The 57,671-nt window shown below is 55.9% G+C and carries 48 protein-coding genes (1 of these 48 running past the window's edge); 14 read left to right on the forward strand and 34 right to left on the reverse strand.

The window, feature by feature from the left end:
• Window positions 1–161: 161 nt before the first annotated feature.
• The 14 genes from ACTQ52_RS02715 to ACTQ52_RS02780 all read right to left on the reverse strand — a co-directional run bounded on the left by ACTQ52_RS02715 (window position 162) and on the right by ACTQ52_RS02780 (window position 22,055).
• Window positions 162–1,094: a glycosyltransferase family 2 protein gene (locus tag ACTQ52_RS02715; RefSeq protein WP_410042725.1), complete on the reverse strand. Its 933-nt coding sequence runs from the start codon at window positions 1,092–1,094 to the stop codon at window positions 162–164.
• Between the two features lie 47 nt (window positions 1,095–1,141).
• On the reverse strand, window positions 1,142–2,098 hold the full coding sequence (locus ACTQ52_RS02720) for a LicD family protein (protein ID WP_410042726.1): 957 nt from the start codon (window positions 2,096–2,098) through the stop codon (window positions 1,142–1,144).
• A 99-nt stretch (window positions 2,099–2,197) separates the two neighbouring features.
• Window positions 2,198–3,547, reverse strand: a complete 1,350-nt coding sequence (rfbH, locus tag ACTQ52_RS02725; protein WP_441981738.1) for a lipopolysaccharide biosynthesis protein RfbH — start codon at window positions 3,545–3,547, stop codon at window positions 2,198–2,200.
• Window positions 3,544–4,755, reverse strand: coding sequence for a CDP-glucose 4,6-dehydratase (gene rfbG, locus ACTQ52_RS02730; protein ID WP_441981739.1), 1,212 nt, complete (start codon window positions 4,753–4,755; stop codon window positions 3,544–3,546). The genes rfbH and rfbG overlap by 4 nt, the downstream gene beginning before the upstream one ends.
• 17 nt (window positions 4,756–4,772) lie before the next feature.
• A complete protein-coding gene (gene rfbF / locus ACTQ52_RS02735; RefSeq protein WP_441981740.1) occupies window positions 4,773–5,543 on the reverse strand; it encodes a glucose-1-phosphate cytidylyltransferase in 771 nt (256 codons plus the stop codon).
• Window positions 5,544–5,667: 124 nt separating this feature from the next.
• Window positions 5,668–7,092: a hypothetical protein gene (locus ACTQ52_RS02740; RefSeq protein ID WP_410042730.1), complete on the reverse strand. Its 1,425-nt coding sequence runs from the start codon at window positions 7,090–7,092 to the stop codon at window positions 5,668–5,670.
• A gap of 76 nt (window positions 7,093–7,168) precedes the next feature.
• Window positions 7,169–8,875: a hypothetical protein gene (locus tag ACTQ52_RS02745; RefSeq protein WP_441981741.1), complete on the reverse strand. Its 1,707-nt coding sequence runs from the start codon at window positions 8,873–8,875 to the stop codon at window positions 7,169–7,171.
• 10 nt (window positions 8,876–8,885) lie between these two features.
• Window positions 8,886–9,704, reverse strand: a complete 819-nt coding sequence (locus tag ACTQ52_RS02750; protein WP_410042732.1) for a glycosyltransferase family 2 protein — start codon at window positions 9,702–9,704, stop codon at window positions 8,886–8,888.
• A 98-nt stretch (window positions 9,705–9,802) separates the two neighbouring features.
• Entirely contained in the window at window positions 9,803–13,501 is a 3,699-nt protein-coding gene (locus ACTQ52_RS02755; RefSeq protein ID WP_441981742.1) for a glycosyltransferase, read from the reverse strand.
• Complete coding sequence (locus ACTQ52_RS02760) at window positions 13,501–14,970, reverse strand: ABC transporter ATP-binding protein (protein WP_441981852.1); 1,470 nt, start codon at window positions 14,968–14,970, stop codon at window positions 13,501–13,503. The genes ACTQ52_RS02755 and ACTQ52_RS02760 overlap by 1 nt, the downstream gene beginning before the upstream one ends.
• 157 nt (window positions 14,971–15,127) lie before the next feature.
• Entirely contained in the window at window positions 15,128–15,949 is an 822-nt protein-coding gene (locus tag ACTQ52_RS02765; protein ID WP_410042735.1) for a hypothetical protein, read from the reverse strand.
• Window positions 15,950–16,090: 141 nt separating this feature from the next.
• Window positions 16,091–18,679, reverse strand: coding sequence for an ATP-dependent chaperone ClpB (gene clpB, locus ACTQ52_RS02770; RefSeq protein WP_441981743.1), 2,589 nt, complete (start codon window positions 18,677–18,679; stop codon window positions 16,091–16,093).
• A 197-nt stretch (window positions 18,680–18,876) separates the two neighbouring features.
• A complete protein-coding gene (locus tag ACTQ52_RS02775) occupies window positions 18,877–20,721 on the reverse strand; it encodes a phospho-sugar mutase (protein ID WP_441981744.1) in 1,845 nt (614 codons plus the stop codon).
• A gap of 2 nt (window positions 20,722–20,723) precedes the next feature.
• Complete coding sequence (locus ACTQ52_RS02780; protein ID WP_410042738.1) at window positions 20,724–22,055, reverse strand: sugar phosphate nucleotidyltransferase; 1,332 nt, start codon at window positions 22,053–22,055, stop codon at window positions 20,724–20,726.
• Between the two features lie 333 nt (window positions 22,056–22,388).
• Here ACTQ52_RS02780 and ACTQ52_RS02785 point away from each other — a divergent pair, with 333 nt between their 5' ends.
• The 13 genes from ACTQ52_RS02785 (at window position 22,389) to ACTQ52_RS02845 (ending at window position 34,245) form a co-directional block, all read left to right on the forward strand.
• Window positions 22,389–22,886, forward strand: coding sequence for a prepilin peptidase (locus tag ACTQ52_RS02785; RefSeq protein ID WP_441981745.1), 498 nt, complete (start codon window positions 22,389–22,391; stop codon window positions 22,884–22,886).
• A 171-nt stretch (window positions 22,887–23,057) separates the two neighbouring features.
• Complete coding sequence (locus tag ACTQ52_RS02790; RefSeq protein ID WP_441981746.1) at window positions 23,058–24,092, forward strand: hypothetical protein; 1,035 nt, start codon at window positions 23,058–23,060, stop codon at window positions 24,090–24,092.
• A 119-nt stretch (window positions 24,093–24,211) separates the two neighbouring features.
• The gene (locus tag ACTQ52_RS02795; RefSeq protein WP_441226442.1) at window positions 24,212–25,393 is read left to right on the forward strand and encodes a CpaF family protein; all 1,182 of its coding nucleotides are present in this window, start codon (window positions 24,212–24,214) and stop codon (window positions 25,391–25,393) included.
• Window positions 25,350–26,120 carry a type II secretion system F family protein gene (locus ACTQ52_RS02800; RefSeq protein ID WP_441981747.1) on the forward strand — a complete coding sequence of 257 codons (771 nt, stop codon included), beginning with the start codon at window positions 25,350–25,352 and terminating at the stop codon, window positions 26,118–26,120. The genes ACTQ52_RS02795 and ACTQ52_RS02800 overlap by 44 nt, the downstream gene beginning before the upstream one ends.
• Before the next feature lie 2 nt (window positions 26,121–26,122).
• Window positions 26,123–27,553 carry a hypothetical protein gene (locus tag ACTQ52_RS02805; RefSeq protein WP_441981748.1) on the forward strand — a complete coding sequence of 477 codons (1,431 nt, stop codon included), beginning with the start codon at window positions 26,123–26,125 and terminating at the stop codon, window positions 27,551–27,553.
• A gap of 125 nt (window positions 27,554–27,678) precedes the next feature.
• Window positions 27,679–28,020, forward strand: coding sequence for a Flp1 family type IVb pilin (locus tag ACTQ52_RS02810; protein ID WP_441981749.1), 342 nt, complete (start codon window positions 27,679–27,681; stop codon window positions 28,018–28,020).
• An 11-nt stretch (window positions 28,021–28,031) separates the two neighbouring features.
• On the forward strand, window positions 28,032–30,113 hold the full coding sequence (locus tag ACTQ52_RS02815) for a DUF5702 domain-containing protein (protein ID WP_441981750.1): 2,082 nt from the start codon (window positions 28,032–28,034) through the stop codon (window positions 30,111–30,113).
• A 138-nt stretch (window positions 30,114–30,251) separates the two neighbouring features.
• Window positions 30,252–31,136, forward strand: coding sequence for a hypothetical protein (locus ACTQ52_RS02820; protein ID WP_441981751.1), 885 nt, complete (start codon window positions 30,252–30,254; stop codon window positions 31,134–31,136).
• 114 nt (window positions 31,137–31,250) lie between these two features.
• A complete protein-coding gene (locus ACTQ52_RS02825) occupies window positions 31,251–31,787 on the forward strand; it encodes a hypothetical protein (RefSeq protein ID WP_441981752.1) in 537 nt (178 codons plus the stop codon).
• A 136-nt stretch (window positions 31,788–31,923) separates the two neighbouring features.
• Window positions 31,924–32,163, forward strand: coding sequence for a hypothetical protein (locus ACTQ52_RS02830; RefSeq protein WP_410042748.1), 240 nt, complete (start codon window positions 31,924–31,926; stop codon window positions 32,161–32,163).
• Window positions 32,156–33,493, forward strand: coding sequence for a DUF6382 domain-containing protein (locus ACTQ52_RS02835; protein ID WP_441981753.1), 1,338 nt, complete (start codon window positions 32,156–32,158; stop codon window positions 33,491–33,493). Before ACTQ52_RS02830 ends, ACTQ52_RS02835 begins: the two co-directional genes overlap by 8 nt.
• Before the next feature lie 145 nt (window positions 33,494–33,638).
• On the forward strand, window positions 33,639–33,821 hold the full coding sequence (locus tag ACTQ52_RS02840) for a type II toxin-antitoxin system HicA family toxin (RefSeq protein WP_441981754.1): 183 nt from the start codon (window positions 33,639–33,641) through the stop codon (window positions 33,819–33,821).
• A 25-nt stretch (window positions 33,822–33,846) separates the two neighbouring features.
• Entirely contained in the window at window positions 33,847–34,245 is a 399-nt protein-coding gene (locus ACTQ52_RS02845; protein WP_441981755.1) for a type II toxin-antitoxin system HicB family antitoxin, read from the forward strand.
• On the opposite strand, the gene pepT is transcribed toward ACTQ52_RS02845, so the two are convergent.
• The 20 genes from pepT to ACTQ52_RS02945 all read right to left on the reverse strand — a co-directional run bounded on the left by pepT (window position 34,190) and on the right by ACTQ52_RS02945 (window position 57,171).
• Window positions 34,190–35,458, reverse strand: a complete 1,269-nt coding sequence (pepT, locus tag ACTQ52_RS02850; protein ID WP_441981756.1) for a peptidase T — start codon at window positions 35,456–35,458, stop codon at window positions 34,190–34,192. The two genes, ACTQ52_RS02845 and pepT, sit on opposite strands and share 56 nt — an antisense overlap.
• Before the next feature lie 201 nt (window positions 35,459–35,659).
• Window positions 35,660–36,832: a M20 metallopeptidase family protein gene (locus ACTQ52_RS02855; protein WP_441981757.1), complete on the reverse strand. Its 1,173-nt coding sequence runs from the start codon at window positions 36,830–36,832 to the stop codon at window positions 35,660–35,662.
• Window positions 36,833–36,937: 105 nt separating this feature from the next.
• Window positions 36,938–38,347: a YfcC family protein gene (locus ACTQ52_RS02860; RefSeq protein WP_441981758.1), complete on the reverse strand. Its 1,410-nt coding sequence runs from the start codon at window positions 38,345–38,347 to the stop codon at window positions 36,938–36,940.
• Window positions 38,348–38,364: 17 nt separating this feature from the next.
• Window positions 38,365–39,669, reverse strand: coding sequence for an L-cysteine desulfidase family protein (locus tag ACTQ52_RS02865; protein ID WP_441981853.1), 1,305 nt, complete (start codon window positions 39,667–39,669; stop codon window positions 38,365–38,367).
• Between the two features lie 427 nt (window positions 39,670–40,096).
• Complete coding sequence (locus ACTQ52_RS02870) at window positions 40,097–40,747, reverse strand: GntR family transcriptional regulator (protein WP_441981759.1); 651 nt, start codon at window positions 40,745–40,747, stop codon at window positions 40,097–40,099.
• A 123-nt stretch (window positions 40,748–40,870) separates the two neighbouring features.
• Entirely contained in the window at window positions 40,871–41,638 is a 768-nt protein-coding gene (locus ACTQ52_RS02875; RefSeq protein ID WP_441981760.1) for a tRNA threonylcarbamoyladenosine dehydratase, read from the reverse strand.
• Window positions 41,639–41,827: 189 nt separating this feature from the next.
• On the reverse strand, window positions 41,828–42,577 hold the full coding sequence (locus tag ACTQ52_RS02880) for a phosphotransferase family protein (protein ID WP_410042757.1): 750 nt from the start codon (window positions 42,575–42,577) through the stop codon (window positions 41,828–41,830).
• Between the two features lie 115 nt (window positions 42,578–42,692).
• Complete coding sequence (glgB, locus tag ACTQ52_RS02885; RefSeq protein ID WP_410042758.1) at window positions 42,693–44,774, reverse strand: 1,4-alpha-glucan branching protein GlgB; 2,082 nt, start codon at window positions 44,772–44,774, stop codon at window positions 42,693–42,695.
• Between the two features lie 199 nt (window positions 44,775–44,973).
• A complete protein-coding gene (locus tag ACTQ52_RS02890) occupies window positions 44,974–46,296 on the reverse strand; it encodes an alpha-amylase family glycosyl hydrolase (RefSeq protein ID WP_410042759.1) in 1,323 nt (440 codons plus the stop codon).
• Window positions 46,297–46,298: 2 nt separating this feature from the next.
• Window positions 46,299–47,462, reverse strand: coding sequence for an aminotransferase class I/II-fold pyridoxal phosphate-dependent enzyme (locus ACTQ52_RS02895; protein WP_441981761.1), 1,164 nt, complete (start codon window positions 47,460–47,462; stop codon window positions 46,299–46,301).
• Window positions 47,459–47,941, reverse strand: a complete 483-nt coding sequence (locus ACTQ52_RS02900) for an Lrp/AsnC family transcriptional regulator (protein WP_441226458.1) — start codon at window positions 47,939–47,941, stop codon at window positions 47,459–47,461. The genes ACTQ52_RS02895 and ACTQ52_RS02900 overlap by 4 nt, the downstream gene beginning before the upstream one ends.
• Before the next feature lie 81 nt (window positions 47,942–48,022).
• The gene (locus ACTQ52_RS02905; RefSeq protein WP_410042761.1) at window positions 48,023–48,754 is read right to left on the reverse strand and encodes a hypothetical protein; all 732 of its coding nucleotides are present in this window, start codon (window positions 48,752–48,754) and stop codon (window positions 48,023–48,025) included.
• A 344-nt stretch (window positions 48,755–49,098) separates the two neighbouring features.
• Window positions 49,099–49,935: a pyrroline-5-carboxylate reductase gene (proC, locus tag ACTQ52_RS02910; RefSeq protein ID WP_410042762.1), complete on the reverse strand. Its 837-nt coding sequence runs from the start codon at window positions 49,933–49,935 to the stop codon at window positions 49,099–49,101.
• A 472-nt stretch (window positions 49,936–50,407) separates the two neighbouring features.
• Window positions 50,408–50,836: an ATP synthase F1 subunit epsilon gene (atpC, locus tag ACTQ52_RS02915; RefSeq protein WP_410042763.1), complete on the reverse strand. Its 429-nt coding sequence runs from the start codon at window positions 50,834–50,836 to the stop codon at window positions 50,408–50,410.
• 132 nt (window positions 50,837–50,968) lie between these two features.
• Entirely contained in the window at window positions 50,969–52,378 is a 1,410-nt protein-coding gene (atpD, locus tag ACTQ52_RS02920; protein WP_410042764.1) for a F0F1 ATP synthase subunit beta, read from the reverse strand.
• Between the two features lie 12 nt (window positions 52,379–52,390).
• The gene (atpG, locus tag ACTQ52_RS02925; protein ID WP_410042765.1) at window positions 52,391–53,299 is read right to left on the reverse strand and encodes an ATP synthase F1 subunit gamma; all 909 of its coding nucleotides are present in this window, start codon (window positions 53,297–53,299) and stop codon (window positions 52,391–52,393) included.
• Between the two features lie 177 nt (window positions 53,300–53,476).
• Window positions 53,477–55,525: a F0F1 ATP synthase subunit alpha gene (atpA, locus tag ACTQ52_RS02930; protein WP_441226460.1), complete on the reverse strand. Its 2,049-nt coding sequence runs from the start codon at window positions 55,523–55,525 to the stop codon at window positions 53,477–53,479.
• Window positions 55,526–55,528: 3 nt separating this feature from the next.
• A complete protein-coding gene (atpF, locus tag ACTQ52_RS02935; protein ID WP_410042767.1) occupies window positions 55,529–56,035 on the reverse strand; it encodes a F0F1 ATP synthase subunit B in 507 nt (168 codons plus the stop codon).
• Window positions 56,036–56,078: 43 nt separating this feature from the next.
• On the reverse strand, window positions 56,079–56,300 hold the full coding sequence (gene atpE, locus ACTQ52_RS02940) for an ATP synthase F0 subunit C (RefSeq protein WP_410042768.1): 222 nt from the start codon (window positions 56,298–56,300) through the stop codon (window positions 56,079–56,081).
• A gap of 184 nt (window positions 56,301–56,484) precedes the next feature.
• Window positions 56,485–57,171 (reverse strand): F0F1 ATP synthase subunit A, encoded by a 687-nt coding sequence (locus ACTQ52_RS02945; protein WP_441981762.1) that lies wholly within the window; start codon window positions 57,169–57,171, stop codon window positions 56,485–56,487.
• Window positions 57,172–57,534: 363 nt separating this feature from the next.
• Here ACTQ52_RS02945 and ACTQ52_RS02950 point away from each other — a divergent pair, with 363 nt between their 5' ends.
• On the forward strand, window positions 57,535–57,671 hold the start of the coding sequence (locus tag ACTQ52_RS02950; protein WP_410042770.1) for a LysR family transcriptional regulator. Its footprint extends 754 nt past the window's final position; only the first 137 of its 891 coding nucleotides appear in the window; it begins with the start codon at window positions 57,535–57,537; its stop codon lies beyond the right edge, outside the window.

Consider the following 57,671-nt stretch of genomic DNA (forward strand, 5'->3'; position numbering starts at 1 on the left):
TGATCAGTATCAGACAGCAGCATAGAGAAATACCCTGGCTGACTTTTCGTCAGCCAGGGTAAACCTAGAACTTATTGTTATTCATTGTCCACTTGACGGGTAGCACACCACTGCCACTCGGAGTATTGCGCTTCCAGTGGCAACCCTCCGGGGTTCTGTTATCAAAGATTCCGGCTGTCCTCTACGATGTAGATCGGGCGGTCCTTCAGCTCTTCGAACAGCACCGCGATGTACTCACCGATGATGCCGACGACGATGAAGAGGACGGCAAACATGAAGCAGAGCAGGACGACGATCGTCGCATAGCCGGACGGTGCGCCATCACGGGTCACCAGGGTATAGATCAGCACGATCATCCCCAGAAATCCGCTGAAGAGACCGGCGAAGATCCCGAGCTTCAGAGGCATGTTCGAGAAGCACATGATGGTGTTCATCGCGAAGACGAAGAGCTTACGGATAGAATAGTGGCTGCTGCCCGCCACACGCGGGGCTGCCTCATAGGAAATCGTAGTCTTCCGGAAGCCGACGTTCTGCACGTAGCCGCGGAGGAAACGGACCTTCTCCCGGTAGTTTTTCATGAGCACCTTCTGTACCGGGCGGGTGATGGCGAAGAAGTCCGAGGCATTGGCCTCGAGATGGACCTCCGACATGCGGTTGATGAGCCAGTAGAAGCCGCCGGAGGTAATGTTTTTCAGAAGTCCGGCCGTTTTGTTTTCGGTGCGTACCATGGAAATCACCTGGTAGCCGGCGTCGAACTGGTCGACGATGTCCGCGAGGTACTTCGGCGGATGCTGCAGATCCGCATCCATGAAGACGAGGCCCTCGCCCGTGGCGTAGTCGAGTCCAGCGGTCATCGCCGCCTCATGTCCGAAATTCCGGGAGAAGTGCAGCACGCGCACGTGAGTCGCATCACGGGCGGCCAGATCATCCAGGATCTCGCCGGTCCGGTCACGGGAGCCGTCATTCACGAAGACGAACTCGTAATCCCAGCCCTTCGCCGCAAGCGCCTCCCCGTATTCTCTGGTCGTCTGGTAGAAGGTCTCCAGTCCGGCCTCCTCGTTATAAGCCGAAACCACCAAGCTCAATAATTTCATATGTCTTCCTTCCAGCGTTTCTATAAATTAGTAACTGTACCAGTCAATCAGTCGAGGATCTCGAGCTCCATGCCACTGTGCGATGGGTGACGGTCCTCCGGGCGCGGCAGCTTCATGTAGTCGCCATACAGCATCGTGAGCACCTTATCCCAGGCCTTCGGTCCGGTGAAGTGTTCGCCCTCAAACTGGAACTCGATCGGCTCCTCCCAGTCATCCTCCACGGTGCAGTACTGGAAGTCCGGCTGGTAGTTCGAGAAGAAGGACTTCCCGCTGACGGAACGCTTCCCACAGATCGGACAGCCCTGCTTTCCGGCATTCTTCGCACGCTCCACATCGCCCGCAGCGGTAGCCGCCGGAGCTGCACAGCCTGCCCCTTCACGGTTCTGATCCGTGTACTTCCGGGCCCAGCGCTCCTGCAGGCGGAAGATCCTCGGAAGCGGGATGAAACGGCCGACGGCGGCGAGGACCTGCACCTCCAGCTTCTGAAGGCCATGATACTTACGCCAGTCGAGCTTCCGGCGGTGGCCCATGCCGAGGCCGAAAGCGATCTGCTGCTCCAGCTTCATGAGCCGCGCGCGGATCGGGCAGGATGGCAGGCGGTCGAGGATGAAGAGGTCGACCCAGAGGTGGTTGAGCTTTCCCTCATAAAAGGCCATGTCCGCGTCGTCCTCTGCGTGACGGCGGGAGTTGAGATAGAGCACACGTGGTACGAAATCATAGAAGGCCTCGCCACCGCGATACTCATCCGGCAGCACGAGCTGCATGTTCTCCGGGAGCTCCGCCCTCGCTACATCGACGAAGCGCTCGAACTCTTCTCTACGGAAGCAGAGATCGACATCGTCGTCCCAGGGGATGAAGCCCTTATGGCGTACTGCGCCGAGGAGCGTACCGGAATCGATGAGGTACGTGATACCATGGCGATCACAGATCGTCTTCACGGCCTTCAGAATCTCCAGATTCGCCTGATGTACCCGCTCAAGATCAAATGTAAATTCTTCACTCATAGTTCTACCTTTATAATGAAAGGGCGTTTCTGCAACGCCCTCTTTCACACACTGCCGTCCGCTGCACAGGGCACTTCGTCGGTTCTCCCGGCGCAGCGCTTACTGCTGAATCGCCTCCAGGATGATGCGCGCCATGTAGCGGAGCTTCTCATCCGTCATACCTGGATACAGGCCGACCCAGAAGGTATCGCGCATGATGCGGTCGGTCGTGTCGAGGCTGCCGACCACGCGGTAGCCCTCACCCGTCGCACGCATCTCATCGAAGCACGGGTGCTTGATGAGGTTGCCGGCGAAGAGCATACGGGTCTGCACACCGTGGTCCTCGATATGGCGAACCACCGTCTCACGGTCCACACCCTCCTGACAGGTCATGAGGAAGCCGAACCAGCTCGGGTCCGAATGTGGCTCCGGCTCCGGCAGGATCAGCTTCGCATCCGCTCCGCCCTCGACGAGGAGGGACTTCAGAAGCTCGAAGTTGTGCTTACGGCGTGCGACGAAGCCTGGGAACTTCTCGAGCTGTGCGACACCGATCGCCGCCTGCATATCGGTGGCCTTCAGATTATAGCCGAAGTGGCTGTAGACATACTTGTGGTCATAGCCCTTCGGAAGCTCGCCATACTGCCCGTCGAAGCGGTGGTGACAGGTATTATCGTGCCCTGGTGCGCACCAGCAGTCACGGCCCCAGTCACGGATCGAGCGCATGATGCGGTGAAGCTGCGGGTTGTTCGTATAGCAGGCACCACCCTCGCCCATCGTCATGTGATGTGGCGGGTAGAAGCTGGAGGTACCGATGTCGCCGATCGAGCCGGTCTGACGGGTCTCGCCGTCGATCGTATAGGTCGAGCCGAGCGCATCACAGTTGTCCTCCACGAGCCAGAGCTGATGCCGGTCGCAGAAATCCTTCACCGCCTTCAGATTAAACGGATTACCGAGGGTATGCGCGATCATCACTGCCTTCGTCTTCTCGGAGTACGCCGCCTCGAGCTTCGTCACATCGATATCACAGGTCGGCAGGGTCACATCCACGAAGACCGGAATCGCACCATACTGGATGATCGGGTTCACGGTCGTCGGGAAGCCGGCAGCCACAGTGATCACCTCATCGCCACGCTTCACGCGGCGCTCGCCGAGCAGCGGACTCGTCAGTGTACTGAAGGCCAGCAGATTGGCGCTGGAGCCGGAGTTCACGAGGCTCACATAGCGTACGCCGAGGTACTCACCGAACTTCTGCTCGAAGGCCTCGGTGTAGCGTCCGGCGGTCAGCCAGAACTCGAGCGCACTGTCCACGAGATTCACCATCTCCTTGTCATCATAGACACGGCTGGCATACGGGATGCGCTCGCCCTCATGATACGGCTGCTGCATCGGTGCGACCTTATATTTTCTTGCATATTCTGCGACGAGATCGAGGATTTCCTGTCTCGCCTGCTGCTCTGTTTTCTCTGTCATGTTCTGCTCTTTTCTCTTTCATCTGCTAAAAATGCACGGATCTGCTGCTCGGTCAGGGCCCGCATATCGGCCCCCTCCGACCATGCATGGTACCATGCGACGGTTTCCTGAACGGCCTCCGTGACATGCCAGCGCGGCTGCCAGTGGAAGCGCTCCTTCAGCTTCTGCGTATCCAGCTTCAGGTACGCGGCCTCATGCGGTGCGTTCGCCTCGGCATCCGTGTGCCAGGCCGCGCCCGCGCCCCAGCTCTGTACGAAGAGATCCGCGAGTGCGCCCGTCTTGATGGCGTCCACCTCATCCGGACCGACGTTATAGCATCCGGCCACGTCTCGGTCCAATGTCTCCGTCGTGCGCTCGTCATGCCCCGCTTCGTTCATCTCAGCGGAAGCGGCGGACGCCTGCGTGCCCGTAGTCTGCTGTCCCTGCGCCTGGGTCATCGCAATCAGGAGGTAAACATACAGCGGCTCCAGCACATGCTGATACGGACGCGTGCTGTACGGGTTCCGCACATGGATGGTTCGGCCGGCGATCGTATCCCGTACGCAGTCCGGGATGATACGGTCCACCGCGAAATCACCACCACCGATGACATTGCCCGCACGTGCAGTGGAGATCGCCGTCACCGTAGCGGATGGGTCCGCGCCCGGTGAGAAGAAGGACTTCTGGTAGCTGTGGGTCACGAGCTCGGAGCAGGACTTCGAGTTGCTGTACGGATCGTAGCCGTCGAGCTTCTCATCCTCCCGGAAGGCGTGATCCGCGAGATCCGGGTTCTCATAGACCTTATCGGTCGTCACGTTCAGGAAGGACTGCACCTTCTCCGCATGCTGCGCATTATAGCGACGGATTGCCTCGAGGAGGTTCACGGTGCCCATGACGTTCGTCTCGAAGGTCTCCCGCGGATAGAGGTAGGAGGTGCGGACGATCGGCTGTGCCGCAAGATGCAGCACGACCTCGGGACGCGCGGTCTCCATGAAGGCGCTGAGATGCGGAAAATCACGGATGTCGCCGATCTCCGAGTGCATCTCCTCTGAAAGCTTCAGGATGTCGAAGAGCGCCGGCTCGGTCGGTGCCGCGAGGGCGTAACCGTAGACCTCTGCGCCAAGCATTCGGAGCATGAGGCAGAGCCAGCTGCCCTTGAAGCCGGTGTGGCCGGTCACGAGCACCCGCTTTCCTTTATAAAACTGCTGTAAGGATTCAAATTTGGTCATAAAAGTTTTCTTTCTATTTACCATTTTTTCCATGGTGCCTTTCCACTCGCCCAGAGGTCTTCGAGGAGCTTTTTCTCGCGCTGGGTGTCCATGCACTGCCAGAAGCCGGCGTGGTAGAAGCTCATGAGCTCGCCGTCCGCGGCGAGGCGGTGCATCGGCTCCTGCTCGAGGACGCAGCGATCATCCGTGAGGTAGTTGAAAATCTCCGGCTGGAAGACCATAAATCCGCCGTTGATGATGGCACCGTCCTCCCGCTCCTTCTCGCGGAAGGCCCGGATCTGGTTGTTTTCGTCGATGTCGAGGACGCCCTTCTGCTGTGCGAGGGAAACGGTCGTGATGGTCGCGATCTTCCCATGTGCATGATGGAAGTTTACGAGCGCCTCGAGGTCCACGTCAGAAACGCCATCGCCATAGGTGAGCATAAACGGCTCATCCCCGACATAATCCTGCACGCGCTTGATGCGTCCGCCGGTCATGGTGTTGAGGCCGGTGTCGACGATGGTCACGCGCCACGGCTCGTTCATGTTGTGATGGACCTCCATCTGGTTGTTGCTGAGGTCGAAGGTGACGTCAGAATTATGCAGGAAGTAGTTCGCGAAATACTCCTTGATGACGTACTGCTTGTAGCCGGCCAGAATGATGAAATCGTTGTAGCCGTAGCTCGAGTAGTACTTCATGATGTGCCATAGAATCGGCATCTCGCCGATTTCGATCATCGGCTTCGGACGGAGATGCGACTCCTCGGAAATACGGGTTCCGAAACCACCTGCTAAAATCAATACTTTCATAGCTTACATCCTTTTATGCATCGTAAACGGAAGCGCATGTCTCAGAAATCATGACGCATGTACCGCCTGTATGACTTCCATTAGGCCGTACATGCATGCACCCCAGGACATGGCACATGTACCGTCACTTCCGGAAAACATTCCACTGGTTTTCCTTTAAAATATCCATGGCATGGCGAACGCGGTTCGGGCCATGGTGGTATTCGAAGATGAGATTCAGCTCATCATCGCTCAGGTTTTCATAATCACGCGCGGCGTCCGCTATGGAGGCGAAGTACATCTGCCGGAACGGCATCGCGTCGATTTCACGCTTATCAGTATAACAGGTCCCCGCAGTGAAGGAAAGAAGCACCACGAGGGAGAGCATCACAGGTGTGACCTTATGCTGCTGCCGGAAGCGCGTGAAAGCCGCGCCATAGATGAGCAGGAGGCCGAGGGTGCCCGGCAGGTACTGAAGGCCGTAGCGGCTCTGCCATGCGTAGGTTTCCGTCAGGAAGATGTAGCGGGACAGGAAGACGAGGACATGGCTTCCGGCACCGCTCACGAGGAGCAGCATCGAGAAGATCGTCCGGCGGTACTGTCCGGTCCGGAAATAGAGCAGCACGGCACCGGCATAGAGCAGGATCACGAGGGCACCGAGAAGGTACACCATCGGATACGTGAGCGTCCCGGCCGCGAGCATATCCTCCAGCACCGAGCCGGAAAGCAGGGTGCTGGCGAAGCCGTTCAGCAGAAAATGCAGCGAAAAGCCGCGGTACTGCTGCAGGGTTTCCAGGAGACCGATGTCCTGCGCTCCCGTATGCTCGAAGGTGGCTGCAGCGTTGCTCATATAGTAGAGCACCAGCGGGACCAGCGCACATAGGCCGTACCACGGAAGCCGGCGGCCGTCGACATTGCGATTCCGAAGAAAGGCGAGGTAGCCATAGGCCACGAGGAGGGTCGCCGTGTACTGCGCGATATACGGGCCGGCCACCAGCAGGGCGAGCCACGGAAGCAGATAGAGCCGCCGCACATCCCCCGGCTTCTGTGTGCCGGTGAAGACGCGCTCGAGCACGAGGTAATGATAGAAAAACAGGCCGTAGCTCAGGAAGTGCACGCAGCCGGTGCCGTTCAGAAGCATCTCCCACTTATCGAGGCTGAAGCCGACGAGCATCACTGGCAGGATGATCCAGACGCCGCTTCGCTCCCGGATCAGGTACTGCGCCACCGAGCACATCAGCAGCACACAGCCCAGGATGCAGAGCCCCCGGTCAAACAGCACCGAGTAGCCGAAAAACGTGACATTGATCCAGCGAAGCGGATAGTTGATCGGAATCCGGGTCAGGATATCCGGCACGAAAAAGCTCGTCGGGTCCAGGGTATCCGGGAGGTAGCTGTTGATGATGCGGATATAGTCGGAATAGACCACATCCACCGTCGCATGCAGCACATACCAGAGCAGAAACAGCCCTCCGATGAACGGCAGAAGGAGGAGTCCCTTCCGGCACTCCCCCACCCGCTTTCTGCTTCGATTTTCCGTTTTTCTGCTTTCGTGCTTCACTATGGACATCGCACACAGCCTTTCCGTATATCCGCGGGGTGCCCCGGGAACCTTTTCATCTTGTTGACGCTGCATCGAGCGCATCCTACGTCTGCGGAAGCGCCTCCCACGCGGCCAGTCCGAAGGTCTGGGCGGTCACATCGATGTAGCTGCGGTTTCCATGCTCCATGAGGACGACGCTGTTCTCCACCGTCGCGTCGGCCGGCAGCTCGTCCGGGCGGTTGATGAAGTGAATCTCCGTGCCCTGTCCGGTCTTCTCCGGGTCAAACGGCTTATAGAAGTACTCCGCATAGAAGTCGCTCATCTCGTAGTAATTATAGTAGATATACACCTGCTTCTTTCCGAGGAACTCCCCGGCACCGACTGCGTCGATCGTACAGTCCGCGAGCGAATTCACACGATCCTGATCGAAGAAGAAAAAGATGTTCGGATAATGCTGTCGATCATAATGCTCCACCGGTGTCATCACGGCCCCGTACGCCATAAAAAGCAGCGAGAACGCGAGGACCATGGCCATTCCGCGGCACGCTGCCCGTTCACCCGAGGCACTTACGGAAGCTGCCGATGCTCTCTGCACGGTGGCTGCACGCGTGCGCACTGCCCTGCCGGCTTTCGCTTTCACAGCTCCAGACTTCGCGATCTCTCCGAGCATATAGGAGAGATACAGAAGCGCGGCGGTATAGCTCACATAGACCCAGCGGGTTTCCAGACGGATCGTGATGGAGCTCGAGCCGATGCAGAGGGCGATGAAGCAGATGAAGAGAAGGTTCTCCCCGATCAGACGCGGCGTGATCCGTCCCCTCTTCCAGGCCATACGTACATAGAGCACGAGCATCAGGAGAAGGCAGAGCCAGCTGAGGACGATCAGTCCCTGTACCCAGCGGGCGGAATCCGCGAAGGACACGCCACAGAAAATCGCGTGGCCTGCATTGATCCCGAAGATGTAGGCGACCTGCGAAAACGCGAAGCCGAGGGCCTCGGCGAGGGAAAAGGTGTCCTGCACCTTCGTGCCGGCCGTACCGACCGGGATCGCTTCCCCAGCCACCACCATACGGGTGCCGAAAAAGACGGCGAGGATCAGAAGCGGCAGAAGCAGCTCGACGGTCCGCCCGAGGCGGTTCATCGCTGGTATTTCGTCCGAAGCCGCACAGGACGACCGGGACGGTGCGAAGCGTCGGCAGAGCCGCCGCTCCGTGAGGTACTGCGTGAGCACCGCGAGGTAAAAGAGCGGGGCCAGCGCGATATAGCGCTCATGGGTGAAGATCACGAGGAAGAAGCAGAGGCAGGCGCGCAGGTAAGCACGCGTGCCGCGGCCCTCCATGTAATCGAAAAGGCCCCAGAGGGTCAGCAGCGCAAGCAGCAGGGCGAGGGACTCGAGGAGTCCGAGCACCTGTGCGATCTGGTAGGCCGCGAAGTGCGACTGCAGGTAGAGCATAGCGGTCAGAAGACCGACGGCCTGTCCGATCCGCATGCCCTGCGGCGTTCGCGTGAGGCGGCTCAGGCGGCGGCTGAAGAAATAGATCACCCAGGCGATCGCGACGTTCAGGAGCACATTGAAGCGGGCATACCAGTGCACGTGCGGGCCGATCAGACGAAACTCGAGGTAGCTCAGCGCCCAGTAGAACGGGCGGAAGTTTCCCTTCGTCACCTTCGGAAAGGTGAAGGACCAGAAATCCTCACAGCCATAGAAGGACCAGAGGTAGAGGTCGTCACCATAGAGTGCCCGTATGCTGAGGTGCCGGTTGATAAACAGCCCAAACAGAAGGAGCAGGACGAGTGCCACTCCTGTCATAAGAACATGTTTACTGTTTTGGGTCTTGCTGATATGCGCCATACGCCTTCTTATAGAAGTGCATCAGCAGATCCGTCACCGGTGCCGAGTGCAGCTTCCGGAACACTTCCCGTTCCTCTTTCTCCCGATTGTGATTTTCGATGTTTCGCATCGTCTCCGCTCCGGCATGCACACGGTAGGCCATGAGTGGTTTCTCGATGCAGATGAAGCGCCCCGGTTCACGTGCAAGGCGGATCAGGGTATCCCAGTCGATGACGAACTTATAGTCGTTCCGGAACAGCGGTGCCGGACAGTACTTCGTGTGATAGGTACAGCTCGGACAGCCGATGCCGTTGCCGTAGCGGAGGGCCGAGAGCTTCACAATCGTACGGTCCGCATGCGCATGGTCCTTCAGCCGAAGCCGCAGGATGCGCTTCACCTTCTCCGAGCTTCCGTCGATCGTGTTGCCCTCGCCATCGATCGTATCGTAGCGACAGCAGAATACCGACATATCCGGGAAGTGCTGGAAGGCATGCAGCAGTGCCTTCGTGTAGTCCGGAAAATACAGATCGTCCTGGTGGGCGATCGTCACGAGCTCCGAGCGCTCCGCGCCCATCTCATAGGCGAAGTTCCAGTCCTGCTGCAGCCCGTGTGCGCCATTCCGCACATAGACCGGGTAGCCGAACTGCGCGCTCAGCTTCGTGATATAGCGGTTCGGGGTCGAGGTACAGATGATCACCCGGCTCTCGATACTCTGCATTTTCAGCGAATGCAGAAGAAGCGGAAGGTAGGGTGACTCTCCATAGGCTGCGACCGCGAAGCAGTGTTTATAATGCTTACGTGTATTCATGTTTCTTTAGCATCTGCAGAATGCGTCTTTCGAAGCATCCTGCACTTCATATCTCATATGCCGCTGTCATAAACAGCGGCATGGTACTTCCATATGGTTTATACGTTCCGGCCGGTTTCGAAATCATCTTTAATCTTCGCCCAGGCACCCTCCGGTGAGTAGAAGGTCGAGATGAAGCTGACGGCGTTGTGCGCCATCTGCTCGATCTCCTCCGGATGCCTGTAGAGGTGGATAACCTCCTGTGCAAAGCCGGTCGGATCATCCTTTATACGCAGGGCCGTCTCTGCCGCCGGGATACCCTCGGCACCACAGCTTGTCGTCACCACCGCGGTTCCCGCGTGCAGCGCTTCGACGACCTTGCCCTTGACACCGGCACCGAAACGAAGCGGTACCACGACGACGCGGCTCCGACGATACATCTCGTCGAGCTTCTCGATGCTGACAAAGCCAAGCACATCCACATCCGGCCGCGCGTTCAGCGCGAGCACCTCGTCATCTGCATGAGACCCGATAACGTGGAGTACCACGCCCGGAATCTCCGCCTCGATCTGTGGCAGGATATCCTTCACGAACCACAGGAGGCCATCCTTGTTTGGCGGGTGCGCGAAGCCACCGACAAACAGGAGATCCTGCTTCTTCGCATAATCCTCATCGAGGACGGCCGGCGCATCGTATACAAAGGAGGTGATGGCCTTCACATGGATGGTCGGATCCTCCTTATGCACGATCTCCGCCTCTACCTCGGACGGGAAGTAGCTCATGTCGGCCTTGCGCATCACGGCGTACTCGACGCCATGCCAGTACTCGGCCTCCTCACGGGTCTTTTCGTTATGGTCGATCGCATACTCGCGCATCAGACGGAGGGAGTGAAGATCGGATCCATGGTAGATGATCTTCATATCCGTATGGTCGCGGATGTAATCGATGTAGCGTGCCGCGATGTGCGGACGGCTGAGATAGGCGATCCGGATGAAGGCGCTGTTCCGCTCGATCCAGCCCCAGATGTCCGCCTGGAGCTTCGCACCATAGAGCACCTCGATGCCGAGCTGCTCGAGCGCGGAGGTGTACGGCTCCTCATGGGCGAAGTTGTCGCCGAGGAACTTCACGCGCCAGCCCTGACGCAGGAAGAGCTGCATATACTGATAGTCCAGCTTACTGCCGGCATCCTTATCCCAGGTCGGTACATAGTGGTCGATCATCAGCATGCATGGCCGGTGCTGACCACGCTCACGGGCGTCAAACGGGTTCGGGTTGCCATCATTGACACACTGCTCCCGAAGCTCGGTCGCCCACTTCTCGCGGAACTTCTCCTGGTTCACGACCTGATAATGCTTCAGGCTCGAGGTATCCGAGGTGTCCGTGCCGTTCGAGATGCCCTCGAAGTGGATGACGACGGACTTCGGCTGGAACATAACCTTCTTTCCGTGCTTCCGCACCTCGAAGGCAAGGTCGGTATCCTCATAGTACGCCGGCGCGAAGCGCTCATCGAAGCCGCCGATCTCCTTCCAGAGCTCGGTACGGATCATGATCGCGGCACCTGAGATGAAGTCGACCTCCTTCACATAGTTGTACTCCGGGTCCGCCGGATCCTGCAGACGGCCATAGTTCCAGCCGGAGCCATCCGACCAGATGATGCCGCCCGCCTCCTGGAGACGACCGTCCGGGTACACGAGCTTACTGCCGACCATACCGATGCTCTCATCGCGCTCGATCAGCTCGACGAGGGAGGACAGCCAGCCCTCCTGCACCTGCGTGTCGTTATTTAAGAAGAAAATATATTTACCACGGGCGATGGAGGCCGCCTGATTACAGTTCTTCAGGAAGCCCATATTCTCGCGGTTTCGTGCCACGACGAGGTTCTCCGCATACTGGCCGATCTCACGGGTCGCGTCGGTCGACACATCGTCCGCGATGATGACCTCGTATGGGGTCGCTGCGAAATCCGTATGCTCCTTGATGCTGATGAGGCACTGGTAGGTATAGTGGATCTGGTTGTAGCATGGGATGACGATGCTGACAAGCGGTGCATCGCTTCGCTCAAACTTCACTTTTCCGTAGCTTGCATACAGATCGCCGACATTGAAATCCCCACGGATCCGGTTCTTGCCATCCTCCGTGAAGTACATCGGAAGCATCTTCGCCGGGTGGCGGAGGGTCCGCTTCACATAGCTCAGCACCTTCCGCTTACGGGAGCCGACCGGGAAATGGTGGTTCAGGCTGTTCCGAAGGCGGGTGCCCACGCGGGCCTTCAGGCTCTGGCGGGCCATATAGTAGTCGCGTTCGGCGATGAGGGACTGGATGTCACGCTCATGCACCTGAATCACGTTCGTGAGGTTTGCGACATGCACCTGGGTGAGGCGGTTGACCTCGCGCTCCTTCTGGATCGTGATGTCCCGCTCCTTCACCTCGCGCTGCAGCTCCTGTGCATCGTGGAGGGTCTTCGTATACTCCTCCTCGAGGGCGCGGAAGCGCTTTACGGTGACCCTATCGTTCAGGAAGGCATGCATGCGCTCGCCGTCCTGTCCATGAATCTCCTCCTGGAAGGATCGCTCACGCTCAGCGAAGGCGTCGAGCTCCGGCTTCGAGAAGCCGAAGTTCCGGAGGAAGGCCAGCACATCCTCATAGGCCAGGAACTCCCGGTACTCCATGTACCAGTAGTAGAGGATACGGTACTGCAGGAAACGGACGTCGACGGCTTCCTCGAAGACCCACTCACAGTCGATGAGGGTCGGCCGGTCAGCGGACATGATGATGTTATCAAACTGGCAGTCGAAGTTCGCCGGCTGCACACTTCCATCCTTCGCGCCGAGCACGAGGTCGACGCTCTCTGCGAGCTCCCGGATCGGTGCGACACCGTCCTTTATCATATCCCGCAGGATCTCGCTCAGACTCTGTCCCTCGACGAACGGATAGCGGATGAAGCTCAGGAACTGATAGCTTCCGAGGGCACGACTGGTCTCGACGGCACGGAGTACCGTGAGCTGCGGGTTCGCTGCAGCGATCGCCTCTGCCTTCTCGCTGAGTGACTCGATGTGTGCATTGGCCGCAGGCGTCGTACCGGCCTTCACCGCGAAGCGCTTCCCCTGATCATCCCGGTAGAGCAGGGTCTTGATGGCGTATTCCGGCTTGCGGGTCGAATTATACTTGATGTAGTCCGGAAGGAAGCGGCGGTAATCCCTTGCCTTCGGGCGGACGCTGCCATCCGGCTGATAGATGTAGAAGTAGGCCGGCGCGAACTCGCGGAAGCGGTTCTCCCGGATGAGGAGTGCGGTCTTTTCGTCCTCCTCAGAGACGTCCGGCATGCGCGCATCACTATAGAAGTGAAGCGGTACGCTGAGCTCCGGCGTCAGATAGTAGAGGGTATCCCGTGCGCCCGGCTTCTCCTCACGAAGGGTCGCACGCAGGGACGCGAGCTCGGACCAGCGAAGATAGAGGACATCCTCCTTCCGGTCGCTGGAAGCCATACGGTCGATGTCGAGGGCGTTTTCGATGCCCATCAGGATACGGCCACCCTTCTTCAGCCAGGTTTCCGTCAGGGCATGCAGCATCGTGTGGACGTCGCCCTGAAACAGACGGAGGATCTTCTTCGTCAGCACCGGGATCACGACATAGTCGTAGGTGCTGTCGTCGAGACGGCGGGATACCTGATGTACGCGCGGCTCGAGGAGGGTCACGAAGGGTGCCGTCGTCTCCTTATCGCCGAGCACCAGAACCGACGCGTCGCGCTCGCGGCCCGAGGTTACGTCCTCGAAATAAAACCATTCGATGGTATTGGTGATGTGTCGTGAAAAATCCATTAGTGTTCACGCCTTTCCAGAGTCACCTCGGACTCCATATCGTACACACCCACGGTGTTCTTGTTCGAAAGAACGGTGATGGATGCGACGTCATACTTTCTGTCATAGACCACATGCTCGCCCTCCTCGAAGCCCGTGCAGGACATACTGAGGAGATACTCGCCGCCCTGCAGGGTCATCCGCTGGGTGAAGGTGCAGGTATATTCATCGCCCGCCTTCACCGGCTGGATATCGCAGCCCTCGATGAGGGTGTTCGTGCCGGTGAGATCCGCGCCGCGCTTATCCTTGATGGTGAAGGTAAAGATCGGGGCCGCGATCGGGGCGTTGAAGCGGATCCTTTCCTTGATGGAGAAGGTCTCGCCCTTTACAATGACGTTCGAGATCTTCCCGCGCTGGTCGAGGATGCCGAGATCCCAGATGGTCGCGCGTCCGTCGCCGTAGTGCTGGACGTTCGGGTTCAGGTTCAGGCTGTCCTGCATGAGCGGTGCTGTCTCGCTACCCGCGGAGGTACCGGTGCTGTGGTCGTCTGCATTGGCTTCCCCGGACGCGTCCTTCGAACGCTGGATGCGGGTTGCCGGGCCGTCCTCGCCCTCTGCGAGGGCCGCGGCACCGACGCTGTCGACGCCGAAGTTCTGGCCGTCGATGAAGTCCACTGCTGCCTGTGCGTCGGCCTGGTGCTGCGCATAGCGCTGATCCTCCTCGGTGAAGCGGCCGGCGAGAATCTTCTTATACAGATCAACCATGTCGCCCGGCAGTCCCTCGGAGACCTTCTCACCCTTGTTCAGCAGGATGACGCGGTCGCAGTACTTCATGACGGAGCCGAGGTCGTGCGTGACCATGAGGATGGTCGTGCCGTTCCGGCGGAGCTCGTCCATGCGATGATAGCACTTCGCCTGGAAGAAGACGTCGCCGACGGACAGTGCCTCATCGACGATGAGGATCTCCGGGTCCATCGCGACGTAGAGTGCGAAGGCGAGGCGGACGAACATACCGGAGGAGTAGCTCTTGACCGGCTGGTGCACGAAATCGCCGATGTCTGCGAAGTCGAGGATCTCCTGGAGCTTCTCGTCCATCTGCTCCTTCGTGAAGCCCATCATCGTACCGTTCATGTAGACGTTCTCGATGCCGGTGTAGTCCGGGTTGAAGCCGGCACCGAGCTCGAGGAGCGCACAGACGATACCGTGGATGCTGACCGCACCCTCGGACGGTGTAAGGACGCCGGTGATGATTTTCAGCATGGTCGACTTACCGGAGCCGTTGGTACCGATGATGCCGACGGCTTCACCCTTTCGTACCTGGAATCCGACGTGGCTCAGGGCATAGAAGTCCCGATGGTAGTTCCGGTGCGTGAGGCTCACCGCCTCCTTCAGGCGGTCGATCGGCTTATCGTACAGGCGGTATATTTTCGTGACGTCCTGAACATCGATGACGATGTCGGACGAGCTGTGTTCTGTATTCTTCGTTTCCATATAGTTTATAAGTGAAGGCGCCGTGGTTTCCGGCGCAAACAAAAATCCCCAGATGCGTTTCTGCGCATTTGGGGAATATTTTAGCATAGTTGCTTCTATTTTTCCATATAGGATGGTAAGTCTCCAGCCGGGTCCTCTGGCTGAATGAATTATACGATCAGGCCTGTGGGGTCTTGTAGGTGTTCACGTTGGTTGCGCCGGTTGACGGGAGGGTGCCGGTGTAGCTCATGCCGGTGCTGGTCTGCGTCGTGGTGCTGCCCGTCGTGCCGGTCGTTGTCGTTGTGGTGGTGCTGGTCGTGGTCTGGGTGGTCGTGCCGGCGGTCGGGCCTACGTTCGGGGAGCCTGCGTTCGTCACGAGGTGTCCGTCACTTGCGTAGTAGCTGTAGGTGCCGGTCGTGGTGTTATAGTTATAGGTCTTCGTCGTCTGCGCGACACCAGCCGGAGAAAGGTAGGTGCCGGCGGTTACGCCGCTCTGATTCAGCTGGCTCTGATCCTGGGTCTGGATCGTCGGGAGTGTCGCGTTCGTATAGGTATTATTCGGGCCGGTGCCACTGCCCCTCTTCGGCAGTACCTTCGCGATCGTGGTGACATCACCGATCTGGAGGTTTGCGTTCGCGGCTGCGGTGTTTGCAGCGAGCTGCTCGGTGGTCAGGGTCGTCTCCTGCACGACGTTTCCTCCGCGGGCGGCCTTCGCCGCATCGACGGCAGCATTGGCTGCGGCGATGGACTGTGCGGTGTTTGCGCGCTGCGCGGCCTCAGTCGTGAAGGTTTCGGCGGTCATCGTGACGGTCGGTGCCGGGGTGCCGTCCGGAGCCGGCTGTCCGGCGTATACACATACCTGCTGTCCGGTCGTCGTCTCGGTCCAGATTGCGATCGGGCCCTGCAGGGTATACTGCCATGCGGCCATCGCCGGCATCGCACTCAGCAGGGTCATCGCCGTCGCGCTAGCCAGAAGCTTCGTCCAGTTTAATCGTCTCATATCTCTTCTCCTTTAAGGATCTCTCTTCGTTCTTAATGGGAGTATAGCACAGAATAGCGTACGGAATGCTTACAATTTTCGACACAGTTTCAGATCATAGTTTCAGAGCCCCGGAGGACCGGCCCTCCGGGGCTCTTTGAATTATCTGTGGATCTCTGCGTCGAGCCGATCACCCTTCAGATCGAGGGTGATGGTGTCGCCTTCCTGCACCTTATCCTCGAGGATGATGCGGGCGACGAGGGTTTCGACGTTCTTCTGTATGAAACGACGAAGCGGACGTGCACCGAACTGCGGATCATAGCCGTGCTCGGTGACATAGTCACGCGCCGCGTCGGTGAGCTCGATCTTCAGCTGACGATCTGCGAGACGGCGGTTGATGTCGGCCACCATGAGCTCTGTGATGTGCGCGATGTTGTCCTTCGTCAGCGGCTTGAACATGATAATCTCATCGAGACGGTTCAGGAACTCCGGACGGAAGGAGCGGAAGAGCTCGTCGTGTACCTGCTTCCGTGCGTCTTCAGTGATCTCACCGTTTGCGTCGATACCGTCCAGCAGATACTGTGCGCCGAGGTTCGAGGTCAGGATGATGATGGTGTTCTTGAAGTCCACGGTCTTGCCCTGGCTGTCGGTGATCCGACCGTCATCGAGGATCTGCAGGAGGATGTTGAAGACATCCGGATGCGCCTTCTCGATTTCGTCGAAGAGCACGACAGAGTATGGCTTTCTGCGGACAGCCTCGGTCAGCTGACCACCCTCCTCATAGCCGACGTAGCCAGGTGCCGCACCGATCAGTCTCGATACGGAGTACTTCTCCATATACTCGGACATATCGATACGTACCATGGCGTTTTCGTCATCGAAGAGGTTCTGTGCAAGGGACTTCGCCAGCTCCGTCTTACCGACACCGGTCGGACCCATGAAGAGGAACGAACCGATCGGCCGTGTCGGATCCTTGATACCGGCCTTCGAACGCTGGATGGCTTCGACGACCTTCTCTACCGCCTCGTCCTGGCCGATCAGGCGCTTGTGGATCTCATCCCCGAGATGCAGCACCTTCGAACGCTCGGACTCGTTCAGCTTCGATACCGGGATACCGGTCCAGCGGCTGACGATCTTTCCGATCTCATCCTCGGTCACGGTCTCCTGCAGAAGTGCACGATCCTCCCCATGGACGCTGTTCTCCGCGTCCGCCAGCTTCTTTTCGAGGGCTGGAAGGTCAGCATACTGGATCTGGGAGGCCTTTGCATAGTCGCCCGTCTGCATTGCCCGCTCCATATCCTTCTTCAGCTGATCCCGCTGCTCGCGGAGTGCCTGCAGGTCGCCGGCTGACTTCTTCTCGTTGTCCCACTGTGCCTGCTTCGTGTCGAACTGTGACTGCAGCTCGGCGAGCTCCTTCTCGATGTCGGCGAGACGCTGCTTCGAGAGAGTATCGTCCTCCTTCTTCAGCGAGATCTGCTCCATCTTGAGCTGTGTGATCTTACTCTGCAGGGCAGCCATGTCCTCCGGCATCGACTCCATCTGGGTCTTGACCATCGCGCAGGCCTCATCCACGAGGTCAATGGCCTTATCCGGCAGGAAACGGTCGGAGATGTAACGGTCACTGAGTGTCGCCGCGGCGACGAGTGCGTTGTCGCTGATCGTCACACCGTGGTACTTCTCGTAGCTTTCCTTGATACCACGCAGGATATAGATGGTATCCTCGACCGACGGCTCATCGATCGTGACCGGCTGGAAACGACGCTCGAGCGCCGCATCCTTCTCGATGTACTTATGATACTCATTCAGCGTCGTCGCACCGATACAGTGGAGCTCACCGCGCGCCAGCATCGGCTTCAGGATATTACCTGCATCGAGCGAGCCCTCCTGGTTGCCGGCACCGACGATGGTGTGCAGCTCATCGATGAACATGAGGATCTGACCCTCGGACTTACGGACCTCATCGAGGACGGCCTTCAATCTTTCCTCGAACTCACCACGGTACTTCGCACCGGCGACGAGGGAACCCATGTTGAGGGCGAAGATCTTCTTATCCTTCAGGCTCTCCGGTACCTCGCCCTTCGCGATCCGCTGTGCGAGGCCCTCGACGACGGCGGTCTTACCGACACCCGGCTCACCGATCAGCACCGGGTTGTTCTTGCTCTTACGGCTGAGGATACGGATGATATTCCGGATCTCATCATCACGCCCGATGATCGGATCATCCTTCTGATCCTTCGCACGCTGCACCATCTCGTAGCCGTACTTGTTTAAGGTATCATAGCTGTCCTCCGGATTATCGGACATGACACGCTGATTACCTCTCACCTCGGCGAGTGCCTTCAGGAAACCATCCTTCGTGATGCCATACTGCTGGAACAGCTTCTTCAGCGTCGGATCTGCTTCCTTCATGAGGCTGAGGAAAATGTGCTCCACGGAAACATACTCATCGCCCATGGACTTCGCATGCTCCTCCGCCTTCGTGAGCGCCAGGTTCGCCCCCTGCGAGAAGTACATCTGACCGGCACCCGATACCTTCGGGAGACGACTGATCTCCTCTGTGATGGACGACTTAAACTGCTCCATCGGCACACCCATCTTCTTCAGAAGCTGTGCGATCAGACTGTCATCGATGGTGATCAGCGAGTAGAGAAGATGAACCTGCTCCACATACTGATTTCCATATTCACTGATGATATTTTGACAGTTATTGATCGCTTCGATCGATTTCTGTGTAAATTTATTAATATTCATAAGACTGAACCTCCTTATTTCCTTCGGATAAAAATATTATAGCGCGGTTGTTAGCACTTTCAAGCATCGAGTGCTAATTAAATTATAAATTTTCTATAACGAAAACAGTTCAGTCAAAGGCCCCGGAGGAGCGCCAGCAAAAGCCATACTGTGCTTCTGCTGGCGCCCCTCCGGGGCCTTTTGTTGATATGAAAGTATTACTTCATGCGTTCGCCGAGTTCAGCGGCGATGGTGGCTTCGCAGGCTTCTGCGGCGGCCTGATTCTCCGCGCTGATGGAGATATAGATCTTCAGCTTCGGCTCGGTGCCGGACGGGCGTACCACGACGGAGCAGTGGTCGCTCAGCAGGTACTTGAGAACATCCGACTTCGGAAGTCCGTCGAGACCCGGCAGGTAATCGAGGACCTTCTCCACCTTCTTTCCGGCGAAGGCGTTCGGCACATCCGTACGGAAGTTCTGCATGATCTTCTGCATCTTCTCGAAACCGGCGGATCCCTCGAAGGTGAAGCTGTGGAGGGTGTTCAGGCAGTAGCCGTACTCCGCATAGAGCGCCTGCAGGCGGTCGAGGAGGCTGATGCCCTGCGTCTTATAGAAGCAGAACATCTCGCAGATCATGAGGGCACCATCGACGGCATCCTTATCACGAACATAGCTGCCAGTGAGGTAGCCGTAGCTCTCCTCGAAGCCGAAGACATAACGCTCCGGATGGCCCTCCTTCTCGAGCCGACCGATCTGCTCTCCGATGAACTTGAAGCCGGTCAGGACATTGATGGTTTCGACGCCGTAGTGCGCGGCGATGCGCTCGCCGAGGTCCATGGTCACGATGGTCTTCACCATCACCGGATCCTTCGGCAGCGTTCCGTGCTTCGTTCGCTGCGCGAGGATGTAGTCCAGCAGCAGGATGCCGGTCTCGTTGCCGCTCAGAAGCTGATAGCTTCCGTCGGCTCTTCGTACGGCGATGCCGACACGATCGCAGTCCGGGTCGGTTGCAAGCAGGAGGTCTGCCTGTACGCGCTTCGCATAGTCCATGCCGAGGGCCATCGCTTCCTTGATCTCCGGGTTCGGATACGGGCAGGTCGGGAAGTGACCGTCTGGCATCTCCTGTTCCTTCACGAGCGTAATGTTCGTGTAGCCGCACTCCCGGAGGGTCCTGGTCACCGGCGCGCGACCGGTGCCGTTCAGCGGCGAGTAAACGATTGCTACGTTTCGGTCAATGCTGTCATCCGGACCAAGTACGGACTGCTTCTTTACATTTTCCACGAAGTCGGTGTAGACGGCTTCCCCGATCCAGAAGATATGTCCAGTCGCAGGCGCATCCATGTCCACCGCAGCTGTCGCGCTGTGTGATGACGCAGCTTCCTTTTCTGTCGATGTCGCGTCGGCCGTAGCGGTCTCCAGCATGACCGGGGTGGTGACGCTGTGCGCGACGGAGACATTGGCCTCCGCCGTGTCGCGGATGCCGGCGATCTCGAACTCGGTCATGCGGATGTCGGCAAAGAGGTCGAGTGCCTCGATTTCTGCGAGGATCTCGGCGGCTGCCTCGGTCGTGATCTGACAGCCATCGGCGCCATAGACCTTATAGCCGTTGTACTTCGAGGGGTTGTGGGACGCGGTCAGCATGATACCGGCAGCGCAGTGAAGCGCACGGGTCGCGAAGCTGAGGCACGGGGTCGGCATGATGTCCTCATACATGTAGACGTCGATGCCGTTCGCTGCGAAGACGCGGGCCGCTGTTTCAGCGAAAAGATCCGACTTGATACGGCTGTCGCGGGAAACTGCGATGCGGCGGTCGGCGGCTGCGAAGCGCTTCCGCACATAGTTTGCGAGGCCCTGGGAGGCCTTCGCTACCGTGTACACATTCATGCGGTTCGTGCCGGCGCCGATCACGCCGCGGAGACCGCCCGTACCAAAGGCGAGGTCACGGTAGAACGCGTCCTGAATCTTCTCTTCCTCTCCACGGATCGCTGCGAGCTCCTGCTCGACATCGGCATCCAGTCCCTTCGCAAGCGCGCACCAGCGCGTATATTCCTTCCTGTAATCCATCGTTACTCCTTTTCTGCCGGCATATCGAACTTCGTCTTGTCGGCGACGGCGATGTCCTCGCCGAGCTGCATCTCCATGAGGGTCAGCGGGGTCTCCGGGTCTGCGCGCATCGTGTGCTTCGCGCCGCACGGAATCGAGATCACGTCGCCGGCGCATACGCTGCGGGCCTCGCCATCGACGATGGCGGTGCCACGGCCGTCCAGGACGGTCCAGATTTCGTTGCGGGCGTGATGTGCGTGATAGCTCATGTGGGCACCCGGGCGCATCTCGATTTTCACGGTCATCGAGCCCTGGGAGACGTCGAGGATGCGGAAGTCGCCCCAGGATTTGCGGGCGAACATGATCTGGTCCGGGAGCTGGTCCACGTATGGCTTGATGCGGGCGCTGGCTTCGAGGTTACTGACGAGGATGCCCTGCGGGCTTGCAGAGATCACCGCATGCTCGAGCCCCATCGCGAGGATCGGCACGCTCAGCTCGTTCACGATGTGGACGTCCTCGCAGTGCTCGCCGAGAATGCCGTGGCCGATGACCGGCTCGGACATCTCTTCGGTCAGGGTGTTCCAGGTGCCGAGGTCCTTCCACTCGCCGTGGAAGCACATCACCTGGATCTTCGCTTCATGCTCGACGACGGCATAGTCGAAGCTGATTTTGCGGAGCTCGGCATAGTGGTCGAAGAGGGTCTGATAGTCGCTTGTGTCGAGGAGGGTGCGGGCACGGTCCAGCACGTAGCCGAGCTTATAGGCGAAGACGCCGCCGTTCCAGAGGGCACCCTGCTTCAGGTACTCGCGGGCGGTCGCCTCATCTGGCTTCTCCTTGAAGGTGCAGACGGTCGACACCGGGGCCTTCGCCTCCGGGATGATATAGCCGTACTTCTCGGATGGATAGGTCGGCTCGATGCCCATCAGGACGAGATTCGCCTCGCCCTTATCCGCCTGCTCAGAGAGTGCCTTCAGCGCATGGAAATAGTCATCGTTCACATACGGGTCCACCGGGCAGACCACGACGGATTCGTCCTCCGGGACCTTACACTTTTCGTGCAGGTAGGCACTCGCGAGGGCGATCGCCGGGAAGGTGTCCCTTCTCGTCGGTTCGACGGAGATATTCACGTCGGTGCCGAGCAGGTTCAGGATGGAGGATACCTGGGTGCGGGAGGTCGCGATGGTGACACGGGCCTCCGGGTCCACGGTGCGGATCTGGCGGTAGACGCGCTCGATCATCGACTCATAGCTTCCGTCCGGGCGTTTGAAGAGCTTGATAAACTGCTTGGAGCGGATATCGTTGGAAAGTGGCCACAGGCGTTTGCCGGAGCCACCGGATAGTAAAATGATATTCATAGTACGGCCTTTCTTAAAAACACGACAGTATTCTAGCATACTCGCGGGGTTTCGACTAGATGGGGACAGCGTAGACCGGTCCTCCGGGGCATCCGTACAATATGCTGCAAAAAAATCAGACGTTTTGTGAATATCATCCAGGCATTACGGAATTCTGTCTTTTCGTTCATTTCGGTTTCTCGATTTCGGGTTTCTGTCCTGTGCTTCACTTGCATTTTTCTAAGCTCCATGCGCGGAGCGTCTAGTCTGTTCTGGGACTATAGTCCACATGACGACTATAGGCGATTCGCGCTGTCTCCTCTATACTCGGGCTATACCAAACGCGGAGGCCACATGACAGTATCTCAGCTTATCCTCCTGCAGTGTCTGACCATCGCTGCGGGCTATGATCTACGAGAGCGGCGTATCCCTCATGCGCTGATCTACACCTATTTATATTCTGGTTATTTCCTTTCATACAGGGGCACCCTGACGCTGCCGGCGTGCTTCTTCTGCTCCAGCGGAAGGGGTGTCTCCTATCTTCTTCGCTACTTCCTCTCACTCGTCATGTTTCGTGCCCTGGCCTCACTGACCCATGCAGGTGGCGGAGACGCACGACTGATGGCACTGGTCATCGCGTGGTGCGGTGTCGATGCCGGATGTCAGCTTCTGCTGCCGGGGCTCGTGTTGGCACTGATGTATCTTCTATGGATCAGAACAGATTCCGGCAGGTGGAGGTTCCGGGAGCGGCACATGCTTCCGACACTTCCTCTGGCCCTGCCACTGCTTCTCGGTGCGATTCCGGGACTGATCTTCTCTCCCGCGTCGTACGGTTCATTTCCCTACCCCTGAACCCTGAACCGGCGAAGCGGGAGATACTCTCAGAACGTAAGCGTTCAGCGCTGGAACCCCCGGAGGGCGGCAACGGAGGATCACACTCCGAGACCAGTGAAATCCATGCCGGGCTCTCTGCCTGAGCTGTACGCTCCGAAAAATGATTTATCTGTATGAAAAGAGGCTTCTATGAATCAGATTCTCGCACTGCTGGAACAGGATCCCAGCTACTGTGAACGTTTTTTAAAGTATGCATCTTCGCGGACGGAGTGTCCGTTTACCGTCTATACCTTTCAGACCGTGACGGAGCTGCAGCGTTTCGCACACCAGAACGACATCGACCTGCTGCTGAGTGATGCGCAGACGGTCGGGGATGCGGAGCTCGAGAAGCTCCCGGTGCATACCCGGGTCGAGCTTACAGAGGAACCGATGGGTGAGAAGCAGGTGTTCGACGGAGCGCGTCCGGATGCGCCGCGCAAAATCTATAAGTATCAGTCCGGAGAGAAGATCCTGCATGAGCTCGTTTCGAGCTATCAGCTCGCGAAGAAGTCGGAGCCGAAGAATCGGCAGGGACTCGCCAGGCTGTACCTCGTGTACAGTCCGATCGGGCGATCCGGGAAAACCTGCTTCGCCGAGAGTCTCACGAAAACACTGCAAAAGGATATGCGGGCACTCTATGTCAGTCTCGAGGAGGTCTCGGCGCGGGCCGATGCATCACTGCAGAGTGGAAACGCCTCTCTCAGTGATGCCCTCTACTTCTATAAGAAGGAGCGGCTGGATGCCGAGCGGCTGCGCTCGATGGTCACGCGTGTCGACGGCATGGACCTCATCCCGCCGGTCCGTTCACCGGAGGATATCGCGACGCTGCGGGATACGGAGCTTCCACAGTTTATCCAGGTCCTGCGCGCCTCGGTCGACTACGATGCCGTCGTCCTCGACACCGACAGTATCCTGAGCCGCGTGGAGGGCATCCTCCCGCAGGCCGACTGGATCTTCATGCCGGTCACCGACCAGCCTGCGCACTACCGTAAGCTGTCCGCCCTGGAGCATTATCTCTCCGGCTCTCCGCATCGCGCTGCACTCGACCGTATCGTGAAGCTCATCGTACCTCTGGAGCATACAGGATACTCCGAAGCAGAGGCCTCGGAGCGGCTGTCCGAATTTACTGCGGCGGTCATACGAAACTACCTCTACGATGCGCAGCCGCAGCGTGCGGTGCGCTAGCAGACATGCATATCGCAGTACCATACACGATACATGCAGATCGAAGCGCATGCACATCGCAGGTCATGTAGAAAAGGAAGTGGATCATGCGGCTCTCTCAGACAAAGGGAATATAGCATATGAATACAATCATGGATCAGACCGAATTAAAGAAGGAGCTGAAACAGCAGCTGCTCGCCGGACTCGAGGAGCAGCGAAGCTTCAGCGATGCGGAGCTGTATGACCGCATCGACGAGCTCCTCTTCGCACATCCGGAGCTCTGCCTCCGGGACAAGCTCTATCTGCGCGATGCTGTCTTCAACAGCTTCCGTCGTCTCGATGTGCTTTCCGAGGTACTCGATAATGCCGATGTCACGGAAATCATGATCAACTCCGAACAGGAGATCTTTATCGAGCGCAGCGGACACATGCAGCGCTGGGACCGGAGCTTCGAGTCCCGGGCACAGCTCGAGGAACTGATTCAGAGCATCGTAAGCCGCATCAACCGCGTGGTCAACACCAGTACGCCGATCGTTGATGCCCGTCTCGAGGATGGTTCGCGTGTTCATGTCGTCCTGCCGCCGATCGCACTGAAGGGGCCGACGGTCACCATCCGAAAGTTTCCGGAGCCGATCACCCTCGAAAAGCTGATCCTCTACGACTCCCTGACACAGGAAGCCGCCGACTTTCTGATTTCACTCGTACGGGCACGGTACAACATCTTCATTTCCGGGGGTACCAACTCTGGAAAGACCACCTTTCTCAATGCGCTTAGTCAGTACATCCCGTCGGATGAACGGGTCATCACGATCGAGGACTCCGCCGAGCTCCAGATCCGAAACGTACCGAACCTCGTCTCCCTCGAAACGCGAAACGCAAACGCAGAGGGGGAAGGCGAGATCAGTATGCAGAACCTGATCAAGGCGTCCCTCCGTATGTCGCCGGACCGCATCATCGTCGGCGAGGTGCGCGGAAAGGAATCGCTCGACATGCTGAATGCTATGAATACAGGCCACGACGGCAGCCTGTCCACCGGCCATGCGAACTCCGCCCAGGATATGCTTCGCCGTCTGCAGACCATGGTGCTGCAGGGCGCGGAGCTTCCGTTGCCGGCGATCCGCAGCATGATCGAGTCGGCGCTCGACATCATCGTTCACTTAGGACGTACCCGTGACCACAAACGACGGGTACTGGAAATATCGGAGGTGATCGGCATTGAACATGACGAAATCAAACTTAAGCCACTGTATAAATTCGATGGTCAGAAGCTTGAAAAGCTTGCGGATCTCACGTCCCGACAGAAGCTCCTCGATCGATTATAACGAGTATATCCTGACGCCCCTCGAGTATCTCCGTCTCTTCATCACGGCGCTGCTCGCGGATATGCTGGTCGCGTATACCTTTTACCAGAGCCGCCGCGTGCTGCTCGTCACGCTGCCGCTCTGCCTGCTGTACCCCTTCTCCTGTCGAAAGGCGCTCTGCGAGAAGCGGCGACAGCAGCTGCTGACGGAGTTCAAGGAATCCCTTGCGATCCTTTCCTCTTTCTTAAGTGCCGGCTACTCCACGGAAAATGCCTTTCGGGCCTCCATCGGTGAGCTCGAGCATCTCTTCTCCCCGGACGCGATGATCGTGCGGGAGTTCGAGCAGATCGTGCACGGTATGAGCCTGCATACACCGGTCGAGGAGCTGCTCGCGGACTTCGCCTACCGCTCTGGACTCGAGGATATCGCGAATTTCGCCGAGGTCTTCACCGTCGCGAAGAAAAACGGCGGTCAGCTCGTGAAAATCATCGCGCACACGGCCTCCGTCATCCGTGACAAGGTGCAGATCTCCGAGGAAATCCTCACGATGAACGCCGCCAAGCGCTATGAGCAGCGGGTCATGAACCTCGTCCCGTTTCTCATCATCCTGTATATGAACTTCAGCTCGCCGGAGTTTTTCCGGACCCTGTACACGACGGTTCTCGGGCGCATCACCATGACGCTCTGTCTCCTGCTGTATGTCCTCTCCGTCTGGCTCGCCGGACGCATCATGGATATCGAGGTGTAGCTATGAGGACACGACATTCTCTGCGCCGCACGCTGGAGAAGACGCTGCGGCCGTATCTTCAGAAGCTTCGGCAGCAGGCACAGGCGACCCCCGCCGGGATTCGAAAACAGATGCTTCTCTGCATCAGTGCCTCTCTGCTCCTGACGATCCTGGTATTTTTTCTGGGACTTCAGGACGGCGTACTGAAGGAGGGCTTCCGCCTTCCACGAAGCGGCTACGGCGGGTCGAAGCAGTATATCACCCTGGAGGTCTCCGGACTCACGGAGGATACATCGGTTCCGCTCGAGATCACGGTCAGTCCGAAGCGCTACACCGAGGAGGAGGCCAATGCTGTCTTCCGTGAGATTTATGACCAGCTCGAGGAGCTCGTGGTCGCGGAGGGTGAAAGCTTCGCAAATCTCCAGCACGATCTCCGCCTCATGACGAAGCTTCCGAAGTACGGCGTGCAGCTCTCCTGGGACTTCTACCCGGAGCTCGATCCGGCGCTCGCCGCCGGTTCCGTGCCGCCGGATGAGGCGCGGGCCTACTACCGGAAGTACCGTCACCTGATGGACAGCGACGGCACGCTGCATAACGAGACGCTGGCACCCGGCACCGTGGTGACCGGCTATCTGTCCCTCATCATGAGTACGGACATCGTGCCGACGGGTACCGACGGAGAGACGAAGTATCTGAAAACGCAGTATCACTCGGCACCGTACCGTATCTATGTCGGTATCGTCCCACGGGCGCTGTCCCGCTATGAGTCCCTGCTGCTTCAGCTGCAGCAGGCCATCACCACGGAGGACGAGGGCAGTCTCGGCGAGAATATGCTCTCCCTGCCGACGGAAATCGACGGACAGCGCATCTACTACAGTGAGCACGAGGACCGAAGCTATCTTCTGCTTCCGCTGCTCGGCGTCATCGCCGCCATGGCCATCTATATGCGCCAGGGGCAGGCACGCCGGACGGAAAAGAAGCAGCGAGAGGCGCTCCTGATGCTGGACTATTCCGAGCTGGTATCGAAGCTTATGGTCTACATCGGTGCCGGTCTCACCGTCCGCAATGCCCTGGAAACCATCTCACAGCACTTCGACGCGCTCATCGCACGCGGCATCAAGGAGGACCGACCACTCTATCAGGAGCTCCGCACGATGGTCATCCAGTTCCGGCGCAACATGCCGGAATCGGAAATCTATCTTTCATTCGGACGGCGGGTGAACCTGAAGCCGTATACGAAGCTCGTCAGTCTGATCGAGCAGAACCGGATGAACGGCGCACGGAATCTCCGCGCCATGCTGGAGCTCGAGATGGAGGACGCCTTCGAGCAGCGGAAAACGACCGCACGGCGCCTCGGCGAGGAGGCCGGCACGAAGCTGCTGCTCCCGCTGTTTATCATGCTCGGCATCGTGATGATCATCGTCATCGTACCGGCCATGAGTGCTCTCGGGTGAGGGCCTTCCGCTAAACGCTCAGATTTTATAACATGTACACTATGAATCTGCGTGGCATCCTGCCCCGGCATATGTCAGGAGGATACTACGCCCCACACGAGGCGAGGCCTCAGGAGGAAAAAAACATGACAACAAGCTTCACTATGTTCCCAACTGCTTCTGGTATACTGCCGCACACGATGCTGGATACCGTCTTCGGTATACTGCCGCACACGATGCTGGATACCGTCTTCGGTGTACTGCACCGACTGTATGATCAGTTCCTGTTTGCATGGATGCTGTTCATCACGGCCTGCCGGAAACGCCTGCGCACACTGCTCCAGGATGATTCCGGCATCGGTACCATCGAGCTCGTACTGATCCTCGTCGTACTGATCGCGCTCGTCCTGATCTTTAAGGATCGTATCAAAGCGCTTCTCAATGACATTTTCGATCAGATCGAGAGCTCCGCGAGCAGCGTGTACTGATGAAGCGGCGCATGACACGAGGCCCTGCACACACAGACGCAGAACGTCGCCGCATAGCGACGGCAGAGCTCGCAGCTCAACGCACGCAGGGCTCGGTCTCTGTGTTTCTCGCACTTAGCTTCGCGATGATCGCTGCGCTGCTGCTCACCATCGTGGAGTCCTGCCGCACCGTCTCGGAGCGCCTGTTCTGGCAGACGGCGGTGGACAGCTCCATGGAGTCACTCTTCTCACAGTTCCATCGCCCGCTCTGGGAAAACTACCGGATCTTCGGACTGCAGTACCGGACGGACGAGGATCTCTCGGAAGAGTTCTATGACTTCATGAAGCCCTACCTCAGCGCTCGGGACCTCTTTCCGGGCAGCATCCGGGAGGACAGTGTCTCCTTCCTGGAGCATGTGCACGTCACCGAAGGAATCAGCTTCGAAGAGGAGGTGCTGGAGTATATGAAATATGGACTTCTGGATTCACTGATCAGCTTCGCGGGCAGTGAATTTCAGGAGCAGGAGGTCGTGGAGGAGCTGGAAAAGGTGTTCCGCCGTGCAGATGAGTCGAAGGAAATCCGGGAACTGCAGCGGAGCTATCAGCTCGACACGAAGGACCTGAAGGCCGTCGAGGATGCCATCGCTCAGGTGGATGCCGCCACGCGCAGTGCGGAAGCCGCCCACCAGGAGGCCTGGAACGCACTCCGGCGGGAGGACCCGTACGACTTCTACTCTGCGAAATACTCCTTCACTCGCGCACTCACTGAGCTTCAGCATGCAGTCAGTCGTTATACGAAGGCAGCCGACCAGCTCGCGGAAAAGGTCGCTGCACTTCGCGCGGACTTTGACACCCGCTCGGCTTCCCTCTCCGAGGAGGGACGACAGGCGATCGAGGCGGAAATCTCCGAATATGAGAACTATGTTTCCAGAAGCGGCGACGTCCGTGCAGAGATCGAAGCGATGCCGACGAAAGCCGCTGCCCTCATCGCCGAAGCCGATCGCGTCGAGCAGGACGTCGATGACTTCGAGGAGTGGCTGGCGGATGCCATCTCGGATGCGTGGGATGACGACGATGAGGACGAACCGGACTTTTCCTATGAGATCCGGCGCTTCTACCGCACTGCCGCCGTGGACTGGCACAGCTTTTCACTGATTCACTATGGTGGCGAGCTGTCGAGGATCAATGCAAAAAACAAGGCCCTGCTCGATCAGATCAGTGATCTGCTGCAGGGAAATCTGCTCTCGCTGGTGCTGCCGGACGATGCTGCTCTTCCGTCGAACACGGCCATTCATGACCGCTCACCGGCATTTCCGGCGGATTCCACGGCCCATCCGGTGGAGGTCGCCATCCTCGGAGAGTATGCACTAAAGTTCTTTCACTACTACCATCCGGGCGAAACGCCGAAGGAGCAGATGCCACCGAGTGGTGCGCAGGCGCTCGAGCTCGAGTATCTGCTCGGTGGCGAAAGCAGCGACTACGAGAATCTCTCGGAATATGTCACGAAGCTCGTCGCACTCCGGGAAGGCATGAATCTGATCTATCTCTACTCGAGTCCGGAAAAGCGGAACGAAGCCCGACTCTTCGTCACGTCCTTTCTCGTCGCTACGGGAAACCCAGCGCTGATTTCCGTCTTCACCTTTTTCGTCCTCGGCATCTGGGCACTGGTTCAGGCGATTCAGGATGTAAAGACCCTGCTGTCTGCCGGACGTGTGCCACTCTTTCATGATAACAGCAGCTGGTCTGTCGATATCTCCGGACTTCTCCGTTTCGGTGAGCATCCTTCCGCAGGTGCCGATGTACGAAAAAACGGCCTCTCCTACCGGGATTACCTCCGGGCGTTTCTGCTCGGCGAGGGCCTTCTCCGGCAGGCAGAGATCAACCAGCGGATGCTGAGCCGAATCGAGAAAAACATACGGCAGATCGGAAAGGATCCGGAAACGGGCTTCGCCCTCGACGAGTGTCTCTATGCGCTCGAGGCCACCGTTCACCCGGACACGCGGCATGTCATGTACAGCACCGGTATCCTGCAGATGGTCGCCGATACGGTACCAGCCATCGACTACTCGATGGAAATCAGCAGCTACTACAAGTATCGGAATGATACGCAGTAAGCGGCCTGCTGCGACATCGCGCGGCTGAAAGCCTACGGTATGCGCCGTACACCTGTACCCGAAACATTGACCGCTGACAAACCTGCGGATGATTCCGCTGCACTGCAGCGAATCACATAAACTCATCTGAGGAAACGCATGAAACAGGAACGAAGTACCCTGCCCCGGCACAAGTCACACTCCAGGTACCATCACCGGGCATCGGAATACAAGAAAAAACTGAATACACTTCTTCTGACGCCATGCCGCTCCTCCCTCACTGTGGAGGCTGCGCTCGCCCTGACCCTCGTGATCCTCGCGAGCGTCGTCCTCATGGTGCCCATGCTGATCCTGAACCACCAGCGAAACGCCGCCCTCGAGATGCATGAGAATGCACGCCAGATGGCGAAGCAGAAATATGTCGAGTACTACCGTGCGAAGGACGGCAGTCTCACCCTCGATCAGGACCTCCTGAACAGTGGGGAGACGGTGCTCACTGCCCTCGGCCTCGGGCATCAGATCAGCCAGCCCGGTATGAAAAACATCGACCTTCTCTCCGATTCCGAAATCACGAAGGAAACGGTTCGTTATATCGCAAACTATGATGCGGTTCTGCCGTTTTCCGTGCTCGGACTCGACCATCTGTCGCAGCAGGTCGTCGTCAGCCGCCGTGCATGGATCGGTGCAAAGGGCAATCGCTGGATGGAAAATAACGGTGGAGAGACGGAAGATGATCCCGTCGTCTATGTCAGTACCCGCGATACCGATGTCTACCATACCACACGCGCCTGCTCTTATCTCACCCATGACATCCTGGAAGCCCGCGGTGAAGACATGCGAACGCTTCGGAACAAATTCGGCGGAAAGTACAGTCCCTGTGCCACCTGCCGCCCGAACCTGTCCATGCCGACCGTCTACTATACGCTGGCGGCACGCAGCTACCATACGACACCGAGCTGTCGCACCATCTCCAGCAACGTGCAGGAGATGAAAAAATCCGAAGCCGAGTCCTATGGAAAGCACGGCTGTGTGCGCTGTGGATAAGGAATTCACGATGTTCAATGAGGAATTCGCTTTCGCTGGCACCCTCGTCATCCACACTGTATTTTATGATTGATTACGTAGTATATAGCGAAGAATATCGCTGAGGAGAAAACCGTGATACACTGTTTGACCTGTTTCTTTTTTATATATGCACTGCTCTGCATCGCGTACGATCTCCGGAGCCACAGCGTGCCCCTGATGGTGCACCTCCTGTTCGTACTCCCCGGACTGATCGTATTCGGAAATCAGCTCCACGGAGCGCTTCAGGCATGTGCGCTCACAGCGCAGCGGATGATCTCTGCTACTTCAGCGGATGCTTCATCCGCTGGTCTTCCAATCTGGCATCCGATCTGGGCCGCACTGCTTCCACTGCTACCGGGGCTTCTGGCCCTGCTGATCAGCAGGCTCTCACGGGAAGCCCTGGGCCTAGGTGACGGACTCTTTCTGCTGATCGCCGGCCTCTATCTCCAGATGCGCTCGATGCTTCTGCTGCTCCTGTCCGGTATTCTGGTCGGTTTTCTCGTGAGCGTGATCCTGCTCATCCATGGCCATATCCACGGCCGGAGCATGCGAAAAGTGTGCTTCCCGTGGATTCCCTGTACACTGCCGGCGCTCTGCGCGATCGCTTTCTCACAGTTCCCGCTGGTCTGATCCCGTTTCCCATGCAGCGCCTCTCGCTGCTTCCGACAGGAAACTTACTTCATCCATCCGATGACACATCGCATCCTGTCTATCCCTGGATGCCCTGCTTCATCTACTGAACACGTTTTTACATTCAGGAGTTCCCATGTATACCATAGAAGCCGCCTATATCTTTTCCATCATCCTGCTGGTCATCGGAAGTCTCGTCACCAGCGCTATCAAACTGCAGTCAAAAATCAATGGCTTCACACGTTCTGCGCTCGAAACAGAGGTCAACAGCCATCTTCCGGATGGCGCGAAGGATTTCCAGCCGGAGGATTTCATCCGCATGGTCACCCTTTTTGAACAGGACATCGATCCAGCCGAAGGAGAACAACATGAATAAACCGATTCTGGAGCGTATGTCCTACGAGCATAATCTCCGTCACAGTTACATGCATATCAACGCACAGTCCGTGGACCCGCAGTCCTATGAGCTGAAGCTGCTCCGTGAAACGAGCGTCCCGGATACGCTGCCCCTCTCAATCCGCCCGGATGCGGAGGATCCGGCCCAGGCGACCCTCGAATATGAGGTCTCCGGTCTGGAATCCATGGCAAGCTACTACGCGAGTCGAAAGCTCCGCTACCTGGCCCTCGCACAGCTCATGGAGAACATCCATGGCCTGCTCGGGCATCTCGAGGAGTATTTCCTCCCGGAGGATATGGTGCTCCTGGATCCATCCGCAATCTTCTATAATCCGGAAAAGGAAAGCTGGATCTTCACCCTCGTGCCCGGCTACAGCAGTTCCTTTCATGAAGCATTGAAGGCACTCATCGCCTGGCTTCTAAAGCGGATCGACTACAACGAGGACCGCGTCGTCGTTCTGGCGTATACCCTCTATAACGAATCCCTCAAGGAATTTCTCGTGATGGAGAATCTTCTTCGCATCTGCCGACAGAACATCGAGCGTGAACGCATGCTTCAGCTGGAACGAAGCGGTGGCCGTGCAGCCACAGCGGCTGCCTCTTCCTTCGGTATGGACAGCCGCGCCTCTGCGCAGGCTCCTGCTTCCGGTTTATTCGCTGCAGACGAGCAGCGCACAGCTGCCTCCACGCCACGTCCACGCATGATTTCCACCGATGGCATCTTCCGTCCGATCGACGCCGGCCTTTCGGAGCCGGCAGAAGATGCTGAGCCACGACCAGCGAGGCCCGCACAGTCATCTGCCGCAGCGCCTGACAACATCCGCTTCCCATCCGATTATGGTGAAGACGAGTACAGTAAGACGGTTAGAAAGCTGCAGGAGCACACACCAGGGGATGCCCAGGTGTACGAGCATGACGCATCTCTCTGCACGAATTATACAGGCTTCGATGATCCTGCGCTCGACGGTGTCAGCGTATCCTCACTGGTTCCAGCCCCGGAAGTGAAACGGAGTTTTCCACTTTTTCGTCGCCGGAAAGACGGGAAATCAGAAAAAGCAGAACGACGAACGAAAAAAAGTGTGGAGAAATCCACACTGAAGGAAGCACTGTCCACCGAACAGAGTCAGAGCTCCTTTAAGGCGAAGACCCTGCTCTCTGTCGCACTCATGATTCTCATTCCGTTCCTGATCTGGTTCCTGAAGGGCGGCGTCGTCCTCCGTCGCATGCTCCCTCTGGTACTGGCCCTCGAAGCCGGCATCCTCGTCGTCATCGCCCTCGATTACCTGATGGCGAAGCTGCCGGATGACTAACAGTAGCGCATGGATCGTAACCATTCAGCCGGAGTGACTTCTTCACCCGGCTGAACTGTTACCATGGATCCCATCATTTACAGAAATGCATACATCTATTATTGAAAATACGTATATTACGTAGTATCCTTTAAGGAGATCTAACATGAAATTTCGGGAAATGGAATCTCTTCTTCTGAAGGATGGATGGCTTCTGGTCGATATCAGAGGATCTCACTATCAGTACAAGCATCCATCTAAATCCGGAAAGGTAACGGTTCCAAATCATCGTGGTGACATCCCTGCAAGAGTTGTCGCTTCTATACTGAAGCAGGCGGGGCTGAAGTAGCATCCGCTATGCCAGAGGAGTATTTATGAACTACATTTATCCAGCTGTTTTTTATCCTGAAGAGGATGGTCGTTATTCTGTCATTTTTCCAGATTTAAATGATCTCGCAACGTATGGTGATACACTGGCTGATGCTTTTGCCATGGCGCAGGAAGCGTGCGGTCAGTATCTTTTCACCTCATTACGAGACGGTGAGCACCTTCCTTCACCGTCCTCACTCGATGACGTTCAAAAAGAAGATGCTCATGCCCTCGTCAATATGGTATGTGTGAATCTCGACGCGTACGCCCGTGCTTACGATGACAAAGCCGTTAAAAAGACCTTAAGCATCCCTGCATGGCTGAATACCGCATGTGAGAATCTCGGAATCAATTTCTCGAAGGTTTTGAAGGATGCGCTGATTGCAAAGCTACAGGTACAGTAAGACGCTTCGCAATCTCTACAAGGATCTCCGTGGTCTTCGCCAGTGCTCCTACCGGGATGAACTCATACTTTCCGTGGTAGTTGTAGCCACCGGTGCAGAGGTTCGGGCACGGAAGGCCCATGTAGGAGAGACGTGCGCCATCGGTGCCGCCACGAATCGGAACCACGATCGGCTCGACGCCGCAGGCACGCATCGCTGCTTCCGCAGTGTCGATGAGGTACATGCACGGCTCGATCTTTTCCTTCATGTTATAGTAGCTGTCCCGGATCTCGCAGACCACGGTGCCCTCACCGTACTTCCGGTTCAGGAACGCCGCTGCATCTGCGAAGAAGCACTTCTTCTCCTCGAATTTCGCTCGATCATGGTCGCGGATGATATAATCCATCTGTGCTTCTTCCACACTGCCGTTCATCACATCGAGATGATAGAAGCCCTCATAGCCTTCTGTGTACATCGGATTCTCGAACGTCGGAAGCAGACGCTGGAATTCCATGCCGATGAGCAGTGCGTTCTTCATCTTGAGCTTCGCGCTGCCCGGGTGAATGCTGGCACCGTGAATCACTACCTTCGCGGATGCTGCATTGAAATTTTCATACTCCAGCTCACCGAGGGCTCCGCCGTCTACCGTGTAGGCGATGTCCGCGCCGAAATCCGCAACATCGAAATGATCTGCACCTCGACCGATTTCCTCATCCGGTGTAAAACCAATGCAGATTTCTCCATGCTTTATCTCCGGGTGCGTCAGGAAGTGCTCCGCCATCGTCATGATTTCTGCGATGCCAGCCTTGTCGTCGGCGCCGAGCAGCGTCGTACCGTCCGTTACGATCAGATCCTCTCCCTTAAGTTTCGAAAGAAATGAAAAATCCGCCACCTTCATCACGATCTGCTTCTCTTCGTTCAGGACGATATCTCCGCCGTCGTAATCCTGCACAATCCGCGGCTTCACATCCGCCCCACTCAGTGCCGGCGAGGTATCCATGTGCGCGATGAAGCCGAGCACCGGTACTTTTTCATCGCTTGTTGCCGGAATTCGTGCGAATAAGTACCCATACTCACTCATACGTACATCCGTGGCCCCCAGCTCGATGAGCTCCTGACGAAGCTGCTCCGCAAGAACCAGCTGCTTCGCTGTACTTGGGCAGCTTTCACTCGCCTCATCGGACTCTGTATCGTAGCTGACATAATTCAAAAGCCGGTCGATTGCTGTTTTCATAAAATGATCCTTTCTTCTTCATTTTCAGATTTTCTTTACCATGAATAAAAGAAAGTCGCCGTACGACCGGCGTTTTCTCCGGTCGTGCGACGTCCTTTTCTTTATCTCTTATTTCTGACTCTGGTTATAGCATTCACGTAATGCTTTTGCAAGCTGATCTGCACAGGAAGTGGTTTTCCGACCGTGATAAAGATAGCGATGTTATGAAAGCTCCTTCTGGTACTCCTGTACATACTCTACGAAGTACTCCACGCCCAGTGACAGTGCGCTCTCATCAATATCGAAGAACGGGCTGTGCTGTGGGAACTGGCGCTCCTCCTCCGGCCAGCCGCCGCCGAGAAGCAGGAGGCACTTCTCCTGCGGGTACTTGGCGAAATCCTCGCCACCCATCTGAAGCTCCCAGTCGGTGAGGTGATCCTTACCGAAAACGGTCTCTGCGGCTCTTCTTCCGGTATCTACACAGGCGTCATCGTTGATCATTGGAGGTGGTCCGAAGTGATAATCCACTTCGATCTCGGTTCGAGTAGCCTCACCTACACCGGCTGCTACACGCTTGATGATCTCCGGATACTGATCACGGGTCGCCGGCGTAAAGGTTCTGGCGGTACCCATGAGGTGTGCCTCTGCCGGGATAACGTTTGATGTCGTTCCGGAATTAAATGCTGTGATACTGATAACAGATGCCTCCAGCGGGTTTAATTCTCTCGCAACGACACGCTGCATCGAAAGAACGAACTCCGAAGCGGCAACCACCGGGTCTACGGTCTGGTGTGGAAGTGCACCATGGCCGCCCTTACCCTTCACATAGATATCAAAGGTATCCGCAGCGGACATAACAGGGCCATAACGAAGAGATGCATAACCTGCCGGAATCTTACTCCAGATATGCATCGCGATGAGACGATCACACTCGAGAAGCGCAGGATCATCCTTCATCAGTGCAGCACCACTGTTCTCGATGCACTCCTCTGCCGGCTGGAAAAGAAGGCGCACGGTGATGGTCAGCTCATCTTCCATCTGCTTCAGAAGCTTGGCTGCTCCGAGGAGCATGGTGATATGTGTATCATGACCGCATGCATGCATCTTGCCTTCATTCTGAGACTTCCACTCACACGCTGCCTGCTCTGTAATCGGAAGTGCATCGATATCTGCACGAATTCCGAGAATCTTATCGGAAGAATGCGGTCCTTTGATCGTGGCGATCACGCCGGTCTTGCTGGACTCCTGGTATGGAATTCCGAGTTCATCAAGATATTCCATAATCTTCTTCTGTGTATTGAACTCCTCCCATGATAACTCAGGGTGCTCATGGAAATAACGACGAAGTTCGACTAATTCGTTCTGAATCTTCTTTCCTTCTGTGATGACATCCATTTTGTACTTCCTCCTAATGAATGATGTAAAACACGTATGTTATGTTCTTTTTTTAGTACAGCCTTCCGAAAATATCGACATTCGAAAGGCTGCGGAATTTAAATATTAGAATGGGCCGTAGTTGATCTTGGTTGCAACAATCAGTGCAATCACGCAGACAACAAACAGTATCGAAATCAGCGGAGTAATAAACTTCCACCACTTCTTAAGAGGGATACCTGCGATCGTAAGGAAGATTAGAAGCGTACCACTGGTGAACCAGAGAGAGTTTGTAAGACCATCACCAAACTGGAATGCGAGGATCATAGTCTGACGAGTCATACCGATGATATCTGCAAGCGGAATAAGGATAGGCATGAGCGCCATAGCCTTTGCCGAACCAGAAGTGAGGAGACCGTTGAAGATGGCGATAACGAACATAACCGCGATGGCTGCGATCGAACCCGGAAGGTTCTTCAGAGGTCTGGAAATGCTGTAAATGATCGGGTCGATGATACCGGACTCAGTAAGAATCCACTGGATACCTCTCGCAAGACCGATGACAAGTGCAGGTGTAAGACCATCCTTCGCACCGGCACAGATTGCATTTACGAGGTCATTCGGTGCCATCTTGTTCAGAAGGCCAGCAGCGATGGCTGCAAACAGGAAGCATGCAGAAAGATCGTTCATAGACCATCCAAACTTTGCAACACCTGCGATGGCTGCTACGAATACGACGAGGAAAAGCAGGAGTGCCATGCTCTGTCCGCCGGTCAGCGGAGTCTTCATCTCCTCAGAATAGTCTACACGGAACTTATCGGAATCAAGGTCTGCAGTGATGGACTGAATCTTTCCATTACGAACACCACGTGCATAACGAAGTACGTAAAGAATGATGATAAAGTCCGCAATGCAAAGCAGGATCAGACGGAATGCAAAGCCTGAGAACATCGGAAGCTCTGCAACTTCATGAGAAATACCTACCGTATACACACTGGTCGGTGAGAAAGAGAAGCTGATCATATCGATCATAGCGGAGCATGCGATACCCGTCATCAAGTCATAGCCGAGTGCCAGAACCAGTGACAGAACGATCGGAATGAACGGAACGATCTGCTCATTCCATCCGAGAAATCCACCGAGTGAACCGAAGATGATCATGATCAGAACCAGGATCTTCTCGGAGCCGACAGCCTCAGACTTCGAAAGAATACGGGCAACACCCTTATTCAGGGCACCGGTCCGCTTGTAAACTTCGATACATCCTGCAACGAGCATAACGAGGAACATCATGCCGCCTGAGGATACAAGTCCGTTCGGAATCGACTGGAAAATCGCCTGCGGTCCTAAATACGTCTTTTCCGTTGCGTGGAAAGAATTCGCGATGACTACGGTTCTGCCATTCAGCACTTCACGATCAAATGCGCCCGGGCTGACAAACAATGACATGATGTAACAGCCTACGATTACGAGGAACACGATAACGAATGCATTAATCGATCCACTCTTCTTTTGTTTCTTTACGTTTTCTCCCATTTCATACTCCTAACCCTTTAAAGGTTTGCGTCTACATCTGCCTTATCGATCATGACATTCAGGATTTCCTTATCCGTGGACTTCATACCGACCCTGCCGATGTATCCCATGTTTTTAATAGTTTCCTCTACATCCTTCTCAACGATACCCTCGCCTGCCTGGAACTGCTTGTCACTCATGCTCATATAGTGTGCAAGCAACGCTGCATGTAACGAAGCGGCGATCTTCGCTGCACAGCTCGGCTTCGCGCCATCGCAGACGATACCGCCGACATTGGCCAGTGTGTTGGTGATCGTCCGTCCGATATGCTGGTAGTCACCACCTGCCATAAATGTAATGGCAGCACCTGAGCCACAGGATGCACTTACAGCGCCACAGAATGCGGAAAGTGCGCCGATATAGTGCTTGATATAGATAGAAACCAGGTTACTAACGAGCATCGCCCGATACATCTTTTCCTCGGAAATATGCCACTCACGTGCATACACGAGAACCGGCATCGTCACCGTGATGCCCTGATTTCCGGAGCCGGAATTGATCACAACCGGGAGCGGACATCCACTCATACGTGCATCCGAACCTGCCGCTGCCGCTGCACAGGCTTCAGTACGGACATCATTCCCCCAGTTTTCGAGGATGGTCTTACCGATCTGTGCGCCCCATGCGTTGTCGAGTCCCTCCTGGGAAATCTTCGAGTTCATCTCGATCTGGCGCTGAATCACGTCCTTGATTTCAGCGAGATCCACAGTGTTTGCATACTCGAGAAGTCCCTGAAGGCTCATCTTGTTTCGATCTGCACGTACAGTTTCATCTGCATTTTCCTCTACAACGGCATTCTCAATATCTCGAAGAACTTCCTCATCCTTCTTCATATAAACGATATCCGTGTGATGGTTTGCGATACGTACACAGGCAGTATGCTCTTCTGATTCCATTATAATCTCGATATAGAGATTTGGAACATTTTCTGCAAGATTCACATCACAAATCTTCGTCTCATTGAGTCGTCTGCACTCCTCACGATCTTCATCGGTCACACCGGCGATAACTTCCAGTCTCTTATCTGGATCGCCGCCGACCATACCAAGAATTGCGGCTACCTCGATACCCTTCTGTCCACCAGAATTCGGTACCGTTACGCCCTTGACATTCTTGATCATGTTACCGGAGCAGTTTACTGTGATGCGCGTCGGCATCTCTCCCAAGAGTCTCCGGGCCTCGGCTGCCGCATAAGCGATCGCAATTGGCTCCGTGCAGCCCATCGCCGGAATCAGCTCCGCACGTAAGATTGCTGTGTAATTCTTGTACTCACTTTCACTCAGCTTCATACGCTTTTCCTCCTTTTCTTTGCCACCCGGGAACGCCTCGGACAGCCTACTGATCATATGCAGTGCAGGATAAATGAACACTCTTAATCCGCATTTTTTGTTCATAGTATTAACCATACTACTGATATTACCAGCACGCATGACTACATACTATCACAAAGAATATTGTCTGAACACCCAAATAACTGACAAATATTTATAAATATTTTGTAAATTCTGTCCAAACGCAAGACTTTCATCCATCCGATATATAGCCTTTCAGATGGCAGAATCGTCATAAATTTTAAATAACTGTTTTTCATGATGCCTCCCCTCTTTTTGCCATTCGTTCACGTCTCGAATAGCTCTTACGAAAAACCGCCGGACGAAGAAGCTTCGCTTCTCTGTCCGGCGGTATATCGCTCTTTTATTCGTATTCCGCTTATCGTGCCTGGAGGAAGAAATCCTCGAAGCCACCGAAGTTATGGAGGTCGAGACGGATGAATTCGATAACCATATCAGCATCTTTCTTCCGAAGACCTTTAATAATATCGGTATGATGCTCGGTATCCTTTGACAGCAGCACATCCCGATTGCTGTTCCAGTAAAACTGTGCATATGCACGGGTCAGGCGGTTCATCGTAAGGCGAAGCTCCTGCAGCGCATAGTCATTATGCCAGAAGCTCATAAGTTTCAGATGGAAGGTTTCATTTGCTGCCCAATGCTCAAACGGTGTGCTCTCATCATTCTTGCAGTCTTCATTCAGCTGCTCGAGTTCATCCAGCTGACGTTCCGTCAGTGTATCAATCTTACGACTTATAAATCCACTTTCCAGAACGAAACGGAACTGCAGCATGGAGTAAACATCCTCTACCGAATAGGTGATCACTTCATATCCATAACGCGGGATGCTTTTCAGGATACCATCGGCACACATCGCGATCAGCGCATCGCGCACCGGTGACTTGCTTACGCCGTACTTTTCCACCAGATCCTTCTCATTGATGATATCTCCGGAATGCAGATTTCCGGCCAAGAGATCCGCCTCTATACTTTTATATACGAAATCCTTCAGATTTGATGGTGCTCTCATTTTCCCCCCATACGTATGCATCCGCTCTATCACGGATACAAAATACTGTTATCATCTTATCATGCTTTTTACGAATTGTATGTACAGCTTTCCATGCAAAATCTGTGAAAAATTCATGCATATTTAACGTAATGCGCTCTGCGCTTCCTTCGTGAGGTCCTTGATCACCTCTCCACCGATGATCAGTCCGGCGACGGAGGGTACAAACGCGACGGAGCCCGGGGTCGAGCGGCGCCCGCTGATGTGCTCGACATCCGGTGATATTTCCTCGGCGGAGACAGGATCCTCCTCTTCCACGAGCGGGGTCAATGCTTCTTCCGTGGAGTATACGACCTTCAGATGCTTCACATTGCGCTTCTTCAGTTCTCTGCGCATGACGCGGGCGAGCGGGTCGATCGAGGTCTGATAGATGTCCGCGACCTGGAATTTCGTAGGATCAAGCTTATTACCGGCGCCCATGCTGCTGATGATCGGCGTACCGGCTGCCTGACAGGCCATGACGAGCTGGATCTTCGCCGTCACGGTATCGACCGCATCGATGACGTAATCATACTCCTCGAAATGGAATTCCGCACTGGTTTCCGGCCGGAAAAAGCACTCGTGTCGATGGACGACGCAATCCGGGTTGATGTCATGGATGCGTTCCGCCATCACCTCGGTTTTATAGCGCCCGACGGTCTGGTGGGTGGCGATGATCTGACGGTTGATATTCGTAAGACAGACGGTATCGTTATCCACGAGGTCGATCGTACCGACGCCGGCACGCGCGAGGGCCTCGGCTGCGAAACCACCGACGCCGCCGACACCGAAGACGATGACACGGGCGTGCTGTAAGACATCCACGGCCTTTGCGCCCAGCAGGAGACGGGTTCTCGAAAACTGATCTGGCATAAATTCTCCTCTTTCGTAAGAAAATCGTAAGGGGGTCTGACCCCATTAAAAAATTCTAAAATTCAAAAAAGCGCTGGCGTTTATCACGTCAGCGCTTCTTATCATATTCTGTTTTTCGGATGTCTGTCAATCAGAACTGCAGGTCTTCGGACCGTGCGCTTATGCTACCGGTGCCGAAGGCGGTGCGGATTACATCAGGTCGGCGACATTGAGCCAGCTCTCGAGGATCTCCTTCTCCTCCGGACGCTGCTTCGTAAGGTTCGCAGCGGCGACGATCGGAAGCCACTTGTGCACATAGCCCTTGTCGGTGTTGGTCTTCGCGCAGAAATCCTGATAGTACTGCTCTGCCGCATCCCGATCCTCGAGGTAGAGTGTCGTGTAGGTTCTCGCTACGTCGGCGCTTGCGTTACCCTGGGTGGCATGTACCCAGTCGATGAGGTACATCGTGCCATCCTCTGCGACGATGATGTTATCCGGGCGGAAATCACCGTGCAGGAGCTTGAAGTGCTTCGGCATGGACTCGAGACGGGTCAGGAGCTCATAACGCGTGCTTGCATCGATGGTGTTGAGGCCATTGATCTGGTAGGTCAGCTTATCGCGCAGCTTCTGAAGCAGCGGAGCCTTCTTCGTGAACATCAGCATCTGAAGATCGACCATCTGTGCGATGTACTCGTTCTTCTTCTCCGGATGCTCCTTCATGAGCTCCTCGAGTGTCTTACCGGCGATGTACTCACGCTCGATCACCCACTGGCCATCCTCCTCGTAGATTCCGAGAATCTTCGGTACATGGAGGCCTTCGATGGTCTCTACACGTGCATGGGCGAAGGCTTCATGAAAAACTTCTGACTTGTCAAACGACTTTTCAAAAATCTTCAGAATCTTATCACCATCGCGATAAACACTCTTGCCCGCTTTTTTCGATAATAATTCTCTAGCCATAGTTGTTCTCCTTTTTTAAGTATGAGTCTATTTTACTACACTTCATGATAAAAGGAATACAAATTTGTTAAATTAATAACAAATTTTCCCGTTATAACTTTTTATCTATACCGGCTCAATGATACTGGAAGCGGAAGACGGCACAGCCATACGCCGGGAGCGGGTACGCGACGTGGTATGGTCTTCCATCACACTCGCCCTTCTTCGCCTGGTAGGCATTCTTCCGTCCGTCCTTCGAGCTGACGGCGCCGTTTTCATCGAAAATCAGCGTATAACGGCCGCGCGTCGGAACACCGACCGCATAGTCCGGACGCTCCACCGGGGTCATGTTGACGACGAAGACAAGGCTGTTCTTTCCGGTATGATCCTTCCGGATGAAGCTGAAGATCGAGCGGTCGGCGTCGTCCGCATTGATCCACTCGAAGCCCTCCCAGCTGTCGTCCTGCTCCCACATCGCCGGGTACTTCCGGTACATATGGAGGAGATCACGCATGAAATTCTGCACGCCCCTGTGCTCCGGCTCCTCGGTGAGGTACCAGTCGAGGGCGACCTTCTCATCCCACTCGTGAAGCTGTGCGAAATCCTGTCCCATAAAGAGAAGCTTCTTGCCGGCGTGACCGAACATGAAGAGGTAGCCGCACTTTAAGTTTCGGAACTTATCCTCATAGAGACCCGGCATCTTGTTGATCATCGAACACTTGAGATGGACGACCTCGTCGTGGCTCAGCACCAGGATGAACTTCTCGGAGGAAGCATAGCTCATACCGAAGGTCATCTTGTTATGTGCCCCCTTACGGAAGTACGGATCCAGCTTCATATAGTCGAGGAAGTCATGCATCCAGCCCATGTTCCACTTGTAGGTGAAGCCGAGGCCGTCATACTCCGGCGCCGCCGTCACCTTCGGCCATGCCGTCGACTCCTCTGCGATGATGATGCTGCCGTCCTTCCGACCGAGGATGATGGAGTTCAGATGCTTGAAGAACTCGATGGCCTCGAGGTTTCCGTTTCCGCCGTACTTGTTCGGTACCCACTCGCCATCCTTGCGGCCATAGTCGAGGTAGAGCATGGACGCCACCGCATCGACACGGAGTCCGTCGATGTGATACTCGTCATACCAGTACAACGCGTTTCCGATGAGGAAGTTCTGTACCTCATTCTTACCGTAATCAAAGATCTTCGTGCCCCAGTCCGGATGCTCACCCTTCCGCGGGTCGGCATACTCATAGGTCGGGGTACCGTCGAAATCCGCCAGTCCCTGCGCATCCTTCGGGAAGTGTGCCGGTACCCAGTCGAGGATCACGCCGATGCCATGCTGGTGAAGATAATCCACCAGGTACATGAACTCCCTCGGAGAGCCATGACGGCTCGTCGGTGCGAAATAGCCGGTCACCTGATATCCCCAGCTGGCGTCAAGCGGATGCTCTGCAATTCCCATCAGCTCCACGTGGGTGTAGCCCATATCGTTACAGTACTCCGCGAGCTCATGTGCCGCCTCCGTATAGGTATAGAAGCCGTTTTTCTCCTCGCGGTTCTTCTTCCGCCAGGAGCCGAGATGACACTCATAAATCGCCATCGGCTGTGCGAAGGTCGGGGTCTTCGCGCGCGTACTCATCCAGCTCTGGTCTCCCCAGCCATACCCCGAGAGATCCGCGGTCATCGATGCCGTACCCGGACGGAACTCTGCGGAAAATGCATACGGATCTGCCTTATACAGGATGTCGCCACGCTGTGTATGAATCGCAAACTTGTAGATCTCACCGAAGCCCATGCCCTCGATGAAGCCCTCGTAGATGCCGCTGGTCTCGAGCGGAAGCATATAGTTCGCCTCCACATCCCACGCGTTCCGGTCACAGACGATGGAAACGGCCTTCGCATGCGGTGCCCAGACCGCAAAGTGCATACCCTTCTTTCCGTGCAGCGTCGCCGGGTGCGCACCCATCTTCTCATAAATCTTATAATTACGGCCCTCGCCGAAGAGGTAGCGATCGAGCTCGGTGATGAAGACCGGGTCCAATGCTTCCGGCGAAGCGCTCGTCACCGGCCTCTGCTCCTCTTTCTTCGCTGCACTCTTGTGTGCCGCCGGCGCAACCGCTTTCGCGGTCTTCCGCGCGTTCTTTTTTACCGTGGTTTTCTGTGTATCGCCTGTGGCCGGTTTTGTACTTCCGGCCGGTTTTGCTTTCCTGGATCTGGTGGCCATGATGTCCTCCGTTTATATTTTGTCGTGATCATATTATACAACAAAACGAGGGGATTTTCCCCTCGTTTTGACATTTTTACCATATTGTATAACGGCGTTTATTAATTGACACATTCCTGTTTTTTGTCTGTTTGATTTGAGACGCCCGGAGTACTGTGCTTCTGGTGACAGCCCTTCGGTCGTCTCATCATACACAGTACTACTTCACCTTGATCATCCGGCCGGCGTTTGCCTCGAGACGGATCATGATACGGTTATCCGGCTCGATCGGGATCGTCTCCTCGGTCTGCAGGTCGAAGGCAAGCTCCGCCTTCATCGGAAGGGTCACATAGAACACGGCCGGCTGCTCATCGTTGTTGAGCGCCGTCACAACCGCACTGTTATGGTCCACGCGGGCGTAGGCCCACTGACGGTTCTGGAGATACAGCTCCTTATACTGGCCCATGTGGAGCTCCGAGTTCTTGCCATGGATCTCCGCGAGCTTCGCAACATAGGAGGTGAAGTCGTTCGGCTTCATCTCATCGAGGTCGATGGAAGGACGCAGCGGTGAATCATCCGGTCCCTGCTTCACACCCTCGAGGCCGAACTCGCCACCATAGTAGATGGACGGCTTACCCGGCAGGGTAAACATCGCCATATAGCATGGGCGGAGATTGTTCTTATTTTCGAGCTTCGACGCGATACGATCCACATCATGGTTCTCGAGGAAGAGATACAGATCCCGTCCGATCGTAAGATTACGGTTCACATTATGCGCGATCTCAAAAAAGTTATGACTGTTGAAGCCACTGTAGATCGACTTATGCAGCTCGTAGTTCGTCACCGAGTGCAGGGTCTCCGGATTGACCCAGCGTGCATACTCACCGTGGATCACCTCGCCCATCAGCCAGAACTCCGGCTTCATCTGGTTCGTGAAGTAGCGAAGCGTATGCTGGAAGCCCATATCGAGCACGTCGGCACAGTCGAGACGGAGACCATCGATGTCGAAGGTATCGATCCAGTACTGCACGACATCAATCAGATATTTACGGACGCCCTCGCAGTTGAAGTTCAGCTCCGGGAGCTCCCAGGCACCGCGCCATGCACTGTAGTGGAAGCGGTCGCCCCATGGGGAACCGCCATCGAAACCAACGCCCTTGTACCAGTCCTTATACGCACTGTCCCAGCCCTTCTCCTGGATATCCTTAAACGCGAAGAAGCCACGACCGGTGTGGTTGAACACGGCATCGACGACGACACGGATGCCGTAATTATGCGCTGTATCCACGAAGTGGCGGAAGTCTGCATTGGTCCCCAATCGACGATCGACGGTTTTATAATCCGTGGTGTCGTAGCCATGACTGCCGGACTCGAAGAGCGGGCCGATGTAGATGGCATCGCAGCCGAGCACCTTCAGGTACGGGATGAAGGCGTCGAGCTCAGAAAAGCGTCGACGGATCTCTCCGCCATCGTTCTGCTTCTCGGCACCCACCATGCCGAGCGGATACATATGATAAAAAACAGCACTGTCATACCAGGCCATATTCACCTCCGAAAATTGCGCACGAAGGCTTCGATACGGTCGAGCGCCTTCTTCAGGTCATCGATGGAGTATGCGTAGGAGATACGCATGAAGCCCTCTCCACAGTCACCGAAGGCAGTACCTGGGACGATCGCGACCTTCTCCTCCTGAAGCAGGCGGTTCGCAAACTCCTCGGAGCTCATGCCAAAGCGCTTGATGGACGGGAAGACATAGAATGCGCCATACGGCTCGAAGCAGTCCATGCCCATGTCGCGAAGACGCGTCACAAGAAAACGACGGCGCTGGTCATAGGCCTCGCGCATGCGGGCGATATCTTCATCGCCGTTCTTCAGTGCCTCGACGGCAGCATACTGCGAGGTCGTCGGTGCGCACATGATGGCGAACTGGTGCAGCTTCAGAATCTGCCGGAGGATCGGCTTCGGTGCACAGCAGTAGCCGAGACGCCAGCCGGTCATCGCGTAGGCCTTCGAAAAGCCGTTGATGTATACGGTACGATCGCGCATACCCGGGAACTCGATGATACTGTGCATCTCGCCCTTGTAGGTAAGCTCTGCATAGATCTCATCGGAGAGGACATAGAGGTCATGCTCCTCGATGATCGGGACGAGCTTCTCGAGGTCCTCCTTCTCCATGATGGCACCGGTCGGGTTGTTCGGGAACGGCAGCACGAGGAGCTTCGTCTTCGGCGTGATCTTCTCGAGAAGCTTCTCCGGGGTCAGACGGAACTCGTCCTTCTCTTCGAGCTCGATCGGCACCGGCACACCACCCGCCATGATGGCACACGGGGTGTAGGAAACGTAGCTCGGCTGCGGGATGAGGACCTCATCACCCGGATTCAGCATGCAGCGCATCGCGAGGTCGATCGCCTCGGAGCCACCGACGGTGACCATGCACTCACTCAGCGGGTCATAGCTCACACCGAAGCGGCGGTTTACGTAGTTTGAAATCTCAACACGCAGTTCCTTTAAGCCAGCATTGGACGTATAGAAGGTACGGCCCATCTCGAGGGAGTGGATACCCTCTTCACGTACATGCCACGGGGTATCGAAATCCGGCTCGCCGACACCGAGGGAAATCGCATCCTCCATCTCCGACACGATGTCGAAGAACTTACGGATGCCGCTCGGCTGGATTTCTGTAATTCGATCATTTAATGGACTTTTCATAAGGACACCTTCATTCTCTCGTCAACACGCGGCTGCTCGATGACGGTGCCGTGATCCTTATACTTTCTCAGCACGAAATGCGTCGCGGTGGACAGGACGGAATCCATCGGAGACAGCTTCTCGGAAACGAACAGTGCCACCTCCTTCATGGTTCTGCCCTTGATCATCACGGTGAAATCGAAGGATCCGGACATGAGGTACACCGCATCCACCTCATCATACTGATAGATACGCTGGGCGATGGAGTCGAAGCCCTGTCCACGCTGCGGTGTCACCTTCACCTCGATCAGCGCATCGACACGCTCGTCGGCGGTCTTGTCCCAGTTGATGAGCGTATGATAGCCGCAGATGATGCCCTCCTGCTCCATACTCTCGATTTCTGCCTTCACTCTCTCCTCATTCTCACCGAGGATATCGGCGATGTCCTTTGTGGTCAGACGTGAATTTTTTTCGATAATTGCAAGAATCTTCTCTCTCATGGTTCTATACTCCTCTTTTTCAGATGTCGGCGCACAACATTTTTATTTTAAACATCCGACAGGCTGCAGACAACTTAATATTTACTTTCGCTTCGCGCCCTCCAGGTAACGTTCCAGCTCCTCGTAGTCCTCACGGGTGAGGTAGGCCGGCTCGACGCCATCCACGCGGAGGCGCTTCTTTCCCTTCGTGAAGCGTCCGAAGACAGCCGCCTGGATCGGCTCCTCTGTCCGGCGATGGGATGCGTCGAAGCCGGCGCGGTCTCCCTGCTCGAAAATCGCATCAGCACCGGCCTTTGCCAGGCCTGCCTGCGCCTTCAGGAAGTCCTCCACCAGCTGTGTGCCCCGATCGACGGCCAGCAGCCAGCAGTCTTCCGACCAGAGCCGGTACGGGAAGAGGTCGAACAGCTCGCAGACCTCCATCGTAAACTGACGGATCGGGATGCGATCATAGCGGAACTCGCAGCCCACACCATCGCCTCGCTTCTTCCCGGTCTCCGGGTCGATGCCCTCCGATGCGCAGAAGTCCCACAGTGCCTTCAGGGCACCGCCCTTCGCCACCGGCCAGCACTTCGTGACGCCATAGTTTTTCTGATAGCCCGGAAGCAGCTGCTCCAGCGGATCACACGAACCCGAAGGAGCGCCCTCCGGGCGGCAGGCTCGAGCATCCAGCCCCTCCACTTCCTCCGCGAGGTACGCCGTGCCGAATCGTTTTCTGATGTCTGTCATTCGCTGATCGAGAAGGACACGAAGCGCATACGTTCCGACCTCACCGATCATGACCAGATCCTGGCCAGGAGTGATATCATGTTTCATAAACGTCTCTCTACTTGTTTCTATAAATAAAGAGAGACAGCCCGCTGGGCTGTCTCTCCGTCATTCTGTGTCCATCAAAGAATATATGGAAGAACCATGGTCAGCACCATTGCGGCAACGAGGGCAATGACGATAACCGCGGATACGGTCTTTTTCTGCTTCGGACTCATCATATCGACTTATCTCCTTAAATCTCTATATCTTCGTTTTTCAAATGATGCCCTATATAATACACTCTTTCCGATGCGCTGACAAGTTTTTATTATAGGGCCACACACGCCAGAATGTCCAAAGTGCCCCTCCGGGCTTCCTGGGCTGTCTTCTTGACACCTCGACGCCCTGGATCAGTCGCCCTGGATGGCTTTGACGGCATCGATGACCGCACCTCGGAAGCCGTGCTCCTCGAGGGAAGCGATGCCGCAGATCGTTGCACCGCCCGGTGAGCAGACATCGTCCTTCATCGCAGCCGGATGCTTTCCGCTTGCAAGCTGCAGTGCTGCGGTGCCTTCGAGCATCTTTGATACGAGCGGATATGCCGTCGCACGCGGGATGCCGTACATGACGGCCGCGTCGGCCATCGCTTCCATGAAGACCTCCGCAAAGGCAGGTGCACAGCCGCCGATGATACCGCCGATGTTGAGCTGCGCGGTCTCGACCGGAATCACCATAGAAATCTTCTCAAGTAAGCTGTGAACCAGGGTTTCCTCCTCCGATGTAAGACTCGTCGCCTTCTCGGCGATGAAGATGCCTTTTCCGACCGAAACCGGGATATTCGGGATCGTGCAGAGAAGGTGCGCAGATGCCGGAAGGATTTCTTCTTTCTCATAACGTGCGAGGTCATAGCCCCACGCTACCGAAACGATCAGCTTGTCAGCGAAGTGCGCTGCGTATGGCTTGATGACCGTCGGAATCTTTACCGGCTTCACAGCGATAAAGATAAGGTCCGACGCATCGGCTACTTCTGCGACGTCATGGCAGGCATGCATACCGGCTGCGTGTTCACCGTCCGAAGGCGCAAGTGCAGAGATTTCAGCACAGCGTGCTGTGAGCTTCTCAAAGTGTCCGCCACAGGCATAAATATTACCCGCCGGGATGCCCGCACGGATGAAGCCCTCGGCCACTGCACCTCCCATATTTCCTAATCCGATAAATCCGATATGAAGTTCATTCAGTGATTTCATATTTAAATCCTTTCATAAAATACTCAGAGGTTTTATGATACCCATTTCACAGGCGTGTCCCACTCATTTCAGTGATGAGGCGCTATGATAGCACACCGCCCTACGCAATGGTTTTCCCTAGTGTAGGCCGAGGGCAACGCAGTGTCAAGATTTCACACTTCTGACGCAATAGCGTATTCCAGAAAAAGGCATTGCTGAAAACAGTAGCGGTCAGAACGCCCGGAGGGCTGTCCCCGGAAGCCATACGAAGAGGTCGTGAATAAATCCAAATCGGGCCCTTAGAACCAGTTGGAGTAATTTTTCCTTAGCACCCTCTGCAATGCTGAGTTTTCATAAAGAAAACTCAGTGATTGCAGAGGGCCTACTGGTTCTTAGGGCCCGATTTGTGATTTTTCCGACCTCGAAGTACTGTGCTGCCGGGGACAGCCCTCCGGGCGTCCTAGTGTACATTCGATTTCAGCTGCAAGCGCGATCAGATGAAGTGCTGTTTATGTGACGAAAACTCCAGTCGCGACAGTGCGCGGGCGAGGGATGACTGGGTCATCTTGAATTCGCCGACGGACTGCTTCTGGCGGAGCTGCTCGAGGGCACGCTCCTTCGCCTCCTCCGCACGACGCACATCGATCTCCTCTGCGGTTTCGCAGGTGTCGACGAGCACCGTGATTCGGTTATTCGCACAGTTCATGATACCGCTGCTGACGAGAACTTCGATGCGCTCTCCGTCCGGCTTCACGATTTCCATCGGTCCGGTCTCGACAGCCACAACACATGGTGCATGATGCGCCATCAGGCCACGGAAGCCATCTGAAGTATTGATTTTCAGATACTGTGCATGCTCATCATAAAAAACCTTATTCGATGCAATCACCTGTAAACTGAACAGTGCTGGTGTGTCTGCCATTTCAAAACCTCTTCACAATTCGATTTCTTCCGGCTGTAGCACAGCCGGAAGCCGGATACGTCGCCCGTGCTTCGTGTTCTGACCGCACGCTGCACAGGCCGTCTTGCCGGCATACTCTATATATATCCTGTTTTACGCCTTCTTCGCGTCTGCAGCCGCCATATCCTCGGCCTTCTTCTTCACATCCTCGATGGTACCGACGTTAAAGAACGCACTCTCCGGATACTCATCCATCTCACCATCGATGATCGCCTTGAAGCCCTTGATGGTATCAGCGAGCGGTACATATCTGCCCGGGATACCGGTGAACTGCTCACCGACGAAGAACGGCTGGCTCAGGAAGTTACGGATCTTACGTGCACGGTATACGGTCATCTTATCCTCCTCGGACAGCTCTTCCATACCGAGGATGGCGATGATATCCTGCAGCTCCTTGTACTTCTCGAGGATCTGCAGTACACGCTGTGCTGTATCATAGTGCTCCTTACCGACGATCTCCTCGGTCAGGATTCTGGAGGAGCTCTCCAGCGGATCGACGGCCGGGTAGATGCCCTGCTCTACGATCTTACGGGACAGAACCGTCGTCGCATCGAGGTGCGCGAAGGTCGTCGCCGGTGCCGGGTCGGTCAGGTCGTCGGCCGGAACGTAGACGGCCTGTACGGAAGTAACCGAACCTTCCTTCGTCGACGCGATACGCTCCTGCAGCTGGCCCATCTCCGTCGCGAGGGTCGGCTGATAACCGACGGCTGACGGCATACGACCAAGCAGAGACGAAACCTCGGAGCCTGCCTGTACGAAACGGAAGATGTTATCGATGAAGAGCAGCACATCCTTATGCTGCACATCACGGAAGTACTCGGCCATCGTAAGACCGGTCTCCGCCACACGCATTCGGGCACCCGGTGCCTCATTCATCTGTCCGAAGACGAGCGCCGTGTTCTTGATGACACCACTCGCGGTCATCTCGCTGTAGAGATCATTACCCTCACGGGAACGCTCACCTACACCGGTGAAGATCGAGTATCCGCCATGCTCCGTCGCGATGTTCCGGATCAGCTCCTGAATCAGGACCGTCTTACCGACACCGGCACCACCGAACAGACCGATCTTACCACCCTTTGCGTACGGTGCCAGCAGATCGATGACCTTGATACCGGTCTCGAGAACCTCCTGTACCGGATTCTGGTCCTCGAACTTCGGCGGCTTCCGGTGGATCTCCCAGTGCTCCTCCGTCTCCGGTGCCGGCTGTCCATCGATCGCATCGCCCAGCACATTAAACAGTCTGCCGAGGGTCTTCTCACCCACAGGAACAGTGATTCCGGCACCTGTATTCGTGACGACCATGTCCCGCTCGAGTCCCTCGGATGCACTCAGCATGATGCAGCGCACGACGCTCTGCCCCATCTGCTGTGCCACCTCCATGACACACTCTCTGCCATGATTATCTACCTTAAGTGCAGTCTTGATCTCCGGAAGCGGTGTGGTATCAAACGCCACATCGACGACCGGTCCCATCACCTGCACGATTTTTCCTGTCTGCATGTATCCTCCTAACTACTTCCGCTGCTGCGCGCGGGCGCCAGCGGCGATCTCCGTGATTTCCTGTGTGATCTGTGCCTGACGCTGCCGATTATACTGGATGCTCAGCTGCTGCTTCAGCTTGTTACCACTCCGGTTCGCGGCATCCATCGCGGTCATACGTGCATTCTGCTCCGAGCAGAAGGACTCGACCAGCGCACTGTAGATGAAACCGTTCAGATAATCCGGGATGACGTTGTCGATGATGGCCTTCGGTGTCGGACGCATACGGAACTCCTCCATACCCGCGACCATCGGTACCGTCGTTCCCAGCACACCGCCGTTCAGCTTATCCAGCGGAAGCAGCTGCTCGGTCTCGGTGACCATCTCCAGACTGTTCTTCATACGTGTATACACGATGTAGAGCGCATCGAACTCATGTGCCTCGAAAAGATCCAGCATATGACCCGTGATGACACGTGCCCGATGCAGGGTCGGATTCTGCGCCGTATAGCGGAAGTGGTGCGCGATCGGCTCGTTCTGTGCATGGAAGTATGCACGGCCCATCTCGCCGACGACGAACAGCTGATGATTCGGGCGTTCCCGGAGGATCTCCTCGGTCCGCTTGATCACATTATGATTATAGGCACCGGCGAGACCCTTATCCGCTGTCACGCAGATGACCGCCGTCTTATAATCCCTCGGTTCCATCGTTTCACGAACCGAACGACGCACATCCAGGTATGGATGCGTGAAATCCTCCGGCAGATGACGAAGGATACGCTGGATCATCGTCTGCAGCGTATAGAAATACGGCTCGGTTTTCGCCAGATCCGTCTTCGCCTTCCGGAGCTTCGTACTGGAGATGAGGTACATGGCGTTGGTGATTTTCAGCGTATTATCGATGCTCGAGATACGATCCCGAAGCTCTCTTGTTGTTGCCATGATGTACTCCTGTCTTCCGCCAATGCTTCCCGCCGGCATCCTCATGTCCCGGAGCCGATTCGACTCCGCAGGATAAAATGTCACGTCCTACGTATAGATAACGATATGGACGAGGCAATCCTCACCTGCTGCACGACGATGCTTCGCCGGAAGCATTGGCGTTATATGATGAAACGCTTAGACTGCGCTCGTGCTTCCTGATGTGCTGTGCTCGCTGTCCCAGATCTTCAGGAACTCGTCGGCGACGCTCAGAATGCTCTTCTTCGCATCGTCATCGAGCACCTTCGAAATCTCGAGGTTCTTACCGATCTCCGGATAGCGCTGTGCGAAATACGTGAGCATCTCCCCCTGGAATTCCTTGACATGCTTCGGCTCGACGCTCATCAGTTTCTTATTGAGCGCGGTGACAAGGGTGATGACCTGATCCGCCAGGGACATCGGATGACCGAGTGGCTGCTTCAGAAGCTCCATGAGCACCTTACCCTGGGTCAGGAGATCACGGGTGTTCTGATCGAGATCCGAGGAGAACTGCGTGAAGACGGCCATCTCACGATACTGCGCGAGATCGATACGGAGGGAGCCGGAGGCCTTCTTCATGGCCTTCGCCTGTGCCGCACCACCGACTCGGGATACGGACAGACCGACGTTGACGGCCGGACGCTGACCCTCGAAGAAGAGGTTGCTCTCGAGGAAGATCTGACCATCGGTGATGGAGATGACGTTCGTCGGGATATAGGCCGAAACATCACCATCCTGGGTCTCAATGATCGGAAGTGCGGTGATGGAGCCACCACCGAGCTTCTCACTGAGACGGCAGGAACGCTCGAGGAGTCTCGAGTGCAGATAGAAGACATCACCAGGATACGCCTCACGTCCCGGTGCACGACCGAGAAGCAGAGACAGCGCTCTGTAGGCGACGGCATGCTTACTGAGATCATCGTAGACGATCAGGACATCCTGTCCCTTGTACATGAAGTACTCAGCGAGGGCGGTCGCTGCATATGGTGCGATGTACTGGATCGGTGCCGGATCTGCAGCGGTGGCCGCCATGACGCAGGTATACTTCATCGCATCGTGCTTCTTCAGGTTTTCAACGAGCGAAGCAACGGTCGACTCCTTCTGACCGATGGCGACATAGATACAGATACAGTTTTTATCCGCCTGGTTCAGGATCGTATCCATCGCGATGGAGGTCTTACCGGTCTGACGGTCGCCGATGATCAGCTCACGCTGTCCACGACCGATCGGGAACATCGAGTCGATCGCGAGGATACCGGTCTGCAGCGGCTCATTGACCGGCTGACGATCGATGATGCCTGGTGCCGGCTGCTCGATGGCGCGGTACTCGTCCTCATGGATCGGACCGAGACCGTCGATCGGCTCACCGAGAGCGTTTACGACACGACCGAGGTAGTCATTGGATACCGGTACGCCGGCCATACGACCGGTACGCATACCACGACTGCCCTCGCCGAGTCCGGTCTCGTCACCGAAGAGGATGACACCGATACGGTTCCGCTCGATGTTCTGTACCATACCCTTCGTCCCGTTATCGAACTCGATGACCTCGCCATACATGGCATGATCGAGGCCGTTCATGATGGCGATACCATCACCGACGCTCTCGATGAAGCCGATTTCCTTCTTCTCGGCCTTCAGGTCGAAGTTTGAGATGCCCTTCTGAAGAATCGTCAGGATGTCGGCATCGCTTGTGAGGCTGGAACGGGTATTCCGGAGCTGCTCGAGGAACTGATTCCGGCGGCCGCTCGTCGACCAGTCGTACTGATCGTTGCCTACCTCGAGGATGAAGCCACCACCGAGTGCCTTATCCTCCTGCATCTGAAAGTCGAAATACTGGGTCTTATATTTATCAAAAACGAACTTCTGAATATTCAGGAGCTGCTTCTCCGTCGGCTTCGTCACGTAGCGAAGACGAACCTGGGTCTGGCGCTCTGCAGTCGCACGGATCTCACTGTACTGCTGTGCGATGTCCTTCCAGCTTCCGAGCGCATTCTGCTCACAGAGAAGCTTCAGGGTATCTCGCACCTCGGTCGGGAACACACTGTCGATGATGGTGTTTCTCTTCTCCAGTGACACGGTCGGATCACCGAGCTCGGAAAGGGTTTCCGGCAGGACCTCAAAGATACGTGAGGTCGAACTCATCACGCTCGGAGAAACCTGCAGCTGAATCAAACGTTCTGCAATCTCTCTTGCATTCTGCGTCATCGCTTATGCCTCCTTCGTGCCGTTCGGCTGCTGCCCCTCACTGTCGTTCAGGAACTGATCAAACAGCTGGCTGTCGTTCGCTGCACTGTCATGAGAGGTCGCGATCTTATAGGCTGCCTGTGCGACGAGCACGGCCATCTGCTGCTGCATCTCATGCTGCTTCGTCTCGGCATCCTTCTCGGCCTGGATCTTCGCCTCGGCGATGATCTTGTCGGCCTTCTTGTTTGCGTTGTGGATGATCTCGTCGTACTCCTTCGACGCATCGATCTTCGCCTGATTGATGGTCTCCTGACGCTCCGTCTCGATGTTCGAGAGGCTCGCCTCATACTTCTCCTTCAGCGCTGCTGCCTCCTGGTTGACGGCATCTGCGTTCTTAAACGATGCCTCGATCTCGTTCTGACGCTTCTCGAGGACCGCGCGCACCGGCTTGAAGAGGAACTTCTTCATAAGGAAAACCAGGAACAGCAGGTTGATCACGGTAAATAATAAGTTGATATCTACTCTTAACATGTTTCTTCTCCTGTCTTCACTGTACTACTGTCTCAAACAAAGATCAGCCCAGGAAGAAGATGCAGAGGATACCGAGAACGAAGCCGTAGATCGCGGTTGCCTCGGCGAGGGCGCACCCCAGAAGAAGGATTCTCATGATCTTGCCGTCTGCCTCCGGCTGTCTTGCGATGGCCTCTGCTGCCTTACCAGTTGCGATACCGATGGAAAGACCTGCACCGATGCAGGCGAATGCTGCTAAACCGACACCAATTGCTGTTACGCTCATAATTTTTCTCCTTTAAATTCATTCACAAATCAGCGACCATCATGGCTTTTCTGTTTTGGATGGTCGTCCTATGTTTACCGCTCTTCATTTCAAATGAAGGGGCTGTTTCACATTTGCAGCGTGACGATCTCCCGGTCGACGGCATTGGCCGAACCCAGGGAGACGGTCGCAGGACGGCTGCGGTTTACTCCACCGCGTCCTGGATGTAAAGCGATGTCAGGAATACGAAAACGTATGCCTGAATCAGTCCGTCAAATATATCAAAATAGAGACTGAAGATGGCCGGAACGCCGACCGGAACGACCATTTTGATCAGCTCCATGATGATAAATGCGCCGAGTACATTACCGAAAAGTCGCATGCACAGGGACAGCGGACGAATCACCAGCTCGAGGATATTGATCGGTGTCACGATCGCAACCGGCTGTGAAAAGCTCTTCATCCAGCCCTTCGCGCCCTTCGCGCGGATACCCGCGACCTCGATCAGCACGATACTGATGAGTGAAAGACCGACCGTGACATTCAGATCCTTGGTCGGCGGCTTCAGTCCGAACAGACCGATCACGTTGGACACTCCGATATAGATGAGGATGACGGAAATCAGGGTTCCATACTGCTTTCCCTTCTCTCCCAGCATCCCGTTGATGAAGTTGTCCAGGAAGGTGACGATCATTTCTGCGACCTGCTGACGTTTACCCGGGTTGTGTACCTTCAGGTTCGAACCCAGATAGATGGAAAGCGCAGCCAGTACAGCCATGATCACCCAGGTGATGACGGTCGATTCGGCAACTTGAATCCCTCCGAACACCGGAATCGTGAATGCAGTGGCGACCTGCAGCTGTTCCTGGAGTTCCGAAGTAAATTGCTCCATTCTACTACCTCCATATTCTTTTACGTAAGTGCTCGAGAGTGATGCCGCTCCGGGTGCCGTATGCAATAAAAAAATTCCGTACCGAAACCGGCCAACGGAATTCATCTATGCAGGGCAGCCCCCTTTTCCGGGCAGGCATGGTGCTCCCGATTACTTCGGTTGCTATTATATTCCGCATTTTTTCATATTCAAGCCGTATTTTTTATATATTTATCATGTCATTTTGACTTCGATTGTTCATTTTGATATATTAATCACAAGCTTGTATTGTATTTTTGGAAATAATCTCTATTGGTAACAGTTCAGGCAGGGGATCCGGCGGGGCGGCCTGAACTGTTACCTCTATTGAGCGAAGAGGTCCCTATGGTTTCGTATGATTATTATCGCATCTTCTATTATGTCGGCAGCTGTCGCAGCTTCACCCAGGCAGCACGCATGCTCGGCTCGAATCAGCCGAACGTGAGTCGCGCGATGAACAGCCTCGAGGCAGAGCTCGGCTG

Origin of the sequence: Oribacterium sp. Sow4_G1_1, assembly GCF_052116105.1 — a bacterium.
Classification (GTDB): Bacteria; Bacillota; Clostridia; order Lachnospirales; family Lachnospiraceae; genus Oribacterium.

What these genes read in the sequence shown, in the direction of transcription:
- ACTQ52_RS02715 (WP_410042725.1), bottom strand. Translation starts at nt 1,094, where the DNA reads ATGAAATTATTGAGCTTGGTGGTTTCGGCTTATAACGAGGAGGCCGGA.
- ACTQ52_RS02720 (WP_410042726.1), bottom strand. Translation starts at nt 2,098, where the DNA reads ATGAGTGAAGAATTTACATTTGATCTTGAGCGGGTACATCAGGCGAAT.
- rfbH (WP_441981738.1), bottom strand. Translation starts at nt 3,547, where the DNA reads ATGACAGAGAAAACAGAGCAGCAGGCGAGACAGGAAATCCTCGATCTC.
- rfbG (WP_441981739.1), bottom strand. Translation starts at nt 4,755, where the DNA reads ATGACCAAATTTGAATCCTTACAGCAGTTTTATAAAGGAAAGCGGGTG.
- rfbF (WP_441981740.1), bottom strand. Translation starts at nt 5,543, where the DNA reads ATGAAAGTATTGATTTTAGCAGGTGGTTTCGGAACCCGTATTTCCGAG.
- ACTQ52_RS02740 (WP_410042730.1), bottom strand. Translation starts at nt 7,092, where the DNA reads ATGTCCATAGTGAAGCACGAAAGCAGAAAAACGGAAAATCGAAGCAGA.
- ACTQ52_RS02745 (WP_441981741.1), bottom strand. Translation starts at nt 8,875, where the DNA reads ATGACAGGAGTGGCACTCGTCCTGCTCCTTCTGTTTGGGCTGTTTATC.
- ACTQ52_RS02750 (WP_410042732.1), bottom strand. Translation starts at nt 9,704, where the DNA reads ATGAATACACGTAAGCATTATAAACACTGCTTCGCGGTCGCAGCCTAT.
- ACTQ52_RS02755 (WP_441981742.1), bottom strand. Translation starts at nt 13,501, where the DNA reads ATGGATTTTTCACGACACATCACCAATACCATCGAATGGTTTTATTTC.
- ACTQ52_RS02760 (WP_441981852.1), bottom strand. Translation starts at nt 14,970, where the DNA reads ATGGAAACGAAGAATACAGAACACAGCTCGTCCGACATCGTCATCGAT.
- ACTQ52_RS02765 (WP_410042735.1), bottom strand. Translation starts at nt 15,949, where the DNA reads ATGAGACGATTAAACTGGACGAAGCTTCTGGCTAGCGCGACGGCGATG.
- clpB (WP_441981743.1), bottom strand. Translation starts at nt 18,679, where the DNA reads ATGAATATTAATAAATTTACACAGAAATCGATCGAAGCGATCAATAAC.
- ACTQ52_RS02775 (WP_441981744.1), bottom strand. Translation starts at nt 20,721, where the DNA reads ATGGATTACAGGAAGGAATATACGCGCTGGTGCGCGCTTGCGAAGGGA.
- ACTQ52_RS02780 (WP_410042738.1), bottom strand. Translation starts at nt 22,055, where the DNA reads ATGAATATCATTTTACTATCCGGTGGCTCCGGCAAACGCCTGTGGCCA.
- ACTQ52_RS02785 (WP_441981745.1), top strand. Translation starts at nt 22,389, where the DNA reads ATGACAGTATCTCAGCTTATCCTCCTGCAGTGTCTGACCATCGCTGCG.
- ACTQ52_RS02790 (WP_441981746.1), top strand. Translation starts at nt 23,058, where the DNA reads ATGAATCAGATTCTCGCACTGCTGGAACAGGATCCCAGCTACTGTGAA.
- ACTQ52_RS02795 (WP_441226442.1), top strand. Translation starts at nt 24,212, where the DNA reads ATGAATACAATCATGGATCAGACCGAATTAAAGAAGGAGCTGAAACAG.
- ACTQ52_RS02805 (WP_441981748.1), top strand. Translation starts at nt 26,123, where the DNA reads ATGAGGACACGACATTCTCTGCGCCGCACGCTGGAGAAGACGCTGCGG.
- ACTQ52_RS02810 (WP_441981749.1), top strand. Translation starts at nt 27,679, where the DNA reads ATGACAACAAGCTTCACTATGTTCCCAACTGCTTCTGGTATACTGCCG.
- ACTQ52_RS02815 (WP_441981750.1), top strand. Translation starts at nt 28,032, where the DNA reads ATGACACGAGGCCCTGCACACACAGACGCAGAACGTCGCCGCATAGCG.
- ACTQ52_RS02820 (WP_441981751.1), top strand. Translation starts at nt 30,252, where the DNA reads ATGAAACAGGAACGAAGTACCCTGCCCCGGCACAAGTCACACTCCAGG.
- ACTQ52_RS02830 (WP_410042748.1), top strand. Translation starts at nt 31,924, where the DNA reads ATGTATACCATAGAAGCCGCCTATATCTTTTCCATCATCCTGCTGGTC.
- ACTQ52_RS02835 (WP_441981753.1), top strand. Translation starts at nt 32,156, where the DNA reads ATGAATAAACCGATTCTGGAGCGTATGTCCTACGAGCATAATCTCCGT.
- ACTQ52_RS02840 (WP_441981754.1), top strand. Translation starts at nt 33,639, where the DNA reads ATGAAATTTCGGGAAATGGAATCTCTTCTTCTGAAGGATGGATGGCTT.
- ACTQ52_RS02845 (WP_441981755.1), top strand. Translation starts at nt 33,847, where the DNA reads ATGAACTACATTTATCCAGCTGTTTTTTATCCTGAAGAGGATGGTCGT.
- pepT (WP_441981756.1), bottom strand. Translation starts at nt 35,458, where the DNA reads ATGAAAACAGCAATCGACCGGCTTTTGAATTATGTCAGCTACGATACA.
- ACTQ52_RS02855 (WP_441981757.1), bottom strand. Translation starts at nt 36,832, where the DNA reads ATGGATGTCATCACAGAAGGAAAGAAGATTCAGAACGAATTAGTCGAA.
- ACTQ52_RS02860 (WP_441981758.1), bottom strand. Translation starts at nt 38,347, where the DNA reads ATGGGAGAAAACGTAAAGAAACAAAAGAAGAGTGGATCGATTAATGCA.
- ACTQ52_RS02870 (WP_441981759.1), bottom strand. Translation starts at nt 40,747, where the DNA reads ATGAGAGCACCATCAAATCTGAAGGATTTCGTATATAAAAGTATAGAG.
- ACTQ52_RS02875 (WP_441981760.1), bottom strand. Translation starts at nt 41,638, where the DNA reads ATGCCAGATCAGTTTTCGAGAACCCGTCTCCTGCTGGGCGCAAAGGCC.
- ACTQ52_RS02880 (WP_410042757.1), bottom strand. Translation starts at nt 42,577, where the DNA reads ATGGCTAGAGAATTATTATCGAAAAAAGCGGGCAAGAGTGTTTATCGC.
- glgB (WP_410042758.1), bottom strand. Translation starts at nt 44,774, where the DNA reads ATGGCCACCAGATCCAGGAAAGCAAAACCGGCCGGAAGTACAAAACCG.
- ACTQ52_RS02890 (WP_410042759.1), bottom strand. Translation starts at nt 46,296, where the DNA reads ATGGCCTGGTATGACAGTGCTGTTTTTTATCATATGTATCCGCTCGGC.
- ACTQ52_RS02895 (WP_441981761.1), bottom strand. Translation starts at nt 47,462, where the DNA reads ATGAAAAGTCCATTAAATGATCGAATTACAGAAATCCAGCCGAGCGGC.
- ACTQ52_RS02900 (WP_441226458.1), bottom strand. Translation starts at nt 47,941, where the DNA reads ATGAGAGAGAAGATTCTTGCAATTATCGAAAAAAATTCACGTCTGACC.
- ACTQ52_RS02905 (WP_410042761.1), bottom strand. Translation starts at nt 48,754, where the DNA reads ATGAAACATGATATCACTCCTGGCCAGGATCTGGTCATGATCGGTGAG.
- proC (WP_410042762.1), bottom strand. Translation starts at nt 49,935, where the DNA reads ATGAAATCACTGAATGAACTTCATATCGGATTTATCGGATTAGGAAAT.
- atpC (WP_410042763.1), bottom strand. Translation starts at nt 50,836, where the DNA reads ATGGCAGACACACCAGCACTGTTCAGTTTACAGGTGATTGCATCGAAT.
- atpD (WP_410042764.1), bottom strand. Translation starts at nt 52,378, where the DNA reads ATGCAGACAGGAAAAATCGTGCAGGTGATGGGACCGGTCGTCGATGTG.
- atpG (WP_410042765.1), bottom strand. Translation starts at nt 53,299, where the DNA reads ATGGCAACAACAAGAGAGCTTCGGGATCGTATCTCGAGCATCGATAAT.
- atpA (WP_441226460.1), bottom strand. Translation starts at nt 55,525, where the DNA reads ATGACGCAGAATGCAAGAGAGATTGCAGAACGTTTGATTCAGCTGCAG.
- atpF (WP_410042767.1), bottom strand. Translation starts at nt 56,035, where the DNA reads ATGTTAAGAGTAGATATCAACTTATTATTTACCGTGATCAACCTGCTG.
- atpE (WP_410042768.1), bottom strand. Translation starts at nt 56,300, where the DNA reads ATGAGCGTAACAGCAATTGGTGTCGGTTTAGCAGCATTCGCCTGCATC.
- ACTQ52_RS02945 (WP_441981762.1), bottom strand. Translation starts at nt 57,171, where the DNA reads ATGGAGCAATTTACTTCGGAACTCCAGGAACAGCTGCAGGTCGCCACT.